The sequence below is a fragment of the Photobacterium sp. GB-72 genome, assembly GCF_003026095.1.
Classification (GTDB): domain Bacteria; phylum Pseudomonadota; class Gammaproteobacteria; order Enterobacterales; family Vibrionaceae; genus Photobacterium.
On record NZ_PYNV01000010.1, the window covers coordinates 1 to 57,671 of the forward strand.

The following is a 57,671-nucleotide window of genomic DNA, read 5'->3' on the forward strand; positions in this document are numbered from 1 at the left end:
GTGCATCTTCGTAAGAAGTGGCAGTAACGATTTCGATAGTACGGCTTTCTAATTCAGCGATTAATGATTTAGTTGCACGATCGGCAAAGCTGTTTGGAGTAATGTTTTGGTGCTCAATAACGAGAGCACGCATTTTATTAGTACTATTATTGTTGTTCATAATAACGCCTGAATAGAATGATTGATGGCAGGTGTGTTTTACCACGACATAATTAATATGAAGTAATTAAACGCCTTGCCTAATACTTTTAGAAGGGAATAAATAATACTGCTTATTAATGTTTATATTAATTTTCAGTGTATTTATTATTTATTCCCATTTCATTTCTAGCTGGTTATTAATAAATTTCTTTAGTATCGAATTTATTAAATCTTAATTAGTTTGCTTTAACTTCTGGTTTAGTATCACGTGCTGCGATGAAACCGTAGAAGATGTAACCGAATAGCGTCAAGATGGTACCGCCGAATACTGCTGTCGCACCACAAGCGTATACACCGTAGATGCTGTAGATAACAGCTAATGTACCCACAACAGCGCCTAGGCGGTATTGTTTTGGTGTAACCATGTTTTTGCGAAGTAGCACTTCCAAACCTGTCATAGATAGGATGTAAGGTACCATGTTAATAAATACGGCTAGGTTCAATAGCGCGTTGAACTGACTGATCAAGTTTGGAGAGATAGTCATCACCGCTAGAATTAACTCAGCAACTAGCATGATAAGCATACCGGCAATTGGTGCACCTGCTTTGTTAGTCTTAGCAAAGATTTTAGGGAATAGACCTTCATCTGCCGCTGCTTTAGATACTTGAGCGTTAGTGAACTGCCAACCTAATAGTGAACCGATACATGCGATAACCGCTGCTAGTGTAACAATGTTACCTACTGTTGGGTTAAACATGTGGCTGAATACTAAGCCAAATGGTGCAGTAGATGCTGCTAGTTCTGCGTTAGGAATAATACCCTGGATAACACCAGTAGACGCAATGTAGATAACAGCAGCGAAACCTGTACCAAATAGTACTGCTAGTGGTACGTTACGCTCTGGATTTTCAACTGCATCAGAGTTAGCACCAGCAGATTCAATACCTAGGAACGCCCATAGAGTCAGTGCGATACCTGAAGATACAGAGTGCATTGTTGTGTCATGGTGTGGGTTCCATGCGCTCATGAATGTTTGTGGATCGAACCACCACCAACCGATAACAGATAGACCAAGTACAGGTAGAATAATACCCCAAACAGTGAATGCTGAGATTTGACCTGTGATCTTAGGACCACCAAAGTTAGCAACCATAGTAATGATAAGAATCGCACATACACCGAAGAAAGTGTGTACTGGCGTATCTAACCAAGGCATGAATGGCTTAATGTAACCAACAGCTGATACGGCAATTGCTACACAACTAATTACTAGACATACATAGTATGTGTAAGAAGAGATAAAGAAAGATGATTTGCCGTGTGCTTCTTCTGCGTAAGCTGACATACCGCCTGAACGTTTACAAAAAGCACCACATTTAGCAAACGTGTAAGCAATACACATTGCACCTAATGCTGTAACCACCCAAGATAACATTGAAATAGCACCAACTTGAGCCAAGCTCGCTGGTAGCATAATAATACCGGAACCCATCATGTTAACTGCAACAAGTACAGTTAAACCGACAAGGCCCATTTTTTTAGTGCCAGTATCTGATGACATATATTCACCTATGATTAGAAGGTAATAACTACTAAATAAGAAAGTAGTTATCGTTATATTTAATAAGACCCAATCCATGGCGAATTCATTAATAACATTAAGGTTATTATTTTATTTTTTAGTAGGGGGAACTAACTAAAAAATAACTCAGATATAAACCTTGGATATTAAGACTTATATATGAGAGTGAATTCGTTGTCCTTTCGATGAAGCGTATAATGCGACTGTTTTGCTTAAAAAAAAACGTTAATTTCGGAATGAAACGTTCCATTTTTAGTGTCAATAATGACAAACAGTATCGTTATTCGTTCAGTAACTATCGTGAATAACGTCAACTCATGAGTTGATGCTGTCAGGGCGGAGGCAAAAATAGCAATGAATAACAATGGGTTGTAAGTCTCGCGGGGTGAGATTTATCATGTGAAATAGACTTGAAAAGTGAATAGTTAAAATATATTTATTCGCTTTTCGTGCGATTTAATGCCATTTGTATGGTGTTTATTTTTTTCTTATTCAGGGTTAATTTTTATTTAATGACAGTAAAAAGTACTTTTTTAGTGAGAAATCGACGTCACTTTGAGAGGTTTAGTAAAAACTTAAATGATACGTTCAGGATTCATTAATAATAAATGGAATATTAATAATATTTTTAATCGTTTTTTGTAATAAAAGACCGTCATTATTTTCAATAATACGCATTGATTTATTATGCCTTTAAATAATTTAGGTGTTGGCGGTGGATTAATGAAGCGTAAATTCGGTTTTACTCTTTTAGAGTTAGTCATCGTTATTGTTAGCTTAGAGAGTTTAGTTGTTGTTGCGATACCCCAACCTCGTAACCATCAATATCAAAGCGATGATTAGTGGGAAAGAAACAGCTTTATTGAGTACCGTTGATGCTATATCGATAGCAAATGATTACCCCACTGCAACGAAGAGGGGTATTGTTCAAGCGCTAGCCTCACCGAATACTTGATATCATTATCGAATGGATATGAAAACACTCACGTTAAGTGATCATTGTTGGAGTGGTTGGGCTGGCAGTATGCTGACAATAATAGATTTTAGATACGCATTATTATGTCATGTACGTTAATTTCGCAGAGGGAGCGGAAGGGGCTGGTCATACTCCTCCCTTTCATTTAGAACGCTATTTTAAGATCTGCTATCAAGCAACCGACAATACAGCTCATAACAATGAGCCTAATTTGTTAAATGCCCGATGATTACAGTCATTGATGATAAATGCTGAAGCAATATCTATCACGATCAAAGAAAAAGGCGCTAAATTAGCGCCTTTTGGGGTGTTTTTTAAGAAGAAATACTTAAGCTGGCGTGACGCGAGAAGTGCCATCGTCAGAGATGTTAATTTGAACGCGCTCACCGGCGTGGAACATGACGTTAGGGTTAACCTGCTGCACGATAGAAACGGTACGACCACTATCTAGCTTTATTGTTAGGTTTACACCATTACGCTTAGTGACTTCGTTACCTGCTTCGTTACCAAGGTAACCGCCTAATAGCGCACCACCAATTGCCGCAATTTGCGAGCCGGTACCACCGCCTACGCCTGAGCCTAAAATCCCACCAATAGCACCGCCAGCAAGTGTACCAATACCATTACCGTTACCATTTAGTGTTACCGCTTGGGTACGAGTTACGGTGCCGTAATATACTTCTTGCATCTGGCGTGCATCATTAACATTGTAAGCATTACCATAAGGATTGGTTGCACAGCCTGCGAGACCTAACGTCGATAAAATCACGGTTAAGACAAGTATCTTTGTTTTCATGTTGTTTCTTCAATAAAAATACAGTGTTTAAATATTGGGTGTAATTTGAGCTTATTCGATAAGAAAAGAAAGCACGAAAACTCATTTTACTAAAACAGTAAATATAAGGTATTGAATCTGTTAATACGTTCTCTTATGTCCACTTTTATCAGCATGAAAAGTGTTAATAAATGCCGAGAAGTATTGGTGTAATTGTGCTGCTTCTGTTGTGAATTGAAGTTGAGTCAGTAGCGCTATCCCTACTTCACAGGTACATAAATTACCGTCTTGCTGATTACGTCGTAAGGCGTAGTTTGATGTCTGTTGTGGCGTTAAAGCTAAACGCGGTAAGTCACTAAGCCAAGGGCTTTTACGTACCATTTTTTTTGCTTCTTGCCAGGTCGCATCAAGAATAATAAACAGGGGGATGGGTTGGTCAGTATGGGCTTGAGGTAGCTCAATAGGGGGATGTTGCTCATCGCTTGGGAAAACCAGATAGGCTTGGTAGTGAGGATCACGCAGTTGCGCGAGCAAGTGTGCTGGCGGCTCGGTACGTTGCCATACCTCAACGCGGCAATGAGGCAAACTGTTTACCAGCAACTTACCTGTGTTGGTATCTTTATTAAGCTCTCGAGGGTGAGTTAATAACACAAAGTGTGCGGGGCACTGAAGGTGTGGCTCAAGGTTGCAAATACAATTGTGCTGAAAGCCACAGCGAGGGCATGACATGGTTATTTCTCCTAACCTCAAATACCCTTGCAGTGTGGCATAAATCGATGTCTTAAGTCACGACAGTGATAATGGCGTTTAGTCTTGTTTTGTCAGTACTAACCCATTATTGCCGATATGATATTTCTGACCGTTGACGGTTTCTTCTGTTGCGCTGAGCTGCTTCTTACTCGGATCAAAGGTATAAATACGTTCGCTATTGAGCCCATGATGTGAGGTCATCTTTACTTGCAGTTGAGTGTCGCTGATCGCTTGCCAATTCCCGTTTTCTTTTAGACTTGGATCGCCATTGGTGTATTGATATGTGGTTGTTGCAGAGTGATCGCTTTTAAGGCTCAGTAGAGTCGTTAATCCCATTTCTGGCTGACTTTTATACTCACCCACCCAATTACTATTACTGTCATCGCCACCAAAGCTACTTGGTAACCAACTTGCACAGCCAGTTAGCGTAGATGCGGTAAAGATAAGGGCGAGGGGTAACCGTGAAACTGTCATTTTATTCTCTCTATGGTAGGCTCAAATTCATGAGGAAGTTGGCAGTAATGGTAGAACAATATGGCCTATTGGTTATTTAAAACCGAACCAGATACATTTTCTATAGACACCCTAAAATCACAAAAAGTTTCACCTTGGGAAGGCGTCCGTAATTATCAGGCGCGTAATATGTTACGTGACGAGGTGAAATTAGGCGATCAAGTCTTCATTTATCATTCATCGTGTAAAGATGTCGGTGTAGTTGGGATCGCAACGGTGGTGAAAGCCTCGTATCCCGATCACTTCCAGTTTGATCCCGAGTGCCCGTATTTTGATCCGAAATCAGATCCAGAAAATCCACGCTGGTTTATGGTTGATATTGAATACCAACGTCACTTACGGTTAGTTAGCTTAAAGCGTATGAAAGCTAATCCAGCCTTGGCTGAGATGCCATTAGTAAAAAAAGGCAGTCGCTTAAGTGTGATGCCAGTTACTGACGCGCAATGGCAGGAAATTTTAACCATGACAGGGCAGTTCTAAACTGTTTTTCAAGGGGAAAAGAAAAAGGCTGTGTTTAACAGCCTTTCTATAGGGGGATTATGCGTGATTAAGGAGATACTTTTCTAAGTAGTGCGCTACCGCTTCATCAGCACTTGAACCGATAACCTCATTATCTGGCAGTGCTTGTTTCACTTTGTCATGAGAGGTGCCCATGATTAAGCCTTTACCTGCCATTGATAGCATTTCAACATCATTCATCCCATCACCAAAAGCAATACAATCGTCTAATGTCAGCTCGAGCGCTTTGGCGACAGCGGCTAAGGCATCGCCTTTAGAGACACCCGCATCCATTACTTCTAAGCACCAAGGTGTGGAAAATGCGATATTCGCTTTATCTTTAAACTCTTGATTAAAGGCTTGCTCCCACTTCACCATTTTCTCATGGTCAAGATCATCACGGGTGAAGAAAACTTTTAATACGTTATCTGTCGGCGGGTTCTCAACATCAAATAACTGATAGTTAAAGCTATCGTGGAAATCACGCAGTGCTTCATTTTCATGATTAAGTAGCCAATGGTCGCCTTGGTACAAGTGAATGTGTAAATCAGGATCGTGCTTTGCGAGTGCAATAACGCCACGGATCACTTCAGGGCTTAAACTTTGTTGGAACACAAGATTACCGTCGGCATCATGCACACTGGCGCCATTTGATGTGATCATGTAAGCCGGAATGCCCAGTTTTTCACGCATTTCAGCGACATCTATATGGTGGCGACCTGTTGCAAATACAAAATGCTTATTGTGTTGATAAAGACGTTGTAAGACATCTTGAGTAAACGGGGCGATCTTATGCTCAGGAGTAAGCAAGGTGCCATCTAGATCTGAAGCAACAATTTTAAACATGTGAACTCTCGATAGTAAAACGGGCGGTAATGGTATGTAGCATGCCAATGAGAGATTAATTCTAGAACAAGTCAAAGAGGAAAAAAGAGGCTAAAGTTGGATAATTAGACTTCCGCTTTTCGTTCGCTTGATAAAAACGAAAGTCTGTTAGTGAAGATTAAGCAAAATGCGCCAAGAGTGCGGTAATCGCTTGGTTACGGAGCGGATCACTTTCAAATAAGATCTCATGGCGAGAACCTTCAATGATCTGAAAATCACAGTGTCCAGAGCCTTGGTTTAGCTGTTGATGAAATTGCTGCTGACAGGCGTTATCAACAATTTTATCTTCACTGCCTTGAAGTAAAAGAACAGGGATAGTGATGGTATTGGCTTGTTGAATCGCTCGACGTGCTGCTTTAATACTTTCCCATACCCAGTGATTACTTGCGCCACCAATGCGTAATTCAGGGCGGACATCATAAAGCTCGCGAAACCATTGGTAACGTGTTTGGCTGTGGGTAAGCAAGTTGCCATTGAACGGTTTTGCATAATAGGGCTTTTGACCAATAGCATAGTGAGGTTGACGACGAAATAATTCGGTGATGCCAATCAAGGCTTCGGCAAAGGGCTTTAAGTGAGGTTTAACATAGATGCCATGCATTGGCGCACTTAGTACGGCGCGATCAAAAAGAGTGGGATAACGAGCAAGTGCTAAACTGGTGATTGCCCCTCCCATTGAATGACCAAGGATGAAGTGCTGTTTATAACCTTGTGGTTTGACGATGTTTTGCATAAAAAGATGCAAGTCTTCAACGTAGTCATCAAAGTCTTCGACATACCCCAATTCATGATCGTCCACTAAGCGTTCTGACACGCCCTGACCACGATGGTCGAAGGAATAAACATGGTAGCCTTGTTTGACTAAATCATAGAACAGCTCTTGGTATTTCCAATAGGTTTCTACTCGTCCATTAACCACGATAATGACTTTATCACTGCACTTTGGGGTTAAACTGACCCATCCTAATTCACATTGTTTAACGCCCGTGAATTTTCCTTCGTGACGTTGTTGCCACATTTCACTTACCGCACTCGTCATTGTGTCTGTGAAATGTTCTTCTTGAGAAAAAGGGAGAAAAGTCGAAGGTTGACAAGTCATTAAAGCGCGTCCGAAATTTATCTGTTTAAAAATCATCACAGCAAATTATGGCGTGGCGATTACTGTGGATTAGTCAAAAATGGCATACTTAGTACAGTATACCTTATTTATCTAAGACAGAATAAGTGTATCCATATTGCTTTATTTGTTCTATTCAGGTTATAAACGCATTTTATAAATGTCATAAAAATTTCATTGAGATCACATGAGTATTGATGTTTGGTTAGCATATTTGCTCGCTGCAGTTATCTTTAGTTTTGCACCTGGCTCTGGGACCGTAAATTCAATCAGTAATGGGATGGTTTATGGCTGGCGTAAGTCATTAGCCTCTATTATCGGCTTGCAGTGTGGTATGGCTGCACACATCATTCTTGTTGGCGTAGGGCTAGGAACGATAGTCGCTGGCTCTGAGTTGGCTTTTACCATTATTAAATGGCTAGGCGCGGTGTATTTAGTGTGGCTCGGGATCCAAAAATGGCGCGAGAAGTCAGCATTAGCCTTAGATGAGCGTGATAGCTCCATATCGGCTACCACATTGTTTAAACGAGCAGTGTTTGTCAATTTAACCAATCCCAAAACGATTGTGTTCTTAGTTGCGTTATTTCCTCAGTTTATCAATCCAGTAGAACCTCAATTACCGCAGTTATTGGTACTTGGTATCACGACATTAGTCGTCGATGGTTGTGTAATGTTATTTTATGTACTGTTAGCGTCACGCTTTACCCGCTATATCCGTTCAACAACGGTGATGTCTCGTTTAAACCGTTTATTCGGATCTATGTTTATCGGATGTGGTGCTTTACTTGCTTTGGCTCGCGCGTAAATTTTGATGATAGATAAAGGAAAGGTTTGATGTATTCCTATGTTGCTCGTCAGCCAATTTTTAATCGTAAGCAACAAACGATTGGCTATGAATTATTATTTCGTGACGGAGAAAGTAATGCTTTTCCGAATATCGATGCGAGTGAAGCGACATGTCGCTTAGTTATGGAAAATTACATGGCGATTGGTGACAACCGCTCATACAAAGGTCAGCGAAATTTTATTAATTTTCCTGAGCATTGTTTGATTGAATTGATGCCATTATTACTGCCTAAAGATAAAGTTATTATTGAAATTCTTGAAAGTTGTCGTCCAAGTGATGAGCTTTTACAGGCAGTTAAACATCTCCACCAAAAAGGCTATCTCTTTGCGCTTGATGATTTTGATTGTCATCCTGAATGGCAGCGTTTCCTGCCGTATATATCCGTCATTAAGTTAGATTTACTGGCGCTAGGTCTCGATCAAGCCTGCCAATATGTCAAAGATAACCAGCACCTAAAAGCCAAGTTTTTAGCGGAAAAAGTCGAAACCTATGATGACTATTCGCAAGCATTAGCTGCGGGATTTCATTTATTCCAAGGTTATTTTTTCAGTAAACCTGAAATGCTAAAAAGCCGTAAAGTGGCACCATCAGAGCTTACAACGGTACAGCTACTGCATGAAATCTCCCATGATCCGGTCGATTTTTCGCGTATCGAAACCATTATTAGCAGTGATGTCTCTCTGTCCTATTTATTACTCCGTTACGTCAATACCGTGACCAAGCGCTTACGCTCACCGATCAGCTCATTTCGCCAAGCTTTAGTGTATTTAGGTGAAGATAACTTACGCTTATTTATTGGTGTGGTGGCGACCGCACATGCTGCGCTTGATAAGCCGAAAGAGCTTTATGCTTTATCGTTATTACGCGCCAAAATGTGTGAGTTACTGGTGACAAAAGGCGGCATTGTGCTGCGCTCAGAACAAGCTTTTTTAGCCGGGATGTTCTCGTTATTGGATGCCTTGCTTGATAATTCATTAGAGAGCTTACTGGATATGATCCAGCTTCAACCTGAAATTAAATCCGCACTTTTACAACGTAATGGGCGATTGGGCTTAGTGTTGGATGTGGTTGATGCGTTTAGTACTGCAGATTGGACACGGGTACAGATTTGTTGTCAGGTGTTGGGGATAAAAGAAAAAGTGGTGCATGAAAGTTATTTAGCTGCGGTTGAGTGGGCAGATAAATGTACCGCGGTGAATTTAAAACGATGAAAAAATGGGGGCTATGTAGTCTCGCCCCCGAATGGGAATCATAATATTGCAGTTGGAGAGCCGAAGCGGGCCGCGCCGTTGATACAGCACATATAATATGGATCAACTAAATCCATATCAGCTTGTCTATCTATTTTCTATTGGCGGTATGCATTTAACATCCATAGCAGTTTTTCTTGTTCACGGATGTAATCACCCATCAATGCTGCCGTACCTTCATCACCCGCATCACCTGCTTGCGCTAAAATTTGACGTTCTAAACGTAGCAAGACACTAAAGCCATTTACTAAGCCTTCAACACAGTCTTTACCTTGTGTTGCATTGCGATGTTCTTTGATATCACTCACGGTGAGGTAACTGCTGAAGCTATGATCTGGCGTATGACCAAGGGTTAAAATCCGCTCTGCAAGTTCATCGATTTTTAGCTGAAGATCGGTGTAGATCTCTTCAAACTTCACATGAAGTTCAAAAAACTCTTGTCCTTTAATGTTCCAGTGATAGCCACGGGTATTCATGTATAACACTTGGTAATCAGCTAATAATTTATTGAGGTCTGTAGCCAGAGCTTGCGCTTTTTGGGTATCGAGACCGATTAAATTCATTTCGCTAGTCATGCTACTTTCCTCACTTATTCGATAAATTAGCTAAAAGGTGCTGACCTCTCAGAAGATGTATTCATTATAGGGCGAACCTCATGATAGATATAACTGTTAGGTTCTATTGTACCAATAGGTTTTAGCTATCTTTATTGGCTAGATAAGCGAAAGCCACCAGATGTGATTCGGTAAACATCGAGTGGCTTTCTAAAGAGAGTGATGACTATTTACGCTGCGATTAGATCACCGTGGCAGTTTTCACCATAGCAAGGGGTGATAGGAAAAACTTAACCTTTTTCTGCCTGTGTTGCGGTCACGCTTTGGCTCAGTACCTTAATGCACTCAGAAAGGGCCGGGTTTAAGGTTTTACTGGCGGGATAGCACAGCCCTAAACGGCGGAACATCCGTGGTCCTTCTAACGGTACTGCCACCAATTGATTGGCACTTTCCAGTACCCCTGTAGGGAGAAACGAAATGCCAAGCCCAGCTTGAACCAAGTGCATGACTTGAGTTTTATGCTCAGCTTTTGCAACGAGATTAACGGATAGGCCATCACAGGCGAGTAAGCTAATAGTCTGCTGATGGGCTTCGCAAGGCGGGCACTCAATAAAATCATGCTGGTGCAATTGCTCAGGCGAGACCGACGGCAAGTTTGCCAACGGGTGATCAGGCAACATGCAGAGGACGTAATCTTCATCCCATAGCGGCAAAAAGATCTCATCTTCTGCTTTGAACATATCAAGAGTTAAGCGCGCATCGGCAGGTTTTTCGTGATCAACCAGTTCGAGCGATAAATTGGCAATGTTGTGGTGTAAAGTTGCAAAGACTTTCGCCAGTTGGCTTTGGCTTAAATCAGGAAAATTTGCCAAGGTCAGTGGTAATCGCTCGGTGCGTTGCTGGAACAGTTGCGGTAGGGTATTTACATCATTAAGCAAACGGATCGCTAACGGATATAAGTAGTGAGCTTCATCGGTGACATCAACCCCTTTTTTATGACGTAAAAACAGTACAGTATTCAGCTCTTGCTCTAGTTGCTTAATACCGTTAGAGATCGACGGTTGAGAAACAAAGCAGCGCTCTGCGGCAAGGGTGATGTTTTTTTCTTCATAAACTGCAATGAAAAAGCGTAGTAGTCGTAAATCCATCGTAAGTTACCTGCATATGATGCTAAGTGAGCAGATTATCATAGGAATCGAATAAGCGGGAAAACAGGCACAAAAAAGCCGGACATGGTGCCCGGCTAAAGGAGGATTACAGGTTAACCTGCGATGTTGTAGTAAGTATTCGCACCTGGGCCGACTGGGATACCCAGAACGAACACCCAAACATAGAACATGATGCTCCAGCCAATCACGAATACAATCGAATAAGGCAGCATAGTTGCTATTAGCGTACCTAAACCAAGGTTCTTCTGGTAACGAGTGGCTACTGCTAGGATCATACCGAAGTAGCTCATCATAGGGGTGATGATGTTGGTAACAGAATCACCGATACGGTATGCCGCTTGAATGGTTTCAGGCGCATAACCTACCAGCATTAACATTGGAATAAAGATAGGTGCGGTTACCGCCCACTGCGCTGATGCCGAACCAATCATGAGGTTGATAAAACCACACATTAGGATGAAGGCGAAGAACAGCGCTGGGCCTGTTAGACCAATAGACTGTAGGAAATCTGCACCACCAACCGCGAACACTTGACCGAAGTTAGTCCACTTAAAGAACGCCACGAATTGAGCTGCGAAGAACACCAGTACAATGTACATACCCATTGATGACATTGACACAGACATCGCGTTGATCACATCACGGTCGTTCTTCATTGTGCCTACTACTTTACCGTAGACAAAACCTGGGATGGCGAAGAACACGAAGATAAATGCCACGATACCTTTAAGGAACGGAGAGCCTGCCACTAAACCTGTTTGTGGGTTACGTAAAATACCGTCAGCAGGCACAATTGTCAGTGCGAGTAGTGCTGCAACAGCTAGCGCTGCAAGACCCGCCGCTTTCAAACCTCTCTTCTCAAGCGCAGTCAGTTTGCCCATTTTATCTTGGCTTAAATCATCACTGGCTTCAGAGGCATCGTATTTGCCTAGTTTCGGCTCAACGATTTTCTCTGTAACGAACGCACCCATGATGGTGATAGCAAAGGTTGAAGCAAACATGAAGTACCAGTTCACTTCTGGGCCAACAGTGTAATTAGGATCGATCATTTGTGCTGCAGTCTGGGTAATACCCGATAGCAGGGGATCAACCGTACCTAGTAGTAAGTTCGCACTGTAGCCACCAGATACACCAGCAAAAGCGGCTGCAAGACCTGCTAATGGGTGACGACCTAGCGAGTGGAATAGCATTGCCGCAAGTGGAATAAGTACCACGTAGCCAAGCTCTGAGGCGGTGTTAGAGATAATACCGGCAAATACCACAACCAGAGTTACCATGCGACGAGATGCGCCCATCACTAAACCACGCATCGCCGAAGAAAGTAGGCCTGAGTGTTCAGCAATCGCGACACCTAACATGGCAACCAGTACGGTACCTAGTGGTGCAAAGCCAGTGAAGTTTTTCACCAGGTTTGCCACGATAAGTTGCAAGCCTTCAGCATTTAATAGGCTGACCACGTGGATCATGCCGTCTGCAGCACGACCTGGTGCGCCTTCTGGTCGAGGATCGGCAACAGAAACACCGAAATAGCCTGCGATGCCAGAGGCAACTAAAATCGCGACACAGAAGATAGCGAAGAGTGTGATTGGGTGAGGTAATAAGTTACCTAACCATTCGACGGTATCAAGAAAACGGGTAAAAAGTGTTTTCTTAGGATGTGGTTGTTGTTGTGAAGCTGATGAATGCATCACTACCTCCAATATAGTTTTAATCCCATCAATGGGTACTGCTTTTGTGAATGAGATGTTATCTCGCAAAATGTTGTAAAATCAATGTTAAATTGTTTCTAATTGTAAATAGGTAATGAATAAGACTTTAAAACTTATCTTTGTATAGAATTTTAAACTGCTTTTACTGTTGTGTTTCTTGTTGCATAAAAAGTTTCAGTTAGATAAGAAAAGCGAATAAAAAAATCTCTTATCCATAATTTTTTTTGATGATAAACCTAAGAAATTGATATTTTTCACTTCTCTCAATCCGACCTATAGTGAATGCATCAACAACATGTCGGCCTGTTGAATATTTTTCGAATTACCAGAGTAGGAAAGTCTTATGTCTAAATCTTTAGTTGTTATTACGGGTGCAAGTTCGGGTATTGGTGAAGCAACAGCGCGTCAATTGTCTGCAGAAGGTTATCCATTATTATTACTTGCGCGTCGTGTAGATCGTATGGAAGCAATGAACCTACCTAATACACTATGTCGAGCAGTCGATGTGACTGATGCGCAAGCCATCCAAGCGGCCGTTACTGAAGCGGAAGAAAAGTTTGGTCCTGTTGATTGTTTAATTAACAATGCTGGCATGATGTTACTTGGTTTAGCTGATGAACAAGATCCAGCAGAATGGCAGACGATGTTTAATGTTAATGTGATGGGTATGCTAAACGGTATTCACGTTGTATTGGCAGGCATGAAAGCACGTAAACACGGTACAGTGATCAACATTAGCTCTATTGCAGGACGTAAAACCTTCCCTAATCATGCGGCGTATTGCGGAACTAAATTTGCGGTTCACGCGATCACTGAAAATATCCGTGAAGAAGTCGCTGACGATAATGTTCGCTTTATTACCATTGCACCAGGTGCTGTTGAAACAGAATTATTGAGCCATACCAGTAGTGACGCGATTAAAGCAGGCTATGAAGAGTGGAAAGAAGGTATGGGTGGGGTGATTGCACCACAAGATATTGCGAATGCGATTAGCTACGCTTACAACCAACCGCAGAATTTATGTATTCGTGAAATTGTGCTTGCTGCAACGCGCCAACAACCATAATGCGTTGGTGTTGAAGGAAGGAATGTCAGCGTGTCGTGAGTAATGTGAATAAAGACGCGCTTATTCAATACATGTTATTGATCCCCTGTTATATTTAAAGAGATGTTATTGGTATCAGTGATATTAATAACATCTCTTTTTTGTAGCAGAGGGATAGGTGATGAGAGAAAAGGTTGGGTATTTTGATCTTCTGCGGGTGGTTGCGGCCATTGCGGTAGTCGTGATCCATGTTTTAGGGCCGTATCGAGAACAATTAGGGCAAATACCTAACTGGGAATGGATCACCGCGATTACTTTTAACAGTTTTAGTCGTTGGGCGGTACCTGTATTCATTATGATCACAGGGGCATTAATGCTCAGTGATGAACGCCCATTTGAAGGGCGCTATTATTTCAAGCGCCGTGTCGGTAAAGTGTTGATCCCATTTGTTGTTTGGTCTGCTTTCTACGCTTTCTTCTCGGCGTTTTCTGCCTCAGGTACAGACTTTTCGACCAGTTGGAAGCTACTGACAGACATGCCTTTTCATGAAACTTACTACCACCTAGGTTTCTTTTACTACTTTATTCCTTTGTATGTCATAGTCCCTTTTTATCAATGGGCGGTACAACGTATGGAGCCTGGACAAGTAAAAGGGGTGGTGATGGTATGGCTGGTGATCACAGGATCGTATTTGTATCACATTGATGGCCTATGGAGTGAAACTTACCTGCTATACAGTGGCTATTTAGTCTTAGGCTACTGTCTGTACAAATATCATTGGCCTGCGATGAAGTGGCTTATTCCTTTAGCAATTGTGGCCTTGTTGGTGACAGATTATATGGTGGTGAGCCATAGTTTAGTGGCTGGCGAATATAAAATTGGTCGCTGGTTATCATACAAAACCCTGAATACAGCAATAGCGGCCGCAGGTGTCTTTGTTTTGTGTCGTTACATGTTTGATAAATTTAGTGAGAGTGCGCGTTCTCGATTAGCAATGCTGAGCCGCTATAGTTTAGGCGTGTATTTGCTCCATCCTATTTTCTTATGGCCATTGCGAAATTATGATTGGTATTTTGCGAACCCTCTGATTGCTATCCCTGTTTGGACAGTGATAGCGGGGGGGCTAGCGTTAGGAGCTAGTTGGTTATTAAGCCGTAGTTCGAAAACTGCTTGGTTAGTACCATAAAATAAAAAAGCCTGACAACGTCAGGCTTTTTTATTGCGTCCTATTGGCGGTTTAAATAGCGTTAATCACGCTGTAAGGCAAAGTGAATAAACTGCTGTCCACGATAGGTCATAGTGCCTTTATCTCCTGGGTTTAAAGCATGGTAATAGTGGATGCCCACCATAAATTCACGCTTTGGTCCTCCTGATATCGGCTCAACATAAATCCAATATTCTTCATCTTCTTCGCCCGCTTGAGCACCGATGATTTTATTGCTCTGTTTATCGAGGATCATTACGTCGAGTTTTTTCTCTGGCGCGCCAAGCCCCAGCGTATGTCGACGATAGCTAAAAATAAAATAGCCAAATGAGAAGATAAATAGAATGCAAATTGCCACGATGATCCCTGTTGGCATAACACTAACTCCTTGAACGATGAAAGACAGTTTCATGGCTATTATTCACAATCAGTGAAATATCACTAATCAATGGATAGAAAAGCGTGATCTATACGTGACAAAATGAAGCAAATTTTATGTTAGTTATATTGCATATTGGCACTTTAGTTGTAAGGTAAAGATATAGCATCAACAAGGAGTGGGCTCATGATTGATATTGAGCAAGTGATTGATCGTTCTCGCCGTATTGAAGATTTATTACGTCAGCATTATCACGCGAAAGGTTCTGAGCTTCAGCAATTAATTATCAGTTGTGAAGATCGCCTACCACATGATGTGCTAATTAAGCTGGATAAGATTGCTGAATTAAATAAACACTTCACTTCATCAGATACATTAGTTGATTCGAGTGATGAATTTATCAAGTTATGTAATTGGTGTGAAAAAGAGCTAGCCCCGCGAAGTAGTCGCTTGGTATGGGGAGTGGCTATTACATTATTGTGTGGCTTTACACTTGCGGCAATATGGTTTTATAGCGTGAATTGGCATCATATTAAGTTGTAAGCGTTAAATATTAGATTTTCTTATTTAGCCCGGTGCAGTAATGCGTCGGGTTTTCTTTTATTTAAAAATCAAAAATTGTAGGAATTTAATACGAATATTAACATTTTGTGACGTAGATAAAAAAATGGCGCCAATAGGCGCTATTTTTTGAAATTGATAATTCTTTTAGTAAAGAACGGGCAATGTCATTAGGCCTACAACAACTGCAATCATCATAAGTCCTTGTTTTTGTGAAGGTGTCATTATTTTTTCATCCTTTTTTAGTGGTTATTTTTTTCTTGACAAAAAGAATAACATTTTTTTGGCTGGTTTGGCAATTGAGGTTGGTGAAAAACTTAGATAAAAACATTTTAAAATCAAGATAAAGCTTTTAAATGGCAGAAAAAGAGAAGTTTATTGTTTTTTTACTATGGTGTTTTTTATGTTTTCTGTTTTGTTTTTATTTTATCTTTTTGATTTTATTGTTTTTATTGGTTTTTCGATGTGAGTGCGAATTGCTTAGTTATCAAAATAAGTGTTTATGTTATCTAGTCTTTTGTACTTTTATTTATTCTAACTTTTCTGTGGTGATGTTTGTTTTTTTATAACTAAATCAGTCGTTTTTTGTGTTTTTATTACCAAAACGCCTATTTGAATTGTGTTTTTATTTTTTTGGTGGTTTATTCACCAAGGTAATATGCGTAAAAAGTTACAGTGATAGCATGATTTTTTTTCTTATCTTAATGTTCTTATTGGTTTTTTTTAATTTGGTTTATAGTGTTCTTGAGGCTGCGATGTTTTTGGTGGATATAAAGTGGTAAAAATTAATAAAATAGCTTTTTACGAGAGATAAACGGTTGCTTTTACAATCTATCAAAGGTGCATTGAGGGCTGTTATGAGGTGGTTGTACACCATTTCTGATTATTGAGATGGCAAACACCATGATATTTGCTCACCTTTACAAAGAGTGTATTTAACAGCGTAGTGAATGTCTGATTATGTGGTTATGTATTATATTTTTAGCGGTATTGCACATTACTGCTGCTTATCGAGGACCACGCTGGCTTTACTATGTCAGTAAACCGTTAACGGTTATGTTGATGGTAATACTATGTGTATGGAGCGGTGCCCCTAGTTTTTATTACTGGGCAATTGTTATAGGGCTTTGCTTTTCAATCATTGGTGATATTTACTTAATGTTGCCAGCAGATCGGTTTCTTGCTGGCCTGATGAGCTTTTTTCTTGCTCATATTGCTTTTACCGTCGCATTTGCCAGTCAATGGCAAGGAACAATAAGCTGGTGGCTACTTGCGCTTTGTCTTGCCATCGGTATTGTCGTTTTTTTACTGTTGTTACCCTCTCTAGCACCACTACAAACGCCAGTTGCTTTCTATATACTCATTATTATGGCGATGACCTTTGCTGCTGGGCAGTATTGGTTGTTGTCCCATAGCCAAGCCGCACTATTTACCATCGTTGGCGCTATTTTATTTGTGCTATCAGATCTTACCTTGGCTGTTAATCGTTTTAAGGGTGAGTTCAGTGCCGCAACGGCGATCATTATGTCGACGTACTTTATTGCCCAAGGTTTATTTGTTGGCTCGGTACTCGTTTTATAGCCTGTCATTTGAGGAGTTATCTATGTCAGAGCAATGGCAGTGTATCTATAGCGCTTGTAATAGCTTGGAAGCGCACAGCGTGAAAGGGTTATTAGAAAGTGAGGGAGTGAATGCACGGTTAACGGGTGAGGCGTTAGGTGCTGCGATGGGAGAGCTTCCAGCGAATGTTGTTGAAGTGAAAGTATGGGTTGAGCAATGGCAATGGCAACGCGCACAAGGGATTGTCAGTGATTATAAACGCACTGATTACCATGATTGGCATTGTTCGCAGTGCGGTGAAGTGAATCAAGGGCAATTTGAATTGTGTTGGAATTGCCAATGCGACCGCGATCAAGAGCCTTAATTGAGGTGAAAAGTAAGTATCAAATCAACGTGCAAATGATAAGAAAACCCAACCGTCTTTAACCCCATTCTTTAATGCGTATCCCTTCTTGATAGATGGTTATTCCGAATTATCTTTTTGCTGTCTAATTTCCTCGTCTTACCTATTCCGCTATTAAGTACTTCACGATACTCTCTTTAATTATTGCTTATCAGTAATAATCTTTTGTGTTTTTATCGTATTGTTGTTTTCGGTGTAATTATTAATAATACATCCATCGAAACGCACAACGCGTTCACAAACATAAAGACACAAGGTTTTATTACTCATGAAAACAGTTATTAAAGCAACTATCGCAGCCGCTATCATCGCTATGTCTTACAACGCTTCAGCAAAAGATGGTGCGTTCACAGGTAATGTTCAATTTCAAAAAGCAGCGGCTAGCACTATGAATGCAGCTCACTACCAAAAACAAGGTACTGCAGAGCGTTCACACTCAGGTGTGGTATTCACACAATCAGCATCACAACTTACTTTTGCTGAAAAGCTACTGTCTGCTGCTGATAAATAAGCCGCTGAGCGCTGTAAACAATACGCCCATTTCTATTATTACCTATACGTAATAGTAATTTACTTTTAACTCTATTGTTTATATTTCAGTAAATGAGAAGATGTCGGCATCGACACCAACAACAACCATAACGATTCGATGCCAGTAACACTCACTTTGCTATTCACACTCTGTAAAAAATTCCGGCTTATGGCACATGCGATAAGCCAACATAAATTCTTAAATATTAACGGAGCTTCATTATGAGCAATGTATTCTACATGCCACCTGTAACATTAATGGGTCCTAACGCTATTCAATCTTTAGGTGCTGAACTTGCGTCAAAAGAGCTGAAAAAAGCCCTAATCGTGACAGACAGTGTATTAGTTGAAGTGGGTTTAGTGAGCAAACTAACTGACGAGCTTACTGCGCACGGCCTTGATTACACTATTTACGATGGTGTGCAACCAAACCCAACAGAGAAAAACATTGAAGATGGCCTAGCGTTACTTGCAAGCAGCCATTCTGATTTTGTGATTTCATTCGGTGGTGGTTCATCACACGATACTGCTAAAGGTATCGCACTTGTGGCAGCGAACGGTGGTCATATTCGTGATTACTCGAAAGGTGTACACCTTTCTAAAAAGCCACAACTTCCATTGGTAACCGTGAACACAACTGCTGGTACCGCTTCGGAAATGACCGTATTTGCAATCATCACTAACCAGGAAGATGAAACCAAATATCCTGTGGTTGATAAGCACTTCACGCCAATTATTGCAGTAAACGATTCAGAGCTAATGGTCGCAATGCCTAAGTTCCTAACTGCTGCAACCGGTATGGATGCATTAACACACGCCGTTGAAGCCTATGTTTCAACAGCTGCAACACCCATCACTGATGCATCTGCCATTAAAGCGATTGAACTGATTGTAAATAACCTAGAAACCGCAGTGAATGACGGCCAAAACCGCGAAGCTCGTGATGCAATGCAGTACGGCGAGTACCTTGCTGGGATGGCATTCTCTAATGCCTCTTTAGGTTACGTTCACTCAATGGCGCACCAATTAGGCGGCGTTTACGACCTGGCACACGGCCTATGTAACGCGATTCTATTGGCAGAAGTTTCACGCTTTAACGCCAAACAAGTACCAGAGCGTTTTGTTGATATTGCCAAAGCAATGGGTATCGACACAGCAGCAATGACCCAAGAGCAAGCAGTAAATGCAGCCCTTGAAGCGATTGATGCACTCTCTGAAAAAGTGGGTACTAAGCAACGCCTAGCTGATTTAGGTGTAACTGAAGACAAGCTAGCGTTCATGGCGCAAAACGCCCTAAACGATGCATGTTCTTTAACGAACCCACGCAAAGCGAGCCTAGAAGAAATCGTAGCGATCTTTAAAGCACGCATGTAATTACCCTGATTATCGGTAATGAGGTGATGCAACAAAAAAAGCGAACCCTAGGGTTCGCTTTTTTATTATCTTTAATTTGGTTACATCATATGCTTACGGCGGATATCAAGTAGGGCGAAGATACCAAAAATTAAAATGGACCATTTTTCCCAACCGGACATGTTAATTTTGTCGCCAAATGCACCAATAAATATCAGCATTTGTAAGCCATGCATCATAAACAAGAACGCTGTCATGATATATAACGCCATAGCAGCAACGCCAGGGAATGGGTGAACGATATTAATCAGTAGTACCAGCCAAACAAAGGCAATGGCAAGTTTTGCGATAAGTATTAGCGCCTTCATGGTTCCTCTCTTGCAAATAAGCGGTAGCAAACCTGTCCTGCCGTTTTTTCACGGTGTAGGTGCCAATGGCTTGGCGTTATCAGGTTGCCCAATTCCTTTTCTGCTTCAATATAGATCATTGCATGGGGAGCAAGCCAGCCGTTGTTTTCTAATGCGGCGATTACGTCTTGAATAAGATCTTTTCTAAATGGGGGATCAATAAAGACTAAATCATGTGCACGTCCTTGTTGTGACAAAAACGTTAAGCTGTCACCATTAACCACAGTGGCATTTTTTGCCCCAACGGTTTTTAAGTTTTGCTCTAATTGATTCGCGGCTTTTTTGTCGAGTTCAAGCATCGTTACGCTTTCAGCACCACGAGAAAGAGCTTCAAAACTTAAACCGCCGCTACCAGCGAACAGATCAAGGCATTTAGATTGATAAATGTCTTGCGCTAACCAGTTGAAAAGTGTTTCTTTTACACGGTCAGTGGTCGGACGTAGTCCTTCGACATCATGAACGGGTAATTTGCGTCCACGCCATTGTCCGCTAATGATGCGAACGAACCCGCCAGGACGATTATTTTGTGGTTTGCGAGTTGTTTGTTGTCTACGCTGCGTCATAGATTTTTTTGACCGTTAAGAAAATGATAGTATACACCTGTTTTTAGGCTGCAAATTGTACCAATCAAGCGCTAGGATTCGCCAATGGCAGAAAAAAAGAAACGCGGTTTATTTTCATGGCTCGGATTTGGCTCTGAAGATAACGATGCTCAAAAGGAACAAACTACTGAACAATCAGTAGTGGATGGGGCTATTGATAGCCCTGAATCAACACATTCCTCTGACGAGGCGAAGACGAAAGTTGAGCATAATAATGATGTTCAAACTGACGAAAGCGCTGCGGCAGAGCAAGAAAAGATTGCTAAGACCGATGATGTCGAATTGGCAAAGACGTTGCAAGTAGATGACACTGAAAAAAGCAGTGTTATTGAAGAAACTGTAACGACAGAGCCTGAAGCTTCAAATGTTCTTGAGCCTTCTAATGCAATAGATAATGCTGAGATTGTCGAATCTATCACTTCAACAAGCGTTGAAACAGGTGAAACTGAATCAGCGACGGAAGAAGAGATAGCAAAACCCGTCGAGCAAGAAAAACCAAAATCGGAAGGCTTCTTTGCCCGCTTAATGCGTGGTTTAAAGAAAACTAAAACCAACTTTGGTGCGGGTTTCTTTGGCTTATTTAGCGGTAAGAAAATCGATGATGAACTGTTTGAAGAGCTGGAAGAACAGCTACTCATTGCAGATGTCGGCATGGATACCACGCTGAAAATTATCGAAAATCTGACCGATAAAGCATCAAAAAAGGAACTTAAAGACGGCGAAGCCCTCTATGGTTTACTAAAAGATGAACTCGCTGGCATGTTAGCTAAAGTCGAACAACCTTTGGTTATCGATACTAGCAAAAAGCCTTATGTCATCTTAATGGTCGGCGTAAATGGGGTGGGTAAAACGACCACTATCGGCAAGTTAGCGAAGCAATTCCAAGCGGAAGGTAAATCTGTGATGTTAGCAGCAGGTGATACATTCCGTGCTGCTGCCGTTGAACAGCTGCAAGTTTGGGGTGAACGAAACCACGTTCCTGTTGTTGCCCAGCATACGGGGGCTGATAGCGCATCAGTGATCTTTGATGCCATTGAATCGGCAAAAGCAAAAAATGTTGATGTGGTTATTGCTGATACTGCTGGCCGTTTGCAAAACAAAGGCAACTTAATGGAAGAGCTGCGTAAGATTGTACGTGTAATGAAAAAGGTGGACGTTGATGCCCCTCATGAAATTATGCTAACTGTCGATGCGGGCACCGGTCAAAATGCCATTAGCCAAGCTAAATTGTTCAGTGATGTTGCTCCTGTATCAGGAATTACGATCACTAAATTAGATGGTACAGCGAAAGGTGGTGTGATCTTTGCGGTGGCAGATCAGTTTAATATTCCGATTCGATACATAGGTGTCGGTGAAGGTATTGATGATCTCCGTCCATTTGCTGCAGAAGAATTTATTGAAGCATTATTTAGTGATGAGGAATAAAGTGTGATTCGATTTCAGCAGGTAAGTAAAGCTTATCGTGGCGGTAGGCAAGCCCTACAGAAAGTAGATTTTCATCTACGTCCAGCAGACATGGCTTTTTTAACTGGTCACTCTGGTGCAGGTAAAAGTACCCTGCTGAAATTAATTTGTGCTTTAGAACGACCAAGTGATGGCCAGATCTGGTTTAACGGTCATGACATCACGCGATTGCCAAATAAGCAGATCCCTTTTCTGCGCCGAAATATCGGTATTATTTTCCAAGATCATAAATTGTTAATGGATCGCAGTGTGTACGACAACGTCGCGTTACCACTGCGAGTGGAACAAGTCTCGGAAAATGAGATTAAGCGTCGTGTTTGTGCGGCACTTGATAAAGTTGGATTATTGGATAAAGCAAAATGTTTGCCGATCCAATTATCTGGCGGTGAACAACAGCGTGTGGGTATTGCCCGCGCTGTTGTTAACAAACCTATGTTACTGCTAGCTGATGAGCCTACCGGCAACCTAGATGCGGATTTATCACAACAAGTACTACGCTTGTTTGAAGAATTTAATCGTGTTGGAGTCAGCGTTTTAATGGCAACCCACGATACATCATTATTAGCGAGTCGAAATTATCGTCGCTTTGATTTACAAAAAGGAAATCTAAGGGAGCTTACTCATGGCGCGTAAATCTACGGGCTTTTTTGCGATCCATCGTCAGCAAGGAAGTGCCGCATTAAAGGATATGTTTCGTCGCCCACTAGGTAACTTTTTAACCTTAGCTGTACTCGCATTTGCGTTAACGCTACCGTGCACCTTCTACCTAATGGCTAAAAATATCACGGTAGTGGCAGATTCTTGGCAAAACCCTAGCCAAATTACGTTGTATTTGAATAACGATGTCAGTGACAGTGACGGTCAAGCTTTTGCTGATACTGTTAAAACTTGGCCTGAAGCAGAAAGTGTTCAATATATTTCAGCGGCCAAAGGATTAGAAGAATTCCGTCAACACGGTGGCTTTGAAAAAGCACTCAGTTTGTTTGATAGTAAAGATAATCCATTGCCAGCGGTGGTGATTGTTAAGCCTGCACCTGATTGGCAGGGCGATGTGCAAGCCCGTGCGCTAGCCGATAAATTAGGTAAAGAGCCACAAGTTAATGAAGTGCGTTTAGATAGTGATTGGTTACAACGTTTAGCTGCTATTCAAGATCTTGCTATAACGTTAGCGGCATTGATGTCAGGCTTAATGCTCTTTGCTGTGTTTTTAATTGTTGGCAATACATTACGTTTACAAGTGTTGAGCCATAAAGATGAAATCCAAGTGATGAAAATGGTGGGGGCAACCGACAGTTATATTTTGCGCCCTTATCTCTATGTTGGTGCTTGGTATGGTTTGATTGCGGCCGTGATTGCTTGGATCTTAGTGGCGATTGTGACATTACTGCTTGATGAAGCTGTGGCGAAACTTGCTAACCTCTATGGCAGCAATTTTAGAATGATAGGATTGAGCTGGGATGAAAGCTTAATTATGGTTATGCTTGCTACGTTTTTAGGCTTGTTGGCAGCACGACTTTCTGCTGGTCGACATCTAAAAGAGATCGAGCCTGTGTAACGTATTGTTTCTCAGCCCTGACATCATTTTATTTATTATTGATGCCTGTAATTCATATTCATTTGTACTTGAGCTTGCAATTGAACTATGTTTACAGGCATTATTGCATGTTCACGTAACGTTCGTTGTCGTTTATTTATCGTTACGATAGAACAAAAATAGCACAAACATACGAGGTCTTTGAATGTCACAAGAGATGTCTGCGATGGCTCTGGTATCAACGGAAAGTTTAGATAGTTATATCCAAACTGTTAATCGTTATCCAATGCTTACGCCTGAGCGTGAGAAAGAGTTAGCTGAACGTCTGCATTACGATGATGATATTAATTCTGCGAAAGCTTTAGTAATGTCGCATCTGCGCTTCGTTGTTCATATTGCTCGTGGTTACTCTGGTTATGGCCTACCAATTGCCGATCTTATTCAAGAGGGCAATATTGGTTTAATGAAGGCGGTGAAACGATTTAATCCCGAAGTTGGGGTACGACTCGTGTCGTTTGCTGTGCATTGGATTAAAGCAGAGATCCACGAATATGTACTGCGTAATTGGCGAATTGTGAAAGTTGCAACGACCAAGGCACAACGTAAATTATTCTTTAACCTACGTAAGTCGAAAAAGCGCTTGGGTTGGTTTAATAATGATGAAGTCAATATGGTCGCAGAGCAGCTTGGGGTTGAGCCTTCCGATGTACGTGAAATGGAATCACGCCTCGCAGCGCAAGATCCTACGTTTGAAATGCAAAATGACGATGATGAGCGTGATACCACACCGGTTGCTCCAGCTTACTATTTAGAAGATAAAAGCTCTGATGTCGCATTAACCTATGAAGAAAACAACTGGGAAAATCATGCTAACAATCGATTATCTCAGGCGTTAGCGAGCCTTGATGAACGTAGTCAGCATATCGTACGTTCACGTTGGTTAGATGATGAAAAATCAACATTGCAAGATTTAGCCGATAATTACGGTGTTTCTGCCGAGCGTATTCGCCAGTTAGAAAAAAATGCGATGAAAAAGTTAAAAGATGCAGTGGGCGATTTTTATTGATCCTTTGCCTCGTGAAGATGAGAAGCCGACCTAAGTGTCGGCTTTTTTGTGCCTGAGGATCCGTAATGACGCTGAGAAACAGAGTGATCTAACTTAGTTGATGGAGCAGAGTATCGTCTTGAATTTAATGAGATATACATCACAATTGTGGGTGTGATTGTGTACTAAATAGCATGTTATCCACAGCTTATGATCGGATCCTAACTATATGTAGTGGATCCTTTGTTTTTAAAACACATTATCAACGCAATTCACAGTTTTTTCCACAGGCGATTACTTTGTGTTCATGTTGTGGTTATGATCATCGACAAGCCCTTGTCTTCATTTGAAACTTCATTAGCCAAGAAGATACTTAGGTGTGGATAAACCCTGATTTTGGCATGGAATATATCCCTAAAAGCTGAGGTATACTGTGCTTAATAATGAGATATCGCAGTAAAACGTCAGGATCATGTGAAAAGGATCTTGTCTGGGTTTGGCGGATCATATTATTTAGCATATGTAGATCACGATGCGATGATAAAAATAACAAGTCAGGTAAAGGAAAATCATGGAACAGTTTCAACATATCTCAGTCGAGCAGGCTTATCAGTTATTACAACAAACGGATAGCCAGGCAGTTTTAGTCGATATTCGCGATCCTCAGTCATTTGCCCTAGCGCACCCAGAGCAAGCGTTTCATTTAACCAATGACACCATGGTTAGTTGGATGGATCAGGTGGACTTTGAGCAGCCGGTGATTGTGATGTGCTACCACGGTATCAGTAGTCAAGGCGCTGCACAGTATTTGATCAATCAAGGTTATGAAAATGTGTATAGCTTAGATGGTGGCTTTGAAGGTTGGCGTCGTGCGGCATTACCTGTGATTGAAGCATAAAGGCTTTACAGTGGTATCGAGCGCGCGATAATGATAGATCTTAAGTCAGATTCTATTTTTGAACAGAAAGGTCATCATTATGTATCGCTTAGCGGGATTTTATAACCCACGACAGGCACAAGCTTTTATCGATTATATGGCCTATCGAGGTATCGAAATATCGATGGCGCCAGAGCCTGAAGGTAAATTTGCATTATGGTTGGCAGATGAGCAATACCTCGTTGAAGCAGAAGCTGAGCTTAATGCATTTTTACTCGATCCAAATAATAACAAATATCAAGCGGCATCTTGGCAAGTCGCTGAAAGCCGAACCGCAAAGTTTAACTACAGTAATCCAAGTTTGATCAACATGGTTAAAGCTCAAGCTGGGCCTTTTACCTTATTGGTCATGGTCGCATCATTGGTGATTTATGGCTTATGGTTACTCGGGTTTGAACAGATCTTATTTGAATGGCTACATTTCCCGTTTATGAATGGCGATCAATGGGAGTTATGGCGTTATTTCTCTCATGCGTTACTGCATTTTTCTCCTCTTCATGTAATTTTTAACTGCCTATGGTGGTGGTTACTGGGCGGGCAAATTGAACGTCATAGTGGTTCTGCTAAATTAGTGCAGATTTTTTTACTGTCCTCATTAGTTTCAGGTTTTGGTCAGTTCTGGCTTGATGGGCCTAATTTTGGTGGTTTATCTGGTGTGGTATATGCGCTATTGGGCTACATCTGGTGGATGGGATGGCTGGCACCACAACGAGGTTTAGTGATTGCCCGCTCTTACGTTGTGTTTATGTTGGTATGGCTAGTGATCGGATTTGCAGAGCCGATGGGAATGTCGATTGCCAATATGGCGCACTTATTTGGCTTAATTTCAGGCTGTGTGATTGCGTTATTTGACGCTAAAGTGAATCCACTAAAGCAAGCTAAATAATTCAGAGAAAATATCGTTAAAGGGGCAGTTTGCTTTAACGATATTTCACCGCTTTTTCTTTTATTGATAAAGAAACTTAGTAAAGAGCAGTTCAGCAACGGGCTGTTGGCGCGTTTCTGCTAGCAGGAGTCGATTGACTTGATCTTGGCAAGCTCGGCGGATCTCTTCACGGCCAGCAAGCGATTTGATTTTTGCTTCTGGTTGTTTACTCACAATATCAATAATGGCATCACGGATAAGCGGGGTGTGGTGCTCAATATTGGTGAGGTTGGTTTGATTGTTTATCATCAAATCCACTTGGAGACGAATATAACCCAGCCGTTTACCTTGGGTAACATAGTTGGTTGTGATGTCAGGCTCTAACGTGTAGTAAGTGATTTGAGGGGGAGCTGCCACATCTTCATTAGATGCTATCGCCACTGGGCTTTGAAGCATGCTGACAAGCGTTAGCGCTGCCACAAAAACAGATAATTTTATCATTATACTTATGTTGTCCACTTAGTTTGTGAGAAACAGGTGTAATCTTTGCACGGTAACGATATTCGTACTGGTTACAGCTTGCTACAATAGCAGATCATTATGGTAATAAATTAACTGAATACAACCAAGTGTTATCGATCACGAGTTTGTTGATTAAGTAGTGAGAAAATGTCGGAATTCAAGCAGTTATATAGTCCGTTACTTGAAGGTGCTGTATGGTATCCAGCCTCTGAATGGGCATTAGAAGGAGGTTCCGTTGGTTCTTGGTTACTCGAGTCTGACTCTTTATCGCGCCGTTTAGCCGCGCATTGTCGTGTTTTTTCAGTCACAGTATTAGCACAAAACGTAATAAAAAATAGTGAGTTATCACTATCAGAACGTGCGTTATTAGGACACAGCGATTGCCTTGAACGCATTGTTATGCTCAATGGTGATCAACAGCCTTGGGTCTATGCTCGAACACTAATGCCGACCACAATATTATGTGGGGACGAAAGTGATTTAGCCGAATTAGGCGCAAATCCTTTAGGGTATCGTATTTTTAATGGCAACAATTCCCGTCGTGATGCTCTGGAAGTGGCAAGAATAGGCATGCCAGAACAATCGATTTGGGCTCGTCGTTCAAGATTATGGATTAATGAAAAAGCTATGCTGGTGGCAGAGTTGTTTTTACCTCGCTCACCTGTGTATGCAAGGAATAACAAATGTTAGAAATGACTAAGGCGAGAGCGTTTTGGCAATTAGCGCGTTTTGATCGTCCCATTGGTAGCTTATTATTATTATGGCCAACCTTGTGGGCACTTTTTCTTGCCGCAGATGGCATGCCAAATATAAATGTATTAATTGTTTTTGTCTTAGGTGTCATATTCATGCGTGCAGCAGGATGCGTGATTAATGACTTTGCTGATCGTAATTTTGATGGCCATGTTAAACGTACTAAAGACCGTCCAATGCCGTCGGGTAAGGTGTCTGAGCGCGAAGCGTTAGGCTTATTTTTCTTGTTAGTGCTGGTGTCGTTTTTACTGGTTTTAACCATGAATAGCTTAACTATTATGTTATCTGTGGTGGGAGTACTATTAGCGGCATGTTATCCGTTTATGAAGCGTTATACTCATTTACCTCAGTTGGTTTTAGGCGTTGCATTTGGCTGGTCTATTCCAATGGCATATGCAGCACAAGCAGGTGATTTATCGCTGAGTGCATGGTTATTATTTACTGCTAATATTTTGTGGACGATTGCGTATGACACCCAATATGCGATGGTAGATCGGGATGATGATTTAAAGGTTGGGATTAAGTCGACTGCTATCCTATTTGGACGTTTTGATAAGTTAATTATTGGCTTGCTTCAGCTTGCCACGTTGAGCTTATTGATTGCTGTCGGTATGGTGCTGCAATTAGGCCAAGTGTATTACTGGTCATTGTTACTAGCGTCAGGCTTATTTGTTTATCAACAGATGTTGCTTAAAGAGCGCCTACGTGAAAGCTGCTTCCGTGCGTTTTTAAATAATAACTACTTCGGCATGATTGTCTGTGTCGGTATTGTATTAAGTGTCTGCTTCTAGAAACATGACTTAACGCTGTATTTCGTGAGTTTAATTGTTGAGTGTTAAAGATATAAAAAAAGCGCCGTTATGGCGCTTTTTTTCGTTACGTATCTTTATTCTTGTTTGTCTTTAGCGTCATCTAAGTGCATCACCGCTTGGATGGTGAGGTTCACTTCCGGTGAGACTAACGAGGTGAGTAGATTCGCTAAGTTTTCTACTGGACGTGCTACCGCGTGGCACTCGTCATTGAGATAACCTTCGCTACGCAATGTTTTCACCAAAATACTAAATACACCCTTATCGAAAAACTCTGGTGCATTGATCCCGTGTAAACGACTTAGACGTTGAGCAAGCACTTGGCTGTGATGCTCTAAATCATTTTTCGCCATTTCAGGCTCTGCACGGAGTAAAGTTAGTGCAATCGCATAACGTTGTAATGTTTCAGATATCGTGCGAGCCAGTAGCTGAAGAGGGCCAATACGGGCATTATTGATAGAAATGTTAATCCCATCGTTAAGTAATAGACGTTGGCGTACAAGCTCATCAATGATCTTATCAATTTCAGTATTTAGCTGCTCATTATCAAAACGTAAGAACAATTCCGCTTTTAAGAATGGATACAGTAATTCAACTTGTTCATGAATTTCATCATTGGTTAAGCTTTGCTGCTGTACCACAATATGCGCAATCAACGACGGTAATGCGAATAAGTGAATGATGTTATTACGGTAGTACGTCATCAAGATCGATTGTTGACGATCAAGCGAAATAATATCGCCTAAGGTGTCATGCTCAACCACGAACTTATCCATTGCAACCGCATGCTCAATCATTTGCTCAGCATTTTCTTTTGGCGTTGTACACTGGCTTGAATATGGCGTATTACGCAATAGTTCAAGGTAGCATTCAATTTGCTGCTCTAGTACTTCACGGCTTAATGCGCGTTGTCGTGATGCCAGTAATGCAAGGGCGCATAACGTCATTGCATTGGTTGCTGCAGCGTCGTTAATATGTGTCATCATCTTAACGGCTAAATCGTTCACGACAGGCGTTAACCAGCTTGGTTTCTGCGGCTCGATTGGGTTAATGTCTTTGTGCCACTCAGGTACATTGTCATTTAAATATTGGTTAAGCGGAATAGGCTCACCAAAGTTGACATAACCTTCGCCTAAATTACGCAACTTACGTAATGTTCGGATAACTTGGCCGACATTTTCTTTCTCTTTACGCTTACCTTGTAGCTCTTTTGCGTAAGTGCCCACTTCCATTACATGCTCATAGCCGATGTACACTGGTACTAATGTAACGGGACGGTTTAAACCACGCAGCATGGCTTGAATAGTCATTGAAAGCATGCCGGTTTTCGCTGGTAATAAGCGACCAGTACGCGAACGACCACCTTCACTGAAGTATTCAACTGAATACCCTTTAGTAAATAACTCAGATAAGTATTCACGGAAGACTGTTGAGTACAGACGATCACCACGGAAACTTCGGCGAATAAAGAATGCACCACCACGACGGAAAATAGGACCGGCAGGGAAGAAGTTTAAGTTAATACCAGCGGCAATGTGTGGCGGTACTAAGCCTTCGTTATAAAGCACGTAAGAAAGCAATAAGTAATCCATGTGACTTCGGTGACAGGGCACATAGACTATTTCATGACCATCTTGTGCTAAACGGCGCACACGTTGGGCATTTTTGATATTCAAACCTTGGTAAAGTTTGGTCCATAGCCAGCGTAGGAAACGCTCACCGTTCTTGATCAGTGGGTAAGAGAAATCTGCCGCAATTTCCTCCATCATACCGATGGCTTCTTTACGTACTTTTTCAACCGGTACTTGGCGGCTGATCGCTTCTTCTTGTACCACTTTATCGATGGCTTTAGAGGCAAGTAGACGCTTAAACAACAGCTGACGATCAGGCAGGCGTGGGCCAGATGTCGCAATTTGCTGGCGTGAAAAATGGATTTTTGCCACGCGAGCTAATTTTTGTGCAATCGCATCATCGGTACCATGATGATCGGCCATATAACGCAGCGATACTGGCGTACTTAAACGCACTAAACAGTCACGGCCATGCGTTAAAATTGCCCAGAATTTTGCTGGACCATTTAACGGACGTAAGGTTGCTTTGCGTTGGGATTCTTTACCCGGTGCTCGTCCCCATAAAATAGAAGCGGGCACTAACTGAATGTTTAATGCTGGATCTTGTTTGTGTTGCTCAAGTAACTCGGTAAAGAGTTCAATCGAATCTTGAGGTAGAGCATTATTAGTGCCGAATACACTCGGGCCTTCAGCAACAAAGACAAAACGTGGAAAGCTACGGCCATTAATTTCTAACTTAGTTAATGGATCAGGTAGCCCTAATGCTTTAGCGCTGCTACGCAGTGTTAATAAATCAGTATTAGAGCAATACGGTAAAATGTAGGCGATTGGCCGCTCTAAATCTAACTCTAAATCAGCAACAGGATCAGATGGAATGGTTGCTGGTTTAACTAATAAAGAAAGCGGCAACTTTAATAATTGTTGATAAAATTTTTGCCAACGTGACATATTTATAACGAGCCTCAGAATCTTAATGCGCCGCAAGGATAGCAGAAAATGATTGATTTCATGCAGCTAAAATACAGTTGATAGCGGTTAAATTATCATTTTTTATGGTCTTTTATTGTTTCTTTTTGACCGATGAGTGGTTTAAAAAACAATCTGGCATGACCAGTGAGTTAAATCTAATTGATTCTACTGAAATTATTATCTTTGCGAGACGGCTGTCATTATTTTAGTACCTAAGCTCTGATAGGTTTGATTAACTGATCAAATTGGTGTTTTCGTAAACAATTGCCTTTTAATGTGGCTTAACACTGGATATACTCACAGTGAACTGTATAAAAAGACAGGTGACTCATGAAGCCGTTGACATTACGCCAACAAGAAGTCTTTGATTTAATCAAAGCAAAAATAGACGAAACAGGTATGCCACCGACACGTGCTGAAATTGCACGTGAATTAGGTTTTCGCTCTGCGAATGCGGCAGAAGAACATTTAAAAGCATTAGCACGTAAAGAAGTGTTGGAAATTATTCCAGGCGCATCGCGTGGTATTCGCTTACTTGTCAATCAAGAAGAGCCAGAAGAGCAGGGACTACCACTGATTGGTCGTGTCGCTGCGGGCGAACCGATTTTAGCGCAAGAACATGTTGAAGCGCATTATGAAGTCGATCCTATGTTATTTAAACCTCGTGCCGATTTTTTACTACGTGTAAATGGGATGAGTATGAAAAATATCGGGATTATGGATGGCGACTTGTTAGCTGTACATAAAACCCAAGATGTTCATAACGGTCAAGTTGTGGTTGCACGTGTTGATGACGATGTAACGGTTAAGCGTCTTGATAAGCAGGGAGCCAAAGTATTACTCCATGCTGAAAACGAAGAGTTTTCACCCATTGAAGTTGATCTTGAGCATCAAAGTTTAACCATTGAAGGCATTGCTGTTGGCGTGATCCGAAACGCTGATTGGATGTGATGGTTATTGAACGACGGATTGAGTGAAGCCAAAAAAGCGCAGTTAAAGCTGCGCTTTTTTATTGTCTTAAGAAAATGACGAGTAAGCTTTGCAAATCTAACTGATAATTATTATCATCCTTAATTCATAAGGAGATAATGATGACGAAAATAAAGCGCTACACCATTCCCTCTGACTTACTTCAACCGCTTTGGTATCGCAGCCGAGAAAGCTTAGCCGATGATGGTCTTATTTATGATCCGGTGGCTGCCGTAGCGTGTCGTCAATGTTATCTCGAACCTGATTGTGTCGGGCAACAAGTTCCTCAGCGTCAACTTTTACATGCCACTTTAACTTTGCAGTGCGATAAACAAGTGAAAGACTTCTTAACTCGCTATCCTTATGGGCAGGTTGTTAATCTTGGTGCAGGGCTTGATACCCGCTTTTACCGCTTAGATAACGGACGTTGTCGCTGGTTTGAGTTAGATACTGATGAAAATTTACTTTGGCGAGAGAAACTATTTCATCGCAGTGATCGTTATATGCTGAAAACGGGTTCAGTTACTGATCTCAGTTGGTTAAAGCGTCTACCGAAAAGTGCTCAAACACCGATACTTTTAATTTGCGATCAAGCACTATTAGCCTGTAATTCAGCGCAATTAGCGACATTTATCCAGCGTATGGGGTGTAGTTTTAGCCACATGGAAATGTGTATCGTGGTTGCGGGCGATCTATGCCATGTCCCTATTGCGAAAAAAATGGGCTGCGGTGAGTATCATCATGGCTATCGTGATCCTGCGCAACAAATGATTAATTGGTTACCGTGGGCTGAGTTGATTGATTGTTTTAGCCCATTTGATAATCCCTGTCCGAGATGGCGAACATGGCAACGTTGGATTGCTAAAATGCCCAGTATGAAATATCGCTTAACGCCTGTTGTTGTTCATTTGAAATTATAGCGAGGTATGAATATTACTATCGTTAATCTAAATAACGATTCTCGTACTTGTTGTAACTTATTGATATTGTGATACATGATAGCGAGTAGTTTATTTATATCTATATATCAAAGTGTTATCTACTTTTTTGTTAGTTATTTTATATCCATGATTCTTTGCGTATTCTGCGATTCCTGCCTACGTTAAATATATCGAGACATTTTTATGTGTTGGTATGTGCTGCTCAATAAATGCTTTAAATAATAAAAAATAAATAATGCCGATTTGATAGCTCAGCTGCATCGTTAGTCATAGAAGCATTCTGCCACATAAAATTCGTTCAATTGCATATTTGAATGACAGGGGAGGTCAGAGCGATGGTTCGTTCATTGATCGCAGGAATAGCGAGTGTACTTTTCTCAATGCCGCTGATGGCTGACACCATACAGCTTAATATGACACCGGGTGTAACGGCGGTAAGTCAGAATGTATACAGTCTTCATATGACCATTCTCTACATTTGTATCGCGATTGGTGTGGCGGTATTCGGAGTTATGTTTTGGGCTATCTTTCACCACCGCAAGTCAAAAGGCGCAAAGCCTGCTTCATTCCATGAAAGTACTAAAGTAGAAATTATTTGGACGCTGATCCCGTTCATTATCTTAATAGGCATGGCTATTCCTGCAACTAAAACATTGATTGCAATGGAAGACACCTCAAAATCGGATGTAACTATCCTTGTGACAGGCTCGCAATGGAAGTGGCATTACAACTATTTCAACCAAGACGTTGAATATTACTCCCACCTTGCTACAAGTGCTGAACAAATCAGTAATCAATGGCAAAAGCGTGACAACTATTTATTAGAAGTTGATTACCCCTTAGTTCTTCCTGTCGGGCAAAAAGTACGCTTTTTGATCACCTCACAAGATGTGATCCACTCATGGTGGGTGCCCGCTTTTGCGGTGAAAAAAGATGCTAATCCTGGCTTTATTAATGAAGCGTGGACACAAATTGATAAGCCCGGTATTTACCGAGGTCAGTGTGCCGAATTATGCGGGAAAGATCATGGCTTTATGCCAATTGTAGTTATAGCTAAGCCGCAAGCTGAATACGATGATTGGTTGCAGAAAACCAAGATCACTCAACGTAAAGCGCGTGAAGAAGAGCAGCGTTTGTTAGACATGCAAATGTCGTTAGATGAGCTTATGACACTGGGCGAAAAAACCTATACCGCTCGTTGTGCCATGTGTCACCAAGCTAATGGGGAAGGTGTTCCTGGGGCATTTCCAGCATTGGCTGGCGAAGGGGTTTCAGTTGATCCTAAAGGTAAGTTAGAACACATAAATGTTGTTGTTCACGGCAAGACAGGTACCGCGATGCAAGCGTTTGGTCCTCAGTTGAGTTTGAAAGAGTTAGCCGCTGTTATTACTTATGAGCGTAATGCGTGGGGAAATAATACTGGAGAATCGGTACAGGCGGCGGAAGTACAAGCGATTAAAAACGGTCAGCAACTATAAAGGAGAGTAAGCATGACGGATACAATGCGCCAAGAAGCTGAAATTGATACTGCTGGCTGTACTGACACAGAACACGACCATCATGCGCATCCTGCGAAAGGGTTAAAGCGTTGGTTGTTTACTACCAATCACAAAGATATCGGCACCCTATATTTGCTGTTTAGTTTAACCATGTTTTTTGTTGGCGGCGCAATGGCGATGGTTATTCGGGCTGAATTATTTCAACCGGGTTTACAGTTAGTTGAGCCCAACTTTTTTAATCAGATGACCACAGTTCATGGCTTAATTATGGTGTTTGGCGCCGTGATGCCAGCTTTCACCGGACTGGCTAACTGGATGATCCCAATGATGATTGGGGCACCAGATATGGCTTTACCAAGGATGAATAACTGGAGCTTCTGGATCCTTCCTTTTGCATTTAGCTTGTTGTTAGCTTCTCTTTTTATGGAAGGAGGCGGGCCTAATTTTGGTTGGACATTCTATGCACCACTTTCAACAACATATAGCCCACCGAGTACGGGATTGTTTGTATTTGCCATTCACATCATGGGAATTAGCTCGATCATGGGAGCGATTAATGTTGTCGTGACCATCGTGAATATGCGCGCACCGGGCATGACGTATATGAAAATGCCACTCTTTGTTTGGACGTGGTTGATCACCGCATTTTTACTTATCGCGGTTATGCCTGTTTTAGCAGGCGCGGTGACTATGGTATTAACCGATAAATATTTTGGTACGAGCTTTTTTGATGCGGCGGGTGGTGGTGATCCGGTGATGTTCCAACATATCTTCTGGTTCTTTGGTCACCCTGAAGTTTATATTATGATTTTGCCGAGTTTCGGTATTATTTCTGCCATTATCCCTGCTTTTTCGCGTAAGAAACTTTTTGGTTATAGCTCTATGGTGTACGCCACGGCATCCATTGCTGGGTTAAGCTTTATCGTCTGGGCACACCACATGTTCACCACGGGGATGCCTGTCGCAGCAGAGCTATTTTTCATGTATTGCACCATGTTGATTTCAGTCCCTACGGGGGTGAAAGTCTTTAACTGGGTGGCAACGATGTGGCGAGGATCATTAACTTTTGAAGTGCCAATGTTGTTTGCTATTGCGTTTATTGTGCTCTTTACCATTGGCGGTTTTTCTGGATTGATGCTCGCTATTACGCCTGCTGATTTTCAATATCATGATACCTATTTTGTAGTTGCCCATTTCCATTATGTGTTAGTCACTGGCGCTATCTTTTCGATCATGGCTGCTGCCTATTATTGGTTACCAAAGTGGACGGGACACATGTTTGATGAGCGTTTGGCGCAATGGCACTTCTGGTGTTCGCTGATCTCGGTCAACATCTTATTTTTCCCAATGCATTTTTTAGGATTGGCGGGTATGCCACGTCGTATTCCTGACTATGCCCTGCAATTTGCAGATATTAATGCCGTGGTCAGTATTGGTGGTTTCTTGTTTGGGGTCTCTCAATTGATATTTATCGCGGTCTTGGTGAAATGTATTCGAGGGGGAGAAAAAGCACCTGCCAAACCATGGGAAGGTGCTGAAGGGTTGGAGTGGACAGTCGCATCACCTGCGCCATATCACACCTTTTCAACACCGCCCAAGATTGATCCTTAGGAGGCGTGATGGATGAGCCGAAAAAACAGCGATCATTGTGGGGGTTAATTGCCGCAGCAGTTGGGATGTTTGGCTTTGCTTTTGCGTTGGTTCCCCTTTATGACGTGTTTTGCGATATCACGGGGATCAATGGAAAAACAGCTACAACACCCACAGAAACCAGTGATCGAGTGGATACCAGCCGAGAAGTGACGGTTGAATTTGTTGCCTACATTAATCCAGGTGTGAGGTGGCAATTTACGCCTCAGGTAAAGCAAATCACGGTGCATCCTGGTGAAACAAAAATCATTAAATACGATGCGAAAAACTTAAATAAAGTCGCCACTATCGGACAAGCTGTGCCCTCGGTAACACCGGGCGTAGCGGCGAAGTATTTCAATAAAATCGAATGTTTTTGTTTTAATCATCAGCCTTTAGAGGGTGGTGAAAATGCAGAATTGCCGTTGGTGTTCTATATCGACCCTGACTTGCCGAAAGAGATAGAAACACTGACTTTAGCTTACACCCTATTCAACGTTGCAACGGACAAGGATAACCCTGTGATTGAGCAACACAGTGAGGTGGATAATGTCAAAGCCCTATAGTGAAACCGATAACTTACCGCCAACAACGAAATATTATGTCCCCGATGAAAGTGCATGGCCCATAGTGGGGGCAATTGCTTTATTTCTTATAGCGTTAGGTGCTGGCGCGACTGTCGGAGATCTGTTTGGCGGTCAAGGTCCTTGGATCTTATTGGTAGGTGTGGGGCTAATTTTATTAATGCTAGTGGGTTGGTTCCGTGATGTGATCCGAGAATCTATGGCGGGGCTTTATAGTGCGCAGATGGATCGCTCGTTTCGTCAGGGAATGAGCTGGTTTATTTTCTCAGAAGTGATGTTCTTCGCTGCTTTCTTTGGCGCGCTATTTTATGCCCGAATGATTGCTGTGCCATGGCTGGGTGGTGCAAGTAATAATGTCATGACCAATGCGGTGTTGTGGCCGGACTTTGTCGCCATGTGGCCATTGGAAAAAACGCCAGATGGCACCGAAACCCAAGCGATGGGGCCAATAGGTTTGCCGCTTTATAACACCATTTTATTACTGACATCATCGGTGACATTACATTTTGCTCATACTGCATTAGAGCAAAATAATCGTCCTCGATTGAAGTTGCTACTGTTGCTTACAGTATTACTAGGCGCGGTGTTTGTGTACTTACAAGGTGTTGAATATGTCCATGCTTATGAAGACATGAACCTACGATTAGATGCAGGGATTTATGGTAATACCTTCTTTATGTTAACTGGGTTTCATGGCGTTCATGTCACGCTTGGTGCGATTATCTTGTTTATTGTGTGGTGTCGAATTTTAAAAGGGCACTTTACGCCTGAACATCATTTTGCATTTCAAGCAGGCGCTTGGTATTGGCACTTTGTTGATGTGGTGTGGTTAGGTTTATTTCTGTTTGTTTATATTCTTTAGTGTTTATTTTGAAGATACAAGATTAATACGGGCGAGGGTTGGGGGTGATAACCCCAGTTAATAAAGCAATCACAATCAGGCTAAAAACAACGACAGATAAGCCAATACGCCAGCCTAAGTAATGCGACATTGGGCGTGATGATTGACCTTTTAACATGATTGGGAGGGCTTTAAAAAGATTGACGATGATCACCAGTAATAAGCCGATAAGCAGTATTTTTATCAACATCGAAAGCCTCTGATTGAATAGGGGTGATAACACATTAAGCGCTTATTTAAGGATAGCTGTTTTCAACCAATAGGGATGGAGGAAACATCGATGCGAAAAGTTGCTTTTGTTATTTTTACTTTCATCGTGGTGTGTATGTTAGGGCGATTAGGCTTTTGGCAATTAAGCCGAGCAGCTGAAAAGCTTCAATTACAGCAGCGAGTCGAAGAAACGATTCAGACCGAACCTATCTCTGATATTACGCAATTACCCAGTACGCCCGTTTGGCATAATGTGGCGCTTACTGGCGTGTTTGATAATCAGCATCCGATCTTACTTGATAACCAACTAAATAATGGTCAAGCAGGCTACCATTTTTATCTCCCTTTCCTTAGCCAAGGTCAATGGATATTGGTCAATCTGGGCTGGATTGCCGCGCCTCCTTATCGTGAGTTATATCCCGTGTTACCACAATTTAGTGGCGAAAAAGTCATTACCGGTCTAATTGCACCAACCACCTCATTATTACAACTCAAACCAGAATCATCTGCCGTGAGTTGGCCGTTACGGGTACAAAATATTGAACCGGCATGGCTGTCACAACAATTAAATCGCGCTCTACCGCAATGGGTGGTTCAAATTGCAGCTACGAATCCTCTCGCGCTTAAACAAAATTGGACCCCTATCGTGATGAAAGCAGATAAGCATTATGGCTACGCCACGCAGTGGTTTGTTTTAGCCTTTGCGGTATTAGGGATGGCTGGGTGGTGGCTATATAAGAGGGAATAAGGAATGAAAAAATATCAGGTTTTAATGTTATTAGGTGTGATGTTTTTACTGCCTATCATCCTAGCGAAATTAATCTTAACCCAACAGTGGTATAGCGGTGGTGTCACCAATAAAGGTCAATTATTAACTCCACCGTTGACGGCAAATTGGCTTGCGTCTGGAAAGTGGCAACTTATTTATTGGTTGCCTCAACAATGTGATAGCCGTTGTGAAGGTGCATTATTTCACTTAAAGCAAATGCCTCTTGCTGTTGGGGCTTATCAAGATCGGGTGAGAAGTGTTTTGCTGCTCGCCCCCGTTGAACCAACAACCGTCGTTCCCGTTGATGTTGAAAATCTGCAACGCTATCGCAGCAACACAGCAGAATATGAGCAATTTGCGCCATCTCAATATGGACTCAATGCAGTATACCTAGCCGATCCTCATGGCAATGTGATGATGGCCTATCCGCTAGAGGCTGAACCACAGGCCATTTTAGCACAAGGTAAAGACATCTTACGTGATTTAAAAAGGCTGCTAAAAGTATCAAAAATTGGCTAAATGTCATAAATAGTGGGGTTGATTATGCATAAAACGCAAAAAGATAAACCGTTCTACTTTTTAGTCACCGCTGCCTTTTTTCTCTCTTTGATTGTGGTTGGGATGGGGGCTTATACGCGGTTAACGGATGCGGGTTTAGGGTGTCCCGATTGGCCTGGCTGTTATGGGTTCATGTCAGTACCGCAAACGGAATCACAATTACAAGCAGCACAAACGATTTACCCTGACTCGCCCGTTGAACCAGTAAAAGCATGGAATGAAATGGTACATCGCTATATTGCAGGCTCGCTAGGTCTTTTGGTGGTAATGATTGCTGTTATGGCATGGAGCCGAAGTGGACGGCCTAAATTGTTACCCAGTTTGTTATTGGGTGTGGTTTCTTTTCAAGCGTTACTTGGAATGTGGACGGTTACCATGCAACTTATGCCTGTTGTGGTGATGGCGCATTTGTTAGGCGGTTTTACTATTGTATCGTTATTGTGGCTACTACGTTTGCGGATTCAACCTAACCCCCTTTTCTATCAAGAGGGTTTTAAACCCCATTTATCATTATCACATCGATATTTAACGGTACTCAAAAGCGCAGCAATTGCAGCTTTAGTTGTTGTGATAAGCCAAATTGCATTAGGAGGCTGGACAGCGGCTAATTATGCCGCTGTTGTATGCACACAATTACCGATATGCGAAGGGGATTGGCAGGGAATATTTGATCCTCGCGCGTTTGAATTGATTCAACCTCAACACAGTAGCTATGAATATGGCGTTTTAGATTATGCCCAAAGGGTCTCTATTCATGTTACTCATCGTATTGGTGCAATTATCACAGCGGTTTTGGTGTTGGTGTTGGCTGGGTTGCTGTGGCTTAAACCGCCCTTACGTCGCTATAGCATTGCGATGATAGGGGGATTAGCGATACAAATAATATTAGGCATTACCAATGTGCTTGCTAACTTGCCGTTACTGATTGCCGTTGCGCACAATGTAGTTGGATTAATCTTACTACTTACCGTTGTCACCACCTGTTATCGCCTGATATGCAATTGCCGCTCCCCATTAGAGGTAGAGTCTTTTGCATCGGAGAGCGCTACGCATGGATAAATCACAACGGCTTCATTCCAGTCGAGTTCGTTCGCCAGCGATAGCGGTTTGGCGTGATTACCTTACGATGACGAAACCAAAAGTCGTCGCCATGTTATTACTGACCGCATTAGTGGGCATTTATTGGCTTTATTTGTAGTACTTCTTACCTATCATTGGTGACTACCTTGGTATGGTTAGTCTCTCCGATGAACGACAGATCTTATACGCTTTAATCAATAAGACTTTTGTCGCCATAATCAACTGGTTAAACTGCTCTGCTATATAACAAAAATTATCGCGGCAGAGGTAGTACGTGCTAGCAGCATTAAAAGACAAATCATTACATTATCAGGTGTTTGCATTAGCCCTGCCAATGGTACTTTCAAACATTACAGTACCGTTACTCGGGCTGGTGGATGCTGCTGTGATCGGACACCTTGATAAGTCGTGGTATCTCGGTGGCGTCGCGGTTGGCGGTACCATGATCAACGTTACATTCTGGTTGTTGGGTTTCTTACGCATGGCAACCACAGGGATTACGGCGCAAGCTTTTGGCCGAGAAGATAAACATGGGCAAGCGGCTATTTTTGTTCAAGGTATCGCGTTGGCATGGTTACTCGCGTTTATTCTTATTGCCTTACACCAACCTGTCAGCAGTGCTATTTTCCATTTCAGTGATGCTAGTAATGAAGTGAAAGTTTACGCAGAGCAATACTTTTCAATCCGTATTTGGGGAGCGCCTGCCGCTTTAGCAAACTTTGTCATCATGGGCTGGTTACTTGGGGCGCAAAATGCCAAGTTGCCAATGTGGCTTTTGATCATCACTAACCTTGTTAATATTCTTTTGGATGTTCTGTTTGTATTAGGCTTTGGCTGGAAAGTTCAAGGTGCTGCTTCTGCGTCGGTACTAGCTGATTATAGTGGTATGTTATTAGGGTTATGGTTTGTTTCTCGTCAATGGTTAGCGTTAGGTTTGCCGCCGTTAAAAGAAAAAATTATGGCTGCGCGACATGGTATGGGGCGACTACTTAAATTAAACCGAGATATCTTTTTACGGAGCTTGTGCTTACAAGCGACGTTTACCTTTATGACTTTCCAAGGTGCAACACTAGGCGATAATGTAGTCGCGGCAAACGCTGTGTTAATGAGCTTTTTAATGTTGGTGTCTTATGCCATGGACGGTTTTGCTTATGCGATGGAAGCATTAGTAGGAAAAGCCGTTGGTGCGAACAATCGTGATCAGTTAGGACGTTATTTAATTAACACTACATTTTGGAGTTTTATAATATCTGTTGCGCTTACATTGGCATTTTCTTTAGGTGGTGAGCGCATAGTAAGTTTGATCTCCGATCTTCCCGCGGTTCAAGCTGAAGCTGATATTTATTTGCCTTGGCTTGCTGCAGTACCATTAGTCGCTATGTGGTGTTTTTTACTGGATGGCGTCTTTGTTGGCGCGACGCAAGGGCGAGTTATGCGCAACAGTATGTTTGTTGCAACCAGTGGCTTTTTTGCCATTTGGTGGTTAATGGATAGCTATGGCAACCATGCATTATGGGCGGCGATGTTAGGTTTTATGGCATTACGTGGTGTGACATTAGCGGTTATTTTCGGTTACCAGTGGAAAAAAAATATTTTCTTATCTCCTGCATTAAAACAGTAAGTTAGATTTAAAATATACATTTTGTATTAATTTTGAGCAAAAAAAGCTATCAAACCTGATGTTGTTTTGGTTAAAATGCGAGCATTTTTTAGCCGGGTGTTGGATATGAAAAAGAATATTCTTGCTTATTTCTTACTGACTATTGCATTGGTGTTTAGCGTAAATAGCTTTGCTACTACCCATAAAAAAATGCATGTGACAGCGACAGCGTATAATTCTGTTAGGGCGCAGACAAGCTCACACCCTAACATTGCTGCATGGGGAGATAGGTTAAAACCAGGGATGAAAGTAATTGCCGTTTCACGGGATTTGTTGAAAAAAGGATTAAAACGAGGTGTAAAGGTTAAAATATCAGGTTTGCCCGGTGAATATGTTGTGCTGGATAAAATGAATCCCCGTTGGCGTAATAAGATTGATATTTACATGGGGAAAGACATTCGTGCCGCAAAACGCTGGGGACGAAAGAGAGTCACTCTCACCGTATTATAACGAGCATCTTGGTTTCAAAACGAAAAAGCCGCATCTTATATGCGGCTTTTTGATTTTCCGTTCATACTAAAAATTAGTAGTATGAATGCTCACCACGTGCGTGATCGGTAATATCACGAACGCCAGTTAGCTCACCTTCAAACTGTGCGAGTAGCTCTTTTTCGATGCCTTCTTTCAGTGTGACATCAACCATTGAACAACCATTACAGCCACCACCGAACTGTAAGATAGCAACGCCATCTTCAGTGATTTCTGATAAAGAAACGTGACCACCATGACCGGCAAGTTGTGGGTTAACTTGGGTTTGGATAACGTAATCAACACGCTCCATCAATGGTGCATCATCAGACACTTTACGCACTTTTGCATTCGGTGCTTTAAGTGTAAGTTGTGAGCCCATTTTGTCAGTAACAAAATCAATTTCAGCATCTTCTAAAAATGGCAGGCTTAGCTCATCAAGAAAAGCAGAAAATAGCTCTAGTTTGATTTCGGTGTCGCTTGCTTCAACCGCTTCAGGTGGGCAGTAGGATACACCACACTCAGCACTTTGAGTGCCTGGGTTAACAACAAAAACACGGATATTAGTACCCTCAGGCTGCTGGGCAAGAAGCTTGCCGAAGTGCTGCTGAGCGCTTTCAGTAATAGTGATCATTGACACGACGTAATACCTGACCTATTTAGTGAGTTTTCTCTATTCTACTCTTAGAGAGACGTTCTATCATCCCTAATATTAGCATTTTTAATTTCACCACGTTTTACATCATAATGCGCGACTTTTTTGTTATAAGTGATGACTATACGGGTTTTTCGGTATGACAAATCGTAATTATATCAACGCGCTTTACGCCTTGCTGGTGGAGTCTTTTGGTTAATAATGCCACGGTTGTTCCAGTTGTAACGACATCATCAACCAAGGCCACATGCTGCGGAAGCGCACAGTCTTTAATAGCAAAGGCATTGGCTAAATTAGTTTTACGTTGTTTTTTTGTCAGGGATTTTTGTGCTTGAGTATGGCGAGTCCTCACCAATACATTGTGATCAACTTGGGTACTAAGTTCACGAGCTAAGGCTAACGCTAAGTAATGACTTTGGTTAAATCCTCGTTGCCAATAACGCCAGCGGTGCAACGGAACAGGAAGCAATAAAGGGGCGGGGTCGGTAATTTGTTTTGCTAATTGTTTGGCTAATGGTTTTGCAAGCCAGAACTTTTTCCCAAATTTAAATTGGCTAACTAATTGCTGTAGAGGCGGTTGGTACTCACCTAAACGATACAATCGTTGCCAAGGTGGCGGAGTCGTCAAACACTGCCCACAATATTGTTCAGCGTTTAAAGTCGTTGTACCACATCGTTGGCAGTAAGGCGGGGATGGAAATTGAGAAAGACAATAATGACACCAATAATCATCATTGGGTTCGAGTGGTAACTGACATAAGCTACAGTGGCGAAATAATAGTTTACGGCAGGTGTGAGATAGCCAAGCCGTTGTGTTTTTTGGCATCATAAACAAAACCTCAAAAAACCGAATAAGGAAGTGTAATGGCGGTAATGCTTGATTGGCACAGTAAAGGTCAAGGCTCGGATCTGGTTCTCATTCATGGCTGGGGAATGAATGGTGCGGTATGGCAAGATGTGATCCCAGCCCTCGCTGAGCATTTTACTGTGCATTGGTGTGATTTACCGGGTTACGGTTATAGCGGTGATGTTACTGCGGAGTCCTTGGTCGAGATCACGCAAGCGGTATTAGCGCGCGCCCCTCAGAAAGCAGCGTGGTTAGGCTGGTCACTGGGTGGTCTAGTGGCAACGCAAGCGGCATTACTTGCACCTGAGCGTGTAACACAATTAATGACTTTAGCCAGTTCGCCAAGTTTTATGGCGCGAGAAAAATGGCGAGGGATCAAACCGGATGTACTCAGGAATTTTCAATCACAGCTCGCCTCTGATTTTAACTTAACGGTAGAGCGATTCTTAGCGTTACAAGCGATGGGCAGCCCGACAGCCCGACAGGATATAAAGAATTTAAAGCAAGCCGTACTTGAACGGCCGACGCCACAACCCTCAGCCTTGGCGCTGGGGTTAATGTTACTTGAAACCGTTGATCAGCGAGCAGAACTGTCATTGCTCACTCAACCTTGGCTACGAATGTATGGCCGCTTAGATGGCTTGGTACCCGTTAAAACAGAAGCCGCGATTAGCAAGCTCTGCCCACAGTCATTGAGTTATGTTTTTCAGTCTGCATCTCATGCACCGTTTATTTCACATCCTGATGAATTTATCGCTGCAGTGCGGCAGTTTATTGCTGAAGATGCTGTTGTATCTTAAAAATTACCGTTATGATTAAATAGTAACCACTTGGGTTTGTTTACTTTGCACATGGTGAATTTGTTTTCGGTATGAATATTTCTCCTCTACAAGCTGGTGGTGTGCCATTAGCCACAACGGTCAATCCGCCAACCGATCAAGTTGCGCGAGATAACCGAGTGCGAGAAAAAATTGTCCCGTTAACTGCAAGTAGTGCGGCGGCAGATGAAAAGCCAATAACCAGTGAAGAGAAACAGCTAAAAAAACCAAGTTGGGATCCGAGTGAACATCCGGATTATGATAAGCAAGATGATGAAATTTTAAAAGGTTATCAAGAGGATATTGCCCGTCTTGTTGATCTGCTATCTGCCAGTAATTATCTTGAGAAAGACAGTGCACTGGGTTACAGCATGCACATTAAATTACCGCGAGAATTACTTGAGCAATTAGATAAAATTAATCAAAACGAGCGGACTAAAGGGGTGGTGGCATTTAAGTATGCACAAGCCAGTGTGCCAAACCCGCCAACAGAATATCTACAAGTGATTTGATTTCTAGTAGATAAAAGAAAGCCAGACATCTCGTCTGGCTTTTTGTTTAACCTAATAAGACGTTAGCTTATTTTTTCTTGGCATTAGCAAAGGCTGCTGCAAACGCACCACCCATTGCGGCATTACCGTTATCACGTTGACGAGGTTGACTTCGTGCAGGACGTGCTGAATTATCGCGAGGTTGACGAGTCGGCTTCTCTTGTCCTGGCTCATCAGACAGACGCATCGACATACCAATACGCTTACGCTGTAAATCCACTTCCATCACTTTCACTTTGACGATATCACCGGCTTTTACCACTTCGCGCGGATCTGAAACGAACTTATCAGACAGGGCGGAGATATGGACTAAACCATCTTGGTGTACGCCGACATCAACAAAAGCACCGAAGTTAGTCACGTTAGTGATCACGCCTTCTAATACCATGCCAGGGATCAGATCTTTTACTTCATTAACGCCTTCGGCAAAGGTGGCTGTTTTAAACTCAGGACGAGGATCTCGACCAGGTTTATCCAGCTCGCTAATGATGTCGGTTACCGTTGGTAAGCCGAAATCAGCATCGGTGTAATCAGCGGCTTTTAAGCTACGTAGGAAATCGGTGTTACCTATGATCGCATCAACCGGTTTATTATTAGCAGCCGAAATAGCTTTAACTACCGCATAAGATTCTGGGTGAACTGCAGAGCTATCAAGTGGGTTTTTACCGTTCATTATCCGTAAGAATCCAGCGCACTGCTCAAAGGCTTTTGGCCCTAAACGGCCGACTTTTTTCAGGGCTGTACGCGCATCAAAGCGACCATTTTCATCACGGTAGTTCACGATGTTTTGTGCGATGGTGGCGTTCAAACCTGCCACGCGTGTCAGTAGTGCAGCAGATGCAGTATTGACATCCACACCCACGGCGTTTACACAGTCTTCTACGACAGCATCGAGGCGTTTCGCTAACATGCTTTGGCTAACATCGTGTTGGTATTGACCTACACCGATAGATTTCGGATCAATTTTTACTAACTCTGCTAATGGGTCTTGCAGGCGACGACCAATAGACACCGCGCCACGGATAGAAACATCTAGGTTTGGGAATTCATTTGCAGCAAGCTCTGATGCAGAGTATACCGATGCACCGGCTTCACTCACCATTACGCTTTGTACTTTTAGATTATTATCTTTAAGTAGTTTGGCAACAAACGCATCTGTTTCACGTGAAGCAGTACCATTACCAATCGCAATTAAGTTAACGTTATGCTTGTTGATTAAGGCTAAAACAACTTTGCTTGATTCTGCAATTTTGTTGTGGGGTTGGTGCGGGTAGATGGTGGCAGTATCGAGTAACTTGCCGGTTTCATCAACCACTGCAATCTTACTCCCTGTTCGTAAACCAGGATCGAGTGCTAGTGTGACGCGAGGACCGGCAGGGGCAGCCATTAGCAAATCTTTCAGGTTGTCGGCGAACACTTGCATCGCGCCATCTTCGGCTTTTTCACGCAGTGCGCTCATCAGTTCGGTTTCCATGTGCATTAAAATCTTAATGCGCCATGCCCAACTTATCACTTGCTTACGCCATGCATCAGCTGGTGCCGAGCCCAGTTTTACGCCGTAGTGATCGGCAATAATCACTTCACAGTAAGAGCCTCGCACGCCTTCATCTTGGTTGGGATCAGCATTCAATGCTAATTGTAGGAAGCCTTCATTACGCCCACGAAATAGCGCGAGTGCGCGGTGAGATGGAATGGTTTTTAATGGCTCGTTATATTCAAAGTAATCTTTAAATTTCGCACCATCGTGCTCTTTGCCATCGACAAGACGTGAAGTCAGTTCTGCTTGACCGTTTAACTGGCGACGGATTTTATCAAGCAAGGTTGCATCTTCAGCAAAGCGCTCCATTAAGATTGCGCGAGCGCCATCCAGTACTGCTTTGGTATCAGCAAAGCCTTGCTCTGGATTCAAAAATTGTTCAGCTGCTTGCTCAGGAGTGTTGTCTGGTTGGCTCCAAAGCAGATCAGCTAAAGGCTCAATACCGGCTTCAATGGCAATTTGACCTTTAGTGCGGCGCTTAGGCTTGTAAGGCAAGTAAAGATCTTCAAGACGGGTCTTACTGTCTGCTGTCTTGATTTCAGCCTCTAGCGCAGGGGTCAATTTACCTTGCTCAGTAATCGATTTTAAAATGACCTGACGACGATCATCGAGCTCACGTAAGTAGCCTAAACGTGATTCTAAATTACGAAGTTGGGTATCATCCAAGCCGCCAGTGACTTCTTTACGGTAACGGGCAATAAAAGGCACGGTGTTACCATCATCGAGCAGTGTGACTGCTGCATTGATTTGTTCATTTCGAACATTCAGTTCGCTGGCAATCAGCTGATTGATAGAGTTGCTCATCCGTAGGTATCTCTTGTTTATCGTTAAGCTTACATTCTACGTCTCCCGATGAGAGTGGCAAGTTTACCGATGTTAAGAGTGTGTCAGTGAGCAGAAAAAAGATCGGAAAAGAAGCCGTGTACATAACGAACGGCTTCTATCGTATGCAGTAATGATGATTTAATTACTCAATGTCGGTGTCGTAGCGAATTTCATTGATAAACCATTCTTTCTTGCCAAGCGGAGTGGTAACGACAATATCATCATCGACTTCTTTGCTGAGTAGTGCCCGCGCCATGGGAGAATCAATTGAGATATAGTCGTTTCTGCCATAAATTTCGTCAGGACCAACGATGCGAAAGGTCTTTGTTTCTCCCGCTTCATTTTCAATTTCCACCCAAGCACCAAAGAAGACTTTGCCATCTTGTTGCGGGGAGTAATCAATCACCTTTAATACATCTAAGCGTTTACGTAGAAAGCGGACGCGACGGTCAATTTCACGCAAGCGTTTTTTATTGTATTGGTAGTCGGCATTTTCAGATCTATCACCCAGACTGGCAGCCCAAGTGACTTTCTTGGTCACTTCAGGGCGATCTTCACGCCATAGGAAATCAAGTTCTTTTTTTAATTTATTGTAACCTTCACGCGTCACCAGGTTGGTTCTCATAGCTATCCTTATAACATGACGTGAACGAGGAATGGGGCGATGATCTAACGCTTAGACGGATGGGTCAATAAGCGCAATAATAAATTGTCGCGGTAAGTTTCAAATTATGTAGAAATTAAAGATGAGATATAACAGAGAGCAGGTGTCTTTTCACTAAGATAAAACAGAGTGCAACCCTAGTTTTCACTTCATTTTAGCTTTTTTATAATTACTTAATTGACTCAGGCGCTTATCTGGCGCATAAAACGAATATACATACTCTGTTACATATTTGCCTGAAAAAAACGCAGGAAATTCTGAGTCTGTTTAGTGAGCTGACGTACACTACGGCAAAAGCTCAAGACCTCGACCGCTGAAGGTGGATTATGCAAGAAAATTACAAAATTCTGGTTGTTGATGATGACATGCGCTTACGCGCGCTATTAGAACGTTATTTATCTGAGCAAGGATTTCAGGTTCGAAGTGTGGCAAATGGCGAGCAAATGGATCGTCTATTAGCCCGCGAAACGTTTCATCTAATGGTGTTAGATTTAATGCTACCAGGTGAAGATGGCTTATCAATTTGTCGTCGCTTACGTAATGCCAATAACATGTTACCTATTTTGATGCTAACAGCAAAAGGTGATGAGGTTGATCGCATTGTTGGTCTTGAAGTGGGCGCTGATGATTATCTGCCTAAACCGTTTAACCCACGAGAGCTGTTAGCGCGTATTCGTGCGGTACTACGTCGTCAAACAATTGAAGCACCGGGCGCACCTAGTGTTGATAGTAAGATGATTGAATTTGGCGAATTCCGTTTAAACTTAGGTACCCGTGAAATGTTCCGTGGCGATGTTCCTATGCCATTAACGTCTGGTGAGTTTGCGGTATTAAAAGCATTGGTTACTAATGCCCGTGAGCCGATGTCACGTGATAAGTTGATGAATATGGCGCGTGGTCGTGAGTATTCTGCAATGGAGCGTTCTATCGACGTACAAATCTCACGTTTACGTCGTATGGTTGAAGAAGATCCAAGCCGTCCACGTTATATCCAAACAGTGTGGGGTTTAGGTTACGTCTTCGTTCCTGATGGTCGCGAGGCGTAAGCCATGCGTTTATCGCCAAAAAGCACATTTGGTCGAACGTTAATCCTATTAGCTGGCTTGCTTATCGCAAGCCAGATTTTTTCGTATCTGACCATAGTTAATTACGCCTTATTACCCAGTATTCAGCAATTCAACCGCATTTTATCTTATGAAGTAAAATTGATGCTTAACGATGAATTGGTGATGCCGGATGATCAATGTGTACACCTTGACCGTCCTCTTCGTCGTAAACTATTAGAAGAGTTAGGTCTCACCTTAGTCGCGCCTGGTAGTGAAGCGGCCAAACCTTTCCATGATGCGATGCATATCGGTTATCTCAGTGAGCAGATGACCAAAGATCTTGGTTCGCCAACCGATGTGCGTTTATTGCTCGGTGCTGACAGTTATGTGCTGTGGCTAAAAACCGATGCGATGCCAAATTTCTTAATGCGGGTCCCGTTATCCGAGCTGCAAGAAGAAGACTTTGCGCCGCTATTTCGCTATAGCCTGATCATTGCCTTTCTTGTGATTGCTGGCGGCTGGTTATTCATTCGGATCCAAAACCGTCCATTAATGGAATTGGAACAGGCTGCACTTATGGTGGGACGTGGTGAAACGCCGCCACAACTTCCTGAGCAAGGTGCCTCTGAAATTCGCTCAGTCACCAAAGCCTTCAATCAGATGTCACAGGGCATTAAACAGCTAGAAGACGATCGCGCACTGTTAATGGCAGGCGTCAGCCACGACTTACGTACACCATTAACCCGTATTCGTCTGGCTACAGAAATGATGTCACCTGAAGATAGTTATTTAGCGGAATCGATGATCACTGATACCGAAGAGTGTAACGCGATCATTAGTCAGTTTATGGATTATCTAAAATCGACCAAGAAGCAGGAAGAAGAAGATATCGACCTGAATACCTTGTTGATTGATGTTGCGCATACTGAAGGCAGTTACGGTAAAACAATTGATCAGCAACTCGGTGAGATCCCAGGTTCGGTGTCAGCAAACGCAGTTGCGCTTAAACGTGCGGTAGCCAATCTTGTGGTGAACGCGCAGCGCTATGGTAAGGGTTGGGTGAAGATCTCGAGTGGGGCTTCTGCTGATCGTAAATCGGTATGGTTCTGTGTTGAAGACGATGGGCCGGGTATTGCGCCTGATCAGGTCACTAAGATGTTCCAACCCCTTACGCGTGGTGATTCCGCTCGCGGTAGTGAAGCGGAAGGGACAGGGTTAGGACTTGCGATTGTGAAGCGTATTGTTGATCAGCATGATGGTGTTATTTTAGTGCGTAACCGCAGCGAAGGTGGTTTACGCGTTGAAGTGACGTTACCACTACATAAAATGAAGTAAGTCAGCAAATGAAAAGCCCACATTACCGCGCGGTAATGTGGGCTTTGTTGTATTTGTACTTTACCAATAACTAAGCGTTTGAGTAGTTTTCTCGTTGTCCTAGCCAGCGATCAATGATGGCTTTGGCGTTATCGGGGTAACTGTCATGAATATAGCGAGCCAGCTTCTGCACTTGTGGGATCATGTATTGGTCACGGATAAGATCGGCGACCTTAAATTCAGCAATACCGGTTTGTTTGGTACCTAATAATTCACCTGGGCCACGAATTTCTAAATCTCGTTGGGCGATCACAAAACCATCACTACTTTGACGTAATACCCCTAAACGCTTTTGTGCGGTTTTAGACAGGGGGGCGTGATAAAGCAATACACAGTGACTCGCAACTTTTCCTCGACCGACACGTCCACGTAGCTGGTGGAGCTGCGCTAAGCCTAATCGTTCAGGGTTTTCAATCACCATTAAACTGGCATTGGGTACATCCACTCCGACTTCAATCACGGTTGTGGCAACTAACAAATTCAGCTCACCAGCTTTGAAACTTGCCATCACCGCTTGTTTTTCTGCGGCTTTCATTCGTCCGTGTACTAAACCAATTTTTAAATCAGGCAGTAAACCCGTCAGTTCATCGGCAGTATCTGAGGCGGCTTGGGCTTCCAACACTTCTGATTCATCAATCAAGGTACATACCCAATAGGCTTGGCGTCCTTCATTAACGCAAGCTGATCGAATACGCTCGATAATTTCAGGGCGACGGGCATCGGGTAAGGCAACAGTTTGGATCGGTGTTCGGCCGGGGGGCAGTTCATCAATGACCGAGGTATCCATATCGGCATAAGCTGTCATGGCAAGAGTACGTGGAATGGGGGTTGCCGTCATGACTAACTGATGTGGGTAGCGACCCTCATTGGCCCCTTTTTCTCGTAGCTCTAAACGCTGATGGACACCAAATCGGTGTTGTTCATCGATGATAACGAGTGCTAAATTTTCAAATTTAACGTGGTCTTGGAATAAGGCATGCGTGCCGACCACCATCTTCACTTCACCACTCGCAATACGGGCAAGTTCCGTTTCGCGCGCTTTGCCTTTCAACTTACCTGCCATCCAACCAACCTGAATACCCATAGGATTAAGCCAGTTGGCAAAGTTGATGGCATGTTGCTCTGCCAGTAACTCTGTTGGTGCCATTAAGGCGACTTGAAAGCTATGTTCGATGGCGCGTAGGGCGGCAAGAGCGGCAACTAAGGTTTTACCTGAGCCAACATCTCCTTGAACTAAACGCATCATTGGTTGCGGCTTAATAAGATCGGCTTCAATGTCTGCGACAACACGTTGCTGCGCACCTGTTGGAGTGAACGGCAGACTATCGAGCAGTTGCTGCTTTAATGAATCTTTCGCGGCAAGTGGCCAAGCACTATGTTGTTGTCCTTTGCTGCGCAATGCCAACATCGATAAATTTTGCGCCAACAATTCTTCTAAAATTAACCGGTGTTGAGCAGGATGCTTACCTGCTTCTAATTGATCTAATGAGATATCAGGGGTTGGACGATGCATCGCACGTAATGCCTGCGCAAGCGTCATTTGACGGTCGTATAAACCTTCAGGCAGTAGTTCTGTCACCGCTGCCTTATCGAGCAAGTTGAGCGCTTGGTCGGTTAGGTTACGCAGGGTCTGTTGACGTAAGCCATCAGTGGTTGGATATACTGGTGTTAAGGTTTCTTCAACACTAAGCTCGGTTGGCTCTGAGAAAATACGGTAATCCGGATGAATGATCTCAAGACCGAATTTACTGCCTTTGATTTCGCCGTAAGCCTTAACTTGTTTACCTTCAGCAAAGCTATTTTTCATTGCTGCATTGAAATTAAAAAAGCGCAGCGTAACAGAGCCTGTGCCGTCTCCAATTTTTACTGCCAGCATTTTACGTTTACCAAAAGTAATACTGGTATGGTGGACTTCACCTTGAACGGTCAAGTGTTGCCCTGGCATGGCTCGATTGATAGGCCAAATACGAGTGCGATCCTCATAGCGCAATGGTAAGTGAAACAGTAAATCTTGGACATTATGGAGCCCAATCTTTTCCAGTTTCTCTGCCATTTTTGCTCCAACGCCAGAGAGTTCAGCTAGCGAAATAGTATTGAGGAGTTGTCCGCTCATTACTCGTTATTCTCCATTGCGGGTTGGCGTTTTTTCATTTTCTTCGCTTGCATGGCTGCCCACCATGCTTCATCAGCAACAATCTGACCTTGATCATCGAGTTGTGGGTAAGGTAAGCCCTTTTGTTGTGCGACTTTAGCAAGAACAGGATGCCCGCGTTCAAACAAAATACGGTTAACGACATCATCTGGTAGTAAGGTTTTTTCACGCTCATACATACCAGCATTTTGACGTTGGCGTTGTGCTTCGTACAAAATCAACGCGCTTGCGACTGACACATTTAATGACTGCACCATACCGACCATTGGAATGATGATATCTTGATCGGCCATCGCTAGCGCTTCAGCTGTGATGCCGTTTTTCTCTCCGCCTAAAATAATCGCTGTTGGTTTGGTGTAATCAACATCACGAAAATCAATCGCAGTATCAGATAGGTTGGTAGCCAGTACCTGCATGCCTTGATCTTTTAATGCTTGAACGGCTTCAACCATAGAATCATGGGTATCTAATTCAACCCAGTTACGCGCACCAGCCGAAGTATGGCTTAATACTTTCATCCCTTCTTTGGGCCAAACGGCATGGACTTTATGTACACCGACAGCATCAGCTGTGCGGATTATCGCTGAGACATTATTTGGTTTGTGGACTTCTTCCATACATACCGTCAGATCGGGCTGACGCGTTGCCAATACTTGGTGGATACGTTGAAAACGATCTGGGGTCATGGAGGTTACCTAATGAAAACAAATGAGATAGGTTAATGATAATAAGGCTTTATTGCCAAATACACAAAACGCCCAATAAAGGGCGTTTTTATGATGAAAACTGTGCGTATCTTAACGCTTAGTTTTTCTGGCGCGCGACACGTACGACATTTGGCATAATACGAATTCGACGCATAATGTTGGCTAAATGAATGCGGCTACGTGTGGTTAACTTTACGGTGATGGTGTATAAACGGCCATCTTTTTCTTCCGTCGCTAAGCCTTGAATATTCGAGCCTGTCGCAGCAATAGTGTTAGTGAGATCGGCTAATGCACCTTGGTGGTTTTGCATATCAACTTTCAAGCTGGTAACAAATTCCTGATCGAAGTCTTCACTCCATTCTACCGCCATGTACTTATCCGGCTCTTTACGATAACCACGGACATTGGCACATTCTTCACGGTGGATCACTAACCCTTTCCCTGGACTAACATGGGCAATGATCGGATCGCCATGGATCGGATGACAGCAGTTAGCAAAGGTTAATAAAATGCCATCAGCGCCTTGAATTGGTAAGCGACGATCATTTTCTTTTGGCGTGAGCTCATCGACATTGCCTAACAAACGACGAGCAATGACCACACTCATCACTTCACCTAAGCCGATTTCAGCGAGAAGATCATCCATTGAGCTGAGTTTGAGATCAGACAATACCTTGGTAATATTTTCGTTAGCAATATTATCAATATTAGTGCCACCAAGAGCATGGTTTAGCAAGCGACGACCTAAAGTAATCGACTCGTCACGACGCATGGTTTTCAGCACTTGGCGGATCTTCGTGCGGGCACGGGATGTCACCACGTAGTTAAGCCATGCAGCGTTAGGTCTAGCGCCAGGAGCACTAATGATATCAACGGTTTGACCGTTTTTAAGTGGTTTGCTTAGTGGATAAGGTTGGCGATCAACGCGAGAGCCAACACAAGCATTACCGACATCAGTATGCACGGCGTAAGCAAAATCTACCGCGGTTGCGCCAACAGGTAATTCAACAATACGGCCTTTCGGGGTAAAAACGTAAATCTCATCAGGGAAAAGATCGGATTTTACGTTCTCAATAAATTCAAATGAGCTACCTGCACTTTGTTGAAGTTCAAGTAAGCTTTGCATCCAACGCTGGGCTTTAACTTGCGCGGTGGTACCTGAGCTTTCGCCATCTTTGTAGGTCCAGTGCGCAGCAACGCCTTTGTCTGCCATTTGATCCATGTCTTCGGTACGAATCTGTACTTCAACGGGAACACCATGAGGGCCAACAAGCGAGGTATGCAGCGATTGATAGCCATTGGCTTTCGGGATCGCAATGTAGTCTTTCATGCGGCTAGGACGGGGTTTGTACAGGTTATGTACTTGTCCTAATACGCGGTAGCAGGTATCTAAATCACTCACAAGTACACGGAAAGCATAGATATCCATGATCGAGTGGAAACGCTGCTCTTTGTTCTTCATCTTGTTATAGATAGAGAACAAGTTTTTCTCACGACCTAATACGGTAGCGTGAATTCCCGCATCACTGAGGCGACCCTCAATTTCAGCGTGAATTTTATTGATCATCTCTTTACGGTTACCACGCGCCGCAGCTACCACTTGCTTTAATACACGGTAGCGATTTGGGTATAACGCTTCAAAGCCAAGCTCTTCAAGTTCAGATTTGATGTTATGGATACCCAGACGGTGGGCAAGAGGAGAGAATATTTCAAGAGTTTCGCGGGCAATACGACGACGTTTATCGGGGCGAAGGGCACCGAGTGTTCGCATATTGTGGGTACGGTCAGCCAGCTTAATCAAAATTACGCGAATATCATGAGCCATTGCCATGATCATTTTGCGGAAGTTTTCAGCTTGTGCTTCTTTTCGATCTCGAAACTTTAATTTATCGAGTTTCGATACGCCATCGACCAATTCTGCGACAGTGTCGCCAAAACGGCTGGCGAGATCTTCTTTAGTGACCTCGGTATCTTCGATAACGTCATGAAGCAATGCCGCCATGAGCGTTTCAATATCGAGACGCATTTCCGCCAAGATGCGAGCAACCGCAACGGGGTGGATAATATAAGGCTCGCCAGTGGAGCGAGTTTGCCCTTCGTGTGCGTCGCGAGCAACGAGAAAAGCCTGCCTAAGAGCCTCTAGCTGAGGCTCTGGCAGGTACTCGATTGCGACTTCTTTCAGGCTATCAAAAAGATACAATTCGCCCGGTTCCCTGATTAACGGTGGTCGCCAGCAATAGCACTAACTGCGGCTAATTCAGCAGCTTCTTGCTCTTGCAGTTCCTGACGCTCACGAGCATCAAGGATATCTTTAGTAATTAGGCCTTCTTCGATTTCACGAAGTGCAATTACTGTGTACTTGTCGTTTTCTTCAGGAACCAATGGATCCTTACCGCCGGTTTGCATTTGACGTGCGCGGCGAGCAGCAATTTGGATCAGATCGAAACGGTTGCCAATTTTATCAACAGCGTCTTGAACGGTTACGCGTGCCATGGAGGACTCCAGTGGTTATTAAATTAGGAATAGAAAATTGTACAAAATAACTTACTGATCTGCTAGTAGTGCAGACAACATGCTCTTATATTTAGCAGCTTGTTTGTCTTGCTTCAATCGTTCAGCACGAATAATTGCTTTAAAGTCGATTAAAGCAACATCAAAATCATCATTTACGATAACATAATCATACTCATCGTAGTGTGAGATTTCTGAACGAGCTTCTTGCATACGACGTTCAATAACAGCTTCGCTATCTTGACCGCGCGCATTTAGACGACGCTCTAATTCCTCTTTTGAAGGAGGAAGGATGAATAAGCTCTTAGCCGCTGGCATTTGTGTGCGAATTTGACGCGCACCTTGCCAGTCGATATCAAGGAATACATCAATTCCTTTATTTAATTGCTCTTCGATCCATGGGCGTGAAGTGCCATAGTAGTTGCCGAATACTTCTGCATGTTCAAGGAATGCACCTTGTTCTACCAAGTCAGTAAATTCTTCTACGCTAACGAAATTGTAATGAACACCGTGTTCTTCACCCGGGCGCATACCACGAGTTGTGTGGGACACGGATACTTTCATGTCATAGGTCGGGTTTGTTTCAAGAAGGGCATTAATCAGACTTGATTTACCAGCACCGCTTGGGGCCGACACGATGTATAGAGTACCTTTGCTCATTGCCTATTTTCACTCAGTGATAGAAGGGCGCGAAGATTATCATGATCTGCGCATAATTGAAATTAGCTAGTTGCTGGAAAATTCATCTTTTTGTGCGATATAGCTTAAGCCTAGTTGGCTTTAATGCGTTTTTCATAATTGCAGCAGCTAATCAACCACAACCAAGGAAGCAATGGCTTCCTTGATTGAGCGATTATCGAGTTATTCGATATTCTGGATTTGTTCGCGCATTTGTTCAATCAAGACTTTAAGTTCAACTGCAGAAGCTGTGACTTCAGTGTTGATTGATTTTGATGCGAGGGTGTTAGATTCACGATTGAACTCTTGCATCATGAAGTCTAAACGACGGCCACATGCGCCACCTTTTGCGATGATTTTTTGGGTTTCTTTCACGTGAGAATCAAGGCGATCAAGCTCTTCTGCTACATCACTCTTTTGCGCGAGCATGATCAGCTCTTGTTCAATGCGGTTCGCATCAAGATCAACTTTTGCCTCTTCAAGGCGAGACATAATGCGCTCACGCTGCCAGTTGATGATTTCTGGCATCATAGTGCGTACCTTGGTTGCTTCAACCGAAATAGCATCCAGACGTTGGTCGATAAGCTGCTTCATGTTATCGCCTTCGCTTGCACGTGCGGCAATGAAGTCATCCATAGCGAGTTCAAAACCCGTCAGTAGATCTTTGTTAATCGCATCTAAGTCTTGCTCTGGCGCTTCCATCACCCCCGGCCAATTAAGGACTTGGAATGGACCGATATTACCTTCACCCGCGGTT

The 57,671-nt window shown here is 42.8% G+C and carries 59 protein-coding genes and 1 pseudogene (1 of these 60 running past the window's edge); 35 read left to right on the top strand and 25 right to left on the bottom strand.

The features are described from left to right. Positions 1-377: 377 nt before the first annotated feature. Positions 378-1,703, bottom strand: a complete 1,326-nt coding sequence (gene potE, locus C9J40_RS12150; RefSeq protein WP_107208682.1) for a putrescine-ornithine antiporter — start codon at positions 1,701-1,703, stop codon at positions 378-380. A gap of 708 nt (positions 1,704-2,411) precedes the next feature. Between potE and C9J40_RS21940 the strand changes: the two genes are divergently transcribed. Beyond that, on the top strand, positions 2,412-2,567 hold the full coding sequence (locus tag C9J40_RS21940) for a prepilin-type N-terminal cleavage/methylation domain-containing protein (RefSeq protein WP_146144321.1): 156 nt from the start codon (positions 2,412-2,414) through the stop codon (positions 2,565-2,567). 461 nt (positions 2,568-3,028) lie between these two features. Here C9J40_RS21940 and C9J40_RS12160 read toward each other — a convergent pair whose 3' ends face one another. From C9J40_RS12160 to C9J40_RS12170, 3 genes are all read right to left on the bottom strand, one after another. Beyond that, positions 3,029-3,496, bottom strand: a complete 468-nt coding sequence (locus C9J40_RS12160) for a glycine zipper 2TM domain-containing protein (protein ID WP_107208681.1) — start codon at positions 3,494-3,496, stop codon at positions 3,029-3,031. Positions 3,497-3,616: 120 nt separating this feature from the next. Continuing rightward, positions 3,617-4,204: a tRNA-uridine aminocarboxypropyltransferase gene (locus C9J40_RS12165; RefSeq protein WP_107247027.1), complete on the bottom strand. Its 588-nt coding sequence runs from the start codon at positions 4,202-4,204 to the stop codon at positions 3,617-3,619. Positions 4,205-4,282: 78 nt separating this feature from the next. Beyond that, positions 4,283-4,699 (bottom strand): hypothetical protein, encoded by a 417-nt coding sequence (locus tag C9J40_RS12170; protein WP_107208679.1) that lies wholly within the window; start codon positions 4,697-4,699, stop codon positions 4,283-4,285. Between the two features lie 60 nt (positions 4,700-4,759). On the opposite strand from C9J40_RS12170, the gene C9J40_RS12175 reads away from it, so the two are divergent. Continuing rightward, positions 4,760-5,218 carry an EVE domain-containing protein gene (locus C9J40_RS12175; protein WP_107208678.1) on the top strand — a complete coding sequence of 153 codons (459 nt, stop codon included), beginning with the start codon at positions 4,760-4,762 and terminating at the stop codon, positions 5,216-5,218. Between the two features lie 57 nt (positions 5,219-5,275). Here C9J40_RS12175 and C9J40_RS12180 read toward each other — a convergent pair whose 3' ends face one another. Both C9J40_RS12180 and C9J40_RS12185 read right to left on the bottom strand, forming a co-directional pair. Beyond that, positions 5,276-6,082 carry a Cof-type HAD-IIB family hydrolase gene (locus C9J40_RS12180; RefSeq protein ID WP_107208677.1) on the bottom strand — a complete coding sequence of 269 codons (807 nt, stop codon included), beginning with the start codon at positions 6,080-6,082 and terminating at the stop codon, positions 5,276-5,278. Between the two features lie 157 nt (positions 6,083-6,239). Then, positions 6,240-7,160, bottom strand: coding sequence for an alpha/beta fold hydrolase (locus C9J40_RS12185; RefSeq protein WP_107208683.1), 921 nt, complete (start codon positions 7,158-7,160; stop codon positions 6,240-6,242). Positions 7,161-7,425: 265 nt separating this feature from the next. Between C9J40_RS12185 and rhtB the strand changes: the two genes are divergently transcribed. Then, on the top strand, positions 7,426-8,043 hold the full coding sequence (rhtB, locus tag C9J40_RS12190; RefSeq protein WP_107247029.1) for a homoserine/homoserine lactone efflux protein: 618 nt from the start codon (positions 7,426-7,428) through the stop codon (positions 8,041-8,043). A gap of 29 nt (positions 8,044-8,072) precedes the next feature. Further along, complete coding sequence (locus tag C9J40_RS12195; RefSeq protein WP_107208675.1) at positions 8,073-9,296, top strand: EAL and HDOD domain-containing protein; 1,224 nt, start codon at positions 8,073-8,075, stop codon at positions 9,294-9,296. Positions 9,297-9,433: 137 nt separating this feature from the next. Here C9J40_RS12195 and C9J40_RS12200 read toward each other — a convergent pair whose 3' ends face one another. The 3 genes from C9J40_RS12200 to C9J40_RS12210 form a co-directional block, all read right to left on the bottom strand. Next, positions 9,434-9,910, bottom strand: coding sequence for a Dps family protein (locus C9J40_RS12200; RefSeq protein ID WP_107247030.1), 477 nt, complete (start codon positions 9,908-9,910; stop codon positions 9,434-9,436). Positions 9,911-10,179: 269 nt separating this feature from the next. After that, on the bottom strand, positions 10,180-11,037 hold the full coding sequence (locus tag C9J40_RS12205; protein WP_107208673.1) for a LysR family transcriptional regulator: 858 nt from the start codon (positions 11,035-11,037) through the stop codon (positions 10,180-10,182). Between the two features lie 113 nt (positions 11,038-11,150). Further along, entirely contained in the window at positions 11,151-12,746 is a 1,596-nt protein-coding gene (locus C9J40_RS12210) for an AbgT family transporter (protein WP_107208672.1), read from the bottom strand. Between the two features lie 364 nt (positions 12,747-13,110). Here C9J40_RS12210 and C9J40_RS12215 point away from each other — a divergent pair, with 364 nt between their 5' ends. Together C9J40_RS12215 and C9J40_RS12220 are read left to right on the top strand one after the other, a co-directional pair. Then, positions 13,111-13,833 (top strand): SDR family oxidoreductase, encoded by a 723-nt coding sequence (locus C9J40_RS12215; protein ID WP_107208671.1) that lies wholly within the window; start codon positions 13,111-13,113, stop codon positions 13,831-13,833. A gap of 160 nt (positions 13,834-13,993) precedes the next feature. Next, positions 13,994-14,998: an acyltransferase gene (locus C9J40_RS12220; RefSeq protein WP_107247032.1), complete on the top strand. Its 1,005-nt coding sequence runs from the start codon at positions 13,994-13,996 to the stop codon at positions 14,996-14,998. 61 nt (positions 14,999-15,059) lie between these two features. Here C9J40_RS12220 and C9J40_RS12225 read toward each other — a convergent pair whose 3' ends face one another. Then, complete coding sequence (locus tag C9J40_RS12225) at positions 15,060-15,392, bottom strand: DUF2500 domain-containing protein (protein ID WP_005372057.1); 333 nt, start codon at positions 15,390-15,392, stop codon at positions 15,060-15,062. Between the two features lie 189 nt (positions 15,393-15,581). Here C9J40_RS12225 and C9J40_RS12230 point away from each other — a divergent pair, with 189 nt between their 5' ends. From C9J40_RS12230 to C9J40_RS12255, 5 genes are all read left to right on the top strand, one after another. Further along, a complete protein-coding gene (locus tag C9J40_RS12230; protein WP_107208669.1) occupies positions 15,582-15,938 on the top strand; it encodes a DUF4145 domain-containing protein in 357 nt (118 codons plus the stop codon). Positions 15,939-16,916: 978 nt separating this feature from the next. Next, positions 16,917-17,537 (top strand): lysoplasmalogenase, encoded by a 621-nt coding sequence (locus C9J40_RS12240; RefSeq protein WP_107247033.1) that lies wholly within the window; start codon positions 16,917-16,919, stop codon positions 17,535-17,537. Between the two features lie 22 nt (positions 17,538-17,559). Then, complete coding sequence (locus tag C9J40_RS12245) at positions 17,560-17,880, top strand: DUF2007 domain-containing protein (RefSeq protein WP_005372049.1); 321 nt, start codon at positions 17,560-17,562, stop codon at positions 17,878-17,880. Between the two features lie 307 nt (positions 17,881-18,187). After that, on the top strand, positions 18,188-18,430 hold the full coding sequence (locus tag C9J40_RS12250; RefSeq protein WP_045085049.1) for a hypothetical protein: 243 nt from the start codon (positions 18,188-18,190) through the stop codon (positions 18,428-18,430). A gap of 242 nt (positions 18,431-18,672) precedes the next feature. Continuing rightward, positions 18,673-19,824 (top strand): iron-containing alcohol dehydrogenase, encoded by a 1,152-nt coding sequence (locus C9J40_RS12255; protein ID WP_005372756.1) that lies wholly within the window; start codon positions 18,673-18,675, stop codon positions 19,822-19,824. Positions 19,825-19,904: 80 nt separating this feature from the next. Here C9J40_RS12255 and C9J40_RS12260 read toward each other — a convergent pair whose 3' ends face one another. Together C9J40_RS12260 and rsmD are read right to left on the bottom strand one after the other, a co-directional pair. Next, a complete protein-coding gene (locus tag C9J40_RS12260; protein WP_005372036.1) occupies positions 19,905-20,171 on the bottom strand; it encodes a DUF1145 domain-containing protein in 267 nt (88 codons plus the stop codon). Continuing rightward, on the bottom strand, positions 20,168-20,773 hold the full coding sequence (rsmD, locus tag C9J40_RS12265; RefSeq protein ID WP_005372034.1) for a 16S rRNA (guanine(966)-N(2))-methyltransferase RsmD: 606 nt from the start codon (positions 20,771-20,773) through the stop codon (positions 20,168-20,170). Before rsmD ends, C9J40_RS12260 begins: the two co-directional genes overlap by 4 nt. Positions 20,774-20,857: 84 nt before the next feature. Here rsmD and ftsY point away from each other — a divergent pair, with 84 nt between their 5' ends. The 6 genes from ftsY (at position 20,858) to glpG (ending at position 26,678) form a co-directional block, all read left to right on the top strand. Beyond that, a complete protein-coding gene (ftsY, locus tag C9J40_RS12270) occupies positions 20,858-22,237 on the top strand; it encodes a signal recognition particle-docking protein FtsY (RefSeq protein ID WP_107208666.1) in 1,380 nt (459 codons plus the stop codon). A 3-nt stretch (positions 22,238-22,240) separates the two neighbouring features. Then, positions 22,241-22,909 carry a cell division ATP-binding protein FtsE gene (ftsE, locus tag C9J40_RS12275; protein ID WP_006647648.1) on the top strand — a complete coding sequence of 223 codons (669 nt, stop codon included), beginning with the start codon at positions 22,241-22,243 and terminating at the stop codon, positions 22,907-22,909. Beyond that, positions 22,899-23,831 (top strand): permease-like cell division protein FtsX, encoded by a 933-nt coding sequence (gene ftsX, locus C9J40_RS12280; RefSeq protein ID WP_107208665.1) that lies wholly within the window; start codon positions 22,899-22,901, stop codon positions 23,829-23,831. Before ftsE ends, ftsX begins: the two co-directional genes overlap by 11 nt. A 184-nt stretch (positions 23,832-24,015) precedes the next feature. Continuing rightward, a complete protein-coding gene (gene rpoH, locus C9J40_RS12285; RefSeq protein WP_105061179.1) occupies positions 24,016-24,876 on the top strand; it encodes an RNA polymerase sigma factor RpoH in 861 nt (286 codons plus the stop codon). 550 nt (positions 24,877-25,426) lie between these two features. Then, positions 25,427-25,753 (top strand): thiosulfate sulfurtransferase GlpE, encoded by a 327-nt coding sequence (gene glpE / locus C9J40_RS12290; protein WP_105061178.1) that lies wholly within the window; start codon positions 25,427-25,429, stop codon positions 25,751-25,753. A gap of 79 nt (positions 25,754-25,832) precedes the next feature. Next, complete coding sequence (glpG, locus tag C9J40_RS12295) at positions 25,833-26,678, top strand: rhomboid family intramembrane serine protease GlpG (protein ID WP_107208664.1); 846 nt, start codon at positions 25,833-25,835, stop codon at positions 26,676-26,678. A 60-nt stretch (positions 26,679-26,738) separates the two neighbouring features. Here the strand turns inward: glpG and C9J40_RS12300 are convergent, their stop codons facing one another. Then, positions 26,739-27,158, bottom strand: coding sequence for a flagellar basal body-associated protein FliL (locus C9J40_RS12300; protein ID WP_107208663.1), 420 nt, complete (start codon positions 27,156-27,158; stop codon positions 26,739-26,741). Between the two features lie 168 nt (positions 27,159-27,326). Between C9J40_RS12300 and C9J40_RS12305 the strand changes: the two genes are divergently transcribed. Then, positions 27,327-27,869: a chorismate lyase gene (locus C9J40_RS12305; protein ID WP_107208662.1), complete on the top strand. Its 543-nt coding sequence runs from the start codon at positions 27,327-27,329 to the stop codon at positions 27,867-27,869. After that, entirely contained in the window at positions 27,863-28,723 is an 861-nt protein-coding gene (gene ubiA, locus C9J40_RS12310; protein ID WP_107247035.1) for a 4-hydroxybenzoate octaprenyltransferase, read from the top strand. The genes C9J40_RS12305 and ubiA overlap by 7 nt, the downstream gene beginning before the upstream one ends. Positions 28,724-28,818: 95 nt before the next feature. Here ubiA and plsB read toward each other — a convergent pair whose 3' ends face one another. Next, entirely contained in the window at positions 28,819-31,260 is a 2,442-nt protein-coding gene (gene plsB / locus C9J40_RS12315; protein ID WP_107247036.1) for a glycerol-3-phosphate 1-O-acyltransferase PlsB, read from the bottom strand. A 351-nt stretch (positions 31,261-31,611) separates the two neighbouring features. On the opposite strand from plsB, the gene lexA reads away from it, so the two are divergent. The 6 genes from lexA to C9J40_RS12350 all read left to right on the top strand — a co-directional run bounded on the left by lexA (position 31,612) and on the right by C9J40_RS12350 (position 37,765). Then, positions 31,612-32,232, top strand: a complete 621-nt coding sequence (gene lexA / locus C9J40_RS12325; protein WP_005372006.1) for a transcriptional repressor LexA — start codon at positions 31,612-31,614, stop codon at positions 32,230-32,232. Between the two features lie 140 nt (positions 32,233-32,372). After that, complete coding sequence (locus C9J40_RS12330) at positions 32,373-33,170, top strand: class I SAM-dependent methyltransferase (protein ID WP_107247038.1); 798 nt, start codon at positions 32,373-32,375, stop codon at positions 33,168-33,170. A 356-nt stretch (positions 33,171-33,526) separates the two neighbouring features. Further along, entirely contained in the window at positions 33,527-34,669 is a 1,143-nt protein-coding gene (gene coxB, locus C9J40_RS12335) for a cytochrome c oxidase subunit II (protein WP_107247040.1), read from the top strand. Positions 34,670-34,681: 12 nt separating this feature from the next. Continuing rightward, positions 34,682-36,301 carry a cytochrome c oxidase subunit I gene (gene ctaD / locus C9J40_RS12340; protein WP_107247041.1) on the top strand — a complete coding sequence of 540 codons (1,620 nt, stop codon included), beginning with the start codon at positions 34,682-34,684 and terminating at the stop codon, positions 36,299-36,301. 8 nt (positions 36,302-36,309) lie between these two features. Then, entirely contained in the window at positions 36,310-36,885 is a 576-nt protein-coding gene (locus C9J40_RS12345; protein ID WP_107208656.1) for a cytochrome c oxidase assembly protein, read from the top strand. Next, positions 36,869-37,765 carry a cytochrome c oxidase subunit 3 gene (locus C9J40_RS12350; protein WP_107208655.1) on the top strand — a complete coding sequence of 299 codons (897 nt, stop codon included), beginning with the start codon at positions 36,869-36,871 and terminating at the stop codon, positions 37,763-37,765. Before C9J40_RS12345 ends, C9J40_RS12350 begins: the two co-directional genes overlap by 17 nt. 22 nt (positions 37,766-37,787) lie before the next feature. On the opposite strand, the gene C9J40_RS12355 is transcribed toward C9J40_RS12350, so the two are convergent. After that, positions 37,788-37,994, bottom strand: a complete 207-nt coding sequence (locus C9J40_RS12355) for a DUF2909 domain-containing protein (RefSeq protein ID WP_105061168.1) — start codon at positions 37,992-37,994, stop codon at positions 37,788-37,790. Positions 37,995-38,084: 90 nt separating this feature from the next. On the opposite strand from C9J40_RS12355, the gene C9J40_RS12360 reads away from it, so the two are divergent. From C9J40_RS12360 to C9J40_RS12385, 6 genes and pseudogenes are all read left to right on the top strand, one after another. Next, positions 38,085-38,762, top strand: coding sequence for an SURF1 family protein (locus C9J40_RS12360; protein WP_107208654.1), 678 nt, complete (start codon positions 38,085-38,087; stop codon positions 38,760-38,762). A 3-nt stretch (positions 38,763-38,765) separates the two neighbouring features. Continuing rightward, on the top strand, positions 38,766-39,302 hold the full coding sequence (locus C9J40_RS12365) for a cytochrome oxidase (RefSeq protein WP_107208653.1): 537 nt from the start codon (positions 38,766-38,768) through the stop codon (positions 39,300-39,302). A gap of 24 nt (positions 39,303-39,326) precedes the next feature. After that, entirely contained in the window at positions 39,327-40,400 is a 1,074-nt protein-coding gene (locus tag C9J40_RS12370; RefSeq protein WP_107247042.1) for a heme A synthase, read from the top strand. Beyond that, positions 40,393-40,521: pseudogene (locus tag C9J40_RS12375) on the top strand (protoheme IX farnesyltransferase); the annotation flags it as partial. The gene C9J40_RS12370 and the pseudogene C9J40_RS12375, both read left to right, overlap by 8 nt. Positions 40,522-40,695: 174 nt before the next feature. Further along, entirely contained in the window at positions 40,696-42,042 is a 1,347-nt protein-coding gene (dinF, locus tag C9J40_RS12380; RefSeq protein WP_107208651.1) for an MATE family efflux transporter DinF, read from the top strand. 105 nt (positions 42,043-42,147) lie between these two features. Then, a complete protein-coding gene (locus tag C9J40_RS12385) occupies positions 42,148-42,531 on the top strand; it encodes a 3D domain-containing protein (protein WP_107208650.1) in 384 nt (127 codons plus the stop codon). 73 nt (positions 42,532-42,604) lie between these two features. Here C9J40_RS12385 and nfuA read toward each other — a convergent pair whose 3' ends face one another. Continuing rightward, positions 42,605-43,183 carry a Fe-S biogenesis protein NfuA gene (gene nfuA / locus C9J40_RS12390; RefSeq protein WP_005371977.1) on the bottom strand — a complete coding sequence of 193 codons (579 nt, stop codon included), beginning with the start codon at positions 43,181-43,183 and terminating at the stop codon, positions 42,605-42,607. 142 nt (positions 43,184-43,325) lie between these two features. Then, complete coding sequence (locus tag C9J40_RS12395; protein ID WP_107208649.1) at positions 43,326-44,033, bottom strand: ComF family protein; 708 nt, start codon at positions 44,031-44,033, stop codon at positions 43,326-43,328. A gap of 35 nt (positions 44,034-44,068) precedes the next feature. Between C9J40_RS12395 and bioH the strand changes: the two genes are divergently transcribed. Then, a complete protein-coding gene (gene bioH / locus C9J40_RS12400; protein WP_107247044.1) occupies positions 44,069-44,851 on the top strand; it encodes a pimeloyl-ACP methyl ester esterase BioH in 783 nt (260 codons plus the stop codon). Between the two features lie 71 nt (positions 44,852-44,922). Then, positions 44,923-45,381 carry an ATP-dependent Lon protease gene (locus tag C9J40_RS12405; RefSeq protein ID WP_105061159.1) on the top strand — a complete coding sequence of 153 codons (459 nt, stop codon included), beginning with the start codon at positions 44,923-44,925 and terminating at the stop codon, positions 45,379-45,381. Positions 45,382-45,448: 67 nt separating this feature from the next. On the opposite strand, the gene C9J40_RS12410 is transcribed toward C9J40_RS12405, so the two are convergent. Beyond that, a complete protein-coding gene (locus tag C9J40_RS12410) occupies positions 45,449-47,761 on the bottom strand; it encodes a Tex family protein (protein ID WP_107247046.1) in 2,313 nt (770 codons plus the stop codon). Positions 47,762-47,924: 163 nt separating this feature from the next. After that, the gene (greB, locus tag C9J40_RS12415) at positions 47,925-48,407 is read right to left on the bottom strand and encodes a transcription elongation factor GreB (RefSeq protein WP_105061157.1); all 483 of its coding nucleotides are present in this window, start codon (positions 48,405-48,407) and stop codon (positions 47,925-47,927) included. Between the two features lie 365 nt (positions 48,408-48,772). Here greB and ompR point away from each other — a divergent pair, with 365 nt between their 5' ends. Together ompR and envZ are read left to right on the top strand one after the other, a co-directional pair. Next, positions 48,773-49,492: a two-component system response regulator OmpR gene (ompR, locus tag C9J40_RS12420; RefSeq protein WP_005371969.1), complete on the top strand. Its 720-nt coding sequence runs from the start codon at positions 48,773-48,775 to the stop codon at positions 49,490-49,492. A gap of 3 nt (positions 49,493-49,495) precedes the next feature. Continuing rightward, positions 49,496-50,827: a two-component system sensor histidine kinase EnvZ gene (gene envZ / locus C9J40_RS12425; RefSeq protein WP_107247047.1), complete on the top strand. Its 1,332-nt coding sequence runs from the start codon at positions 49,496-49,498 to the stop codon at positions 50,825-50,827. A gap of 70 nt (positions 50,828-50,897) precedes the next feature. Here envZ and recG read toward each other — a convergent pair whose 3' ends face one another. The 6 genes from recG to C9J40_RS12455 all read right to left on the bottom strand — a co-directional run. Beyond that, positions 50,898-52,979, bottom strand: coding sequence for an ATP-dependent DNA helicase RecG (recG, locus tag C9J40_RS12430; RefSeq protein WP_107247049.1), 2,082 nt, complete (start codon positions 52,977-52,979; stop codon positions 50,898-50,900). Continuing rightward, complete coding sequence (gene trmH, locus C9J40_RS12435) at positions 52,979-53,704, bottom strand: tRNA (guanosine(18)-2'-O)-methyltransferase TrmH (RefSeq protein WP_107207438.1); 726 nt, start codon at positions 53,702-53,704, stop codon at positions 52,979-52,981. Before trmH ends, recG begins: the two co-directional genes overlap by 1 nt. Before the next feature lie 118 nt (positions 53,705-53,822). Continuing rightward, positions 53,823-55,925, bottom strand: a complete 2,103-nt coding sequence (gene spoT, locus C9J40_RS12440) for a bifunctional GTP diphosphokinase/guanosine-3',5'-bis pyrophosphate 3'-pyrophosphohydrolase (RefSeq protein ID WP_107207439.1) — start codon at positions 55,923-55,925, stop codon at positions 53,823-53,825. 17 nt (positions 55,926-55,942) lie between these two features. After that, a complete protein-coding gene (gene rpoZ, locus C9J40_RS12445; protein WP_005371960.1) occupies positions 55,943-56,218 on the bottom strand; it encodes a DNA-directed RNA polymerase subunit omega in 276 nt (91 codons plus the stop codon). Between the two features lie 51 nt (positions 56,219-56,269). Further along, positions 56,270-56,896: a guanylate kinase gene (gene gmk, locus C9J40_RS12450; RefSeq protein WP_107207440.1), complete on the bottom strand. Its 627-nt coding sequence runs from the start codon at positions 56,894-56,896 to the stop codon at positions 56,270-56,272. 201 nt (positions 56,897-57,097) lie between these two features. Beyond that, a protein-coding gene (locus tag C9J40_RS12455; RefSeq protein WP_107207520.1) for a YicC/YloC family endoribonuclease crosses the window boundary here: on the bottom strand, positions 57,098-57,671 show its 3' portion. The gene runs 290 nt beyond the window's last position; the window shows 574 of its 864 coding nt (coding positions 291-864); its start codon lies beyond the right edge, outside the window; its stop codon occupies positions 57,098-57,100.

Coding starts and splice junctions, on each gene's coding strand:
- C9J40_RS21940 (WP_146144321.1), top strand. CDS start 2,412: ATGCCTTTAAATAATTTAGGTGTTGGCGGTGGATTAATGAAGCGTAAA.
- C9J40_RS12350 (WP_107208655.1), top strand. CDS start 36,869: ATGTCAAAGCCCTATAGTGAAACCGATAACTTACCGCCAACAACGAAA.
- C9J40_RS12160 (WP_107208681.1), bottom strand. CDS start 3,496: ATGAAAACAAAGATACTTGTCTTAACCGTGATTTTATCGACGTTAGGT.
- C9J40_RS12185 (WP_107208683.1), bottom strand. CDS start 7,160: ATGACGAGTGCGGTAAGTGAAATGTGGCAACAACGTCACGAAGGAAAA.
- ubiA (WP_107247035.1), top strand. CDS start 27,863: ATGTTAGAAATGACTAAGGCGAGAGCGTTTTGGCAATTAGCGCGTTTT.
- C9J40_RS12220 (WP_107247032.1), top strand. CDS start 13,994: ATGAGAGAAAAGGTTGGGTATTTTGATCTTCTGCGGGTGGTTGCGGCC.
- rpoZ (WP_005371960.1), bottom strand. CDS start 56,218: ATGGCACGCGTAACCGTTCAAGACGCTGTTGATAAAATTGGCAACCGT.
- potE (WP_107208682.1), bottom strand. CDS start 1,703: ATGTCATCAGATACTGGCACTAAAAAAATGGGCCTTGTCGGTTTAACT.
- C9J40_RS12205 (WP_107208673.1), bottom strand. CDS start 11,037: ATGGATTTACGACTACTACGCTTTTTCATTGCAGTTTATGAAGAAAAA.
- glpG (WP_107208664.1), top strand. CDS start 25,833: ATGTATCGCTTAGCGGGATTTTATAACCCACGACAGGCACAAGCTTTT.
- ctaD (WP_107247041.1), top strand. CDS start 34,682: ATGACGGATACAATGCGCCAAGAAGCTGAAATTGATACTGCTGGCTGT.
- lexA (WP_005372006.1), top strand. CDS start 31,612: ATGAAGCCGTTGACATTACGCCAACAAGAAGTCTTTGATTTAATCAAA.
- rsmD (WP_005372034.1), bottom strand. CDS start 20,773: ATGACGCAGCGTAGACAACAAACAACTCGCAAACCACAAAATAATCGT.
- C9J40_RS12165 (WP_107247027.1), bottom strand. CDS start 4,204: ATGTCATGCCCTCGCTGTGGCTTTCAGCACAATTGTATTTGCAACCTT.
- nfuA (WP_005371977.1), bottom strand. CDS start 43,183: ATGATCACTATTACTGAAAGCGCTCAGCAGCACTTCGGCAAGCTTCTT.
- C9J40_RS12355 (WP_105061168.1), bottom strand. CDS start 37,994: ATGTTGATAAAAATACTGCTTATCGGCTTATTACTGGTGATCATCGTC.
- C9J40_RS12225 (WP_005372057.1), bottom strand. CDS start 15,392: ATGCCAACAGGGATCATCGTGGCAATTTGCATTCTATTTATCTTCTCA.
- C9J40_RS12260 (WP_005372036.1), bottom strand. CDS start 20,171: ATGAAGGCGCTAATACTTATCGCAAAACTTGCCATTGCCTTTGTTTGG.
- C9J40_RS12245 (WP_005372049.1), top strand. CDS start 17,560: ATGTCAGAGCAATGGCAGTGTATCTATAGCGCTTGTAATAGCTTGGAA.
- C9J40_RS12230 (WP_107208669.1), top strand. CDS start 15,582: ATGATTGATATTGAGCAAGTGATTGATCGTTCTCGCCGTATTGAAGAT.
- plsB (WP_107247036.1), bottom strand. CDS start 31,260: ATGTCACGTTGGCAAAAATTTTATCAACAATTATTAAAGTTGCCGCTT.
- glpE (WP_105061178.1), top strand. CDS start 25,427: ATGGAACAGTTTCAACATATCTCAGTCGAGCAGGCTTATCAGTTATTA.
- envZ (WP_107247047.1), top strand. CDS start 49,496: ATGCGTTTATCGCCAAAAAGCACATTTGGTCGAACGTTAATCCTATTA.
- C9J40_RS12210 (WP_107208672.1), bottom strand. CDS start 12,746: ATGCATTCATCAGCTTCACAACAACAACCACATCCTAAGAAAACACTT.
- C9J40_RS12170 (WP_107208679.1), bottom strand. CDS start 4,699: ATGACAGTTTCACGGTTACCCCTCGCCCTTATCTTTACCGCATCTACG.
- C9J40_RS12385 (WP_107208650.1), top strand. CDS start 42,148: ATGAAAAAGAATATTCTTGCTTATTTCTTACTGACTATTGCATTGGTG.
- C9J40_RS12370 (WP_107247042.1), top strand. CDS start 39,327: ATGCATAAAACGCAAAAAGATAAACCGTTCTACTTTTTAGTCACCGCT.
- C9J40_RS12250 (WP_045085049.1), top strand. CDS start 18,188: ATGAAAACAGTTATTAAAGCAACTATCGCAGCCGCTATCATCGCTATG.
- C9J40_RS12345 (WP_107208656.1), top strand. CDS start 36,310: ATGGATGAGCCGAAAAAACAGCGATCATTGTGGGGGTTAATTGCCGCA.
- C9J40_RS12255 (WP_005372756.1), top strand. CDS start 18,673: ATGAGCAATGTATTCTACATGCCACCTGTAACATTAATGGGTCCTAAC.
- C9J40_RS12215 (WP_107208671.1), top strand. CDS start 13,111: ATGTCTAAATCTTTAGTTGTTATTACGGGTGCAAGTTCGGGTATTGGT.
- ftsX (WP_107208665.1), top strand. CDS start 22,899: ATGGCGCGTAAATCTACGGGCTTTTTTGCGATCCATCGTCAGCAAGGA.
- recG (WP_107247049.1), bottom strand. CDS start 52,979: ATGAGCGGACAACTCCTCAATACTATTTCGCTAGCTGAACTCTCTGGC.
- C9J40_RS12395 (WP_107208649.1), bottom strand. CDS start 44,033: ATGATGCCAAAAAACACAACGGCTTGGCTATCTCACACCTGCCGTAAA.
- C9J40_RS12360 (WP_107208654.1), top strand. CDS start 38,085: ATGCGAAAAGTTGCTTTTGTTATTTTTACTTTCATCGTGGTGTGTATG.
- trmH (WP_107207438.1), bottom strand. CDS start 53,704: ATGACCCCAGATCGTTTTCAACGTATCCACCAAGTATTGGCAACGCGT.
- C9J40_RS12300 (WP_107208663.1), bottom strand. CDS start 27,158: ATGATAAAATTATCTGTTTTTGTGGCAGCGCTAACGCTTGTCAGCATG.
- rpoH (WP_105061179.1), top strand. CDS start 24,016: ATGTCACAAGAGATGTCTGCGATGGCTCTGGTATCAACGGAAAGTTTA.
- rhtB (WP_107247029.1), top strand. CDS start 7,426: ATGAGTATTGATGTTTGGTTAGCATATTTGCTCGCTGCAGTTATCTTT.
- C9J40_RS12195 (WP_107208675.1), top strand. CDS start 8,073: ATGTATTCCTATGTTGCTCGTCAGCCAATTTTTAATCGTAAGCAACAA.
- coxB (WP_107247040.1), top strand. CDS start 33,527: ATGGTTCGTTCATTGATCGCAGGAATAGCGAGTGTACTTTTCTCAATG.
- C9J40_RS12330 (WP_107247038.1), top strand. CDS start 32,373: ATGACGAAAATAAAGCGCTACACCATTCCCTCTGACTTACTTCAACCG.
- ompR (WP_005371969.1), top strand. CDS start 48,773: ATGCAAGAAAATTACAAAATTCTGGTTGTTGATGATGACATGCGCTTA.
- ftsY (WP_107208666.1), top strand. CDS start 20,858: ATGGCAGAAAAAAAGAAACGCGGTTTATTTTCATGGCTCGGATTTGGC.
- C9J40_RS12175 (WP_107208678.1), top strand. CDS start 4,760: ATGGCCTATTGGTTATTTAAAACCGAACCAGATACATTTTCTATAGAC.
- bioH (WP_107247044.1), top strand. CDS start 44,069: ATGGCGGTAATGCTTGATTGGCACAGTAAAGGTCAAGGCTCGGATCTG.
- C9J40_RS12405 (WP_105061159.1), top strand. CDS start 44,923: ATGAATATTTCTCCTCTACAAGCTGGTGGTGTGCCATTAGCCACAACG.
- gmk (WP_107207440.1), bottom strand. CDS start 56,896: ATGAGCAAAGGTACTCTATACATCGTGTCGGCCCCAAGCGGTGCTGGT.
- C9J40_RS12365 (WP_107208653.1), top strand. CDS start 38,766: ATGAAAAAATATCAGGTTTTAATGTTATTAGGTGTGATGTTTTTACTG.
- C9J40_RS12180 (WP_107208677.1), bottom strand. CDS start 6,082: ATGTTTAAAATTGTTGCTTCAGATCTAGATGGCACCTTGCTTACTCCT.
- C9J40_RS12240 (WP_107247033.1), top strand. CDS start 16,917: ATGTGGTTATGTATTATATTTTTAGCGGTATTGCACATTACTGCTGCT.
- C9J40_RS12200 (WP_107247030.1), bottom strand. CDS start 9,910: ATGACTAGCGAAATGAATTTAATCGGTCTCGATACCCAAAAAGCGCAA.
- C9J40_RS12305 (WP_107208662.1), top strand. CDS start 27,327: ATGTCGGAATTCAAGCAGTTATATAGTCCGTTACTTGAAGGTGCTGTA.
- C9J40_RS12410 (WP_107247046.1), bottom strand. CDS start 47,761: ATGAGCAACTCTATCAATCAGCTGATTGCCAGCGAACTGAATGTTCGA.
- greB (WP_105061157.1), bottom strand. CDS start 48,407: ATGAGAACCAACCTGGTGACGCGTGAAGGTTACAATAAATTAAAAAAA.